Below are 57,671 nucleotides of genomic sequence, written 5' to 3' on the forward strand. Positions count from 1 at the left end.
CCTGATTGCCGACAGCGTGGAATACATGGTGAATGCCCACTGTGCCGACGCGCTGGTGTGCATCTCCAACTGCGACAAGATCACCCCCGGCATGCTGATGGCTGCCATGCGCCTGAACATTCCGGTGATTTTTGTTTCCGGTGGCCCGATGGAAGCGGGCAAGGTGCAGTGGGGCAACGACATCCGCAAGCTCGACCTGGTGGACGCCATGGTGGAAGCGGCCAACAGCGCCATTTCCAATGAAGATGTGGAGCGGGTTGAGCGTTCGGCCTGTCCGACTTGCGGCTCCTGCTCCGGCATGTTCACCGCCAACTCGATGAACTGTCTGACCGAAGCCCTGGGTCTGTCGCTGCCGGGTAACGGCAGCCTGGTGGCCACCCATGCCGACCGCAAGGAGCTGTTCCTGCGCGCCGGCCGCCTGATCGTTGACATCACCAAGCGTTATTACGAGCAGGACGACGCCAGTGTGCTGCCGCGCGCCATCGGCACCAAGCAGGCCTTTGAAAACGCCATGAGCCTGGACGTAGCCATGGGCGGCTCCACCAATACCGTGCTGCACCTGCTGGCTGCCGCCAGCGAAGCCGGTGTCGATTTCAAGATGGCTGACATCGACCGCATCTCGCGTTCGGTACCCTGCCTGTCCAAGGTGGCCCCGGCCACGCAGAAATATCATATGGAAGACGTACACCGCGCCGGTGGCGTGGTGGCCATCCTGTCCGAACTGGACCGTGCCGGCCTGATCCACCGCGATGTACCCACCATCCATAGCCAGACGCTGGCCGAGGGGCTGGAAGCCTGGGACATCATGCGCCATGGCGAAGACAGCGAAGCGCGCCGCTTCTACCGTGCCGCACCGGGCGGCGTGCCCACCACCATCGCGTTCTCGCAATCCATGCGCTACCCCGGCGTGGACGACGACCGTGCCGAGGGTTGCATCCGCGACAAGGCCAATGCCTACTCGCAGGATGGTGGCCTGGCCGTGCTGTACGGCAATATCGCCGAGCGTGGCTGCATCGTGAAAACCGCTGGTGTGGATGACTCCATCCTCAAGTTCACCGGCCGCGCCCGCATCTTTGAAAGCCAGGATGACGCCGTTGCCGCCATTCTGGACGACAAGATTGTTGCTGGCGACGTGGTGGTCATCCGCTACGAAGGCCCCAAGGGCGGTCCGGGCATGCAGGAAATGCTTTACCCCACCAGCTATCTCAAGTCCAAGGGCCTGGGCAAGGCCTGCGCACTGCTGACCGATGGTCGTTTCTCTGGTGGTACTTCCGGCCTGTCCATCGGCCATGTGTCGCCGGAAGCTGCCGAAGGCGGTGCGATTGGTCTGGTGGAAGAGGGTGACACCATCGAGATCGACATCCCCAACCGCGGCATCCGCCTGGCCGTCAGCGACGAGGCACTGGCTGCCCGACGCGCCGCCATGGAAGCACGTGGCCGTGATGCTTGGAAGCCGGTGGATCGCCAGCGCCCGGTCAGCGCCGCTCTGCGCGCCTACGCGGCCATGACCACCAGTGCCGACACCGGTGCGGTGCGTGATGTGACCCAAGTGGAAAAATAAGCGGGCTGCCCGCTAAATCGGTAACAACGGCAGCTGCGGCTGCCGTTTTTTTATGTGCTTGTCCGCCACTTTTTCCATGCTTTAACTGGAACAGTGGCAACTGTGCTTGCTCGTCGAGCGGCAAGCTGACTCAGCTGCTTGATCGATCAACCCATTGCGAGCCGACCATGCCATCAACTTCATCACTGCACCTGACCGTCGATGCCCAGTATTGCAGCCCCTATGCCATGTCGGTGTATGTGGCGCTGCTGGAAAAGCAACTGCCCTTTACCCTGTCGACCCTGGATCTGGATGCCGGGGCCAATCATGCACCGGCTTATGCGCTCCGTTCGCTGACAGCACGGGTGCCGGCCTTGCAGCATGGTGACTTCGTGCTCAGTGAGTCCTCGGCCATTACCGAATATCTGGACGAGGTTTTCTCCGGCCCGGCACTCTATCCGCCACATCCGCAGGACAAGGCACGCGCCCGCCAGCTACAGGCCTGGCTGCGCAGTGATCTGCTGCCTTTGCGACAGGAGCGTGACACCCTGGTGGTGTTCTACCGGCCAATAAGGTGCCCGCTGTCTGATGCGGCCCGGCGTGCCGCCCACAAACTGCTACGGGTGGCCGAGCAGGCATTGCCTGCCGGTGCGGACTACCTGTTTGGGCAGTGGAGTATTGTGGATGTCGATCTGGCGTTGATGCTCAACCGCTTACGGTTGAATGGCGACCCCATGCCACAGCGGCTAGCCGATTATGCGGCTTTGCAATGGCAGCGGACATCGGTACAACGCTGGCTGGATTTGCCGCGCCCAGCGCTGAAATAAGGGTTAGGCAGATAAGACCGAGTAAAACTGTCGGGTATTTGCCACAGGTGGTCTTGACCGTGGATAAGACTTTTCTTTGGCGGTGAACTTAAATTTCCACCTGTAGTCAGATCATTTCCGGTTATACAAGCAAGCCGGATTCCCTGATTGGCAGCGTGTTCTGGCGCTGCATCCTCTTGCTCTTCCTGGCAAGACCGAACATTTCCGCATGTTCGGTTTTTCTTTTTTGTAATAATTAGAACTTGTATACAATATATGTTTAATATTTTGTGTCACATTGCTCACAACCGAACATTTGCGCTTGTCATTACCTTGCCGGGTAGTACTCGGCTCGGCAAGGCAGGAAATCCGTGCCGGAGAGGTGTTTGTAATCGTGGGAAGCTGTGATCTGCAGGGCTGGATTCTTTACGTATTTTTGTAAAAAATCTTTAATAACATTGTGTTATAGGCTTGATTTGTCGTGCTTTGGCTGCATTGGGCAAAAAAAATGCGCGGTGCCGTGAGGCCCGCGCCAAGTCTACAAAGGAGAAATAGAGGAGAAACTATCAAGAAGCAATTGCTGCATCTCAACGAGTACGGATTATCCAGATACAGTGCGCGAGTGTCAACATCTGAATTTTCGGAAAACGAAAAAATATCCGTTTTTGTCGCTAATCAGCACATGCTTATGTTTGAAATCGAAAGTCAAGCGCTTGCTTGGTGAGCCAGCGGCAACGGACTGTGCGACAATATGCGCTTTCCCGATTTCAGCAGGATGACATGATGTCGCAGCCGCTTCTCACTCTTCCGGACCCGCGCCAGTACCACCCGCAGGTATCGCTGACCAATATGCTGATCCATAACGCCTTGTCGGTGCAAAACGCCACCACCGAGGCGGATCGCGAAATGTGGTTTGTCGCCATTCGCGACGCCATGGCGCAAATGCTGCAACGTGGCGAATTGCTCTCCATTTCGGTCGCTTTGGCGATGGTGCCGTCGCAGGACACTTATAAGATTGTGTGGGATGCATTACGGGCCGCGGCAGAGCAGCCGCAAGGCCGCTGTGCGCATGTATTTGCCTTGCCGCTGGTGCTGGTGGCCGGTAGCAAGAACCAGGCAACGCTGCCTGCTGCCATTGCCGATGAAGATGGCTTGAACGCGCTGCTGCGCCAGCATGGCGTTATCAGCTCGCATGGCGATGTCCGCGTGTTTGGCCAGCTGCTGCATCCGGATACGGTAGTGGCCATGGATGCGGCCAGGCTGTACCGCCTGACCCGTGATTTGACGACGTCGGCAGACGGTGTTGGCGAAACCCTGAACGGTGCCGCCATCACCCTGAAAGAAGAGGGTGTGTTCCTGCGTTACCTGCTGGGTGTGGCCATCCAGCCGGAAGGCGATGCGGTCCCGGTAAAACTGGGTGGTGCCGTCGGTGCCTGGGGCATGCCGCTGATGAAATTCCTGGGCGAACAATTGCATACCGATGGTGTGACCTTGTTCCCGATTGCCCGCCCGCCCTTGCCGGTGATGCAGGCGCTGGTGGCCGGCAATTTCGCCCGCTTCGAAGTGGCTTTGCAGGTGTTTGCCAGCAGTCAGATCCGCCGCCTGCGTGAGCTGTCGAAAGACCCGGTGGCCGTCCTGTCCGCCCACGACAACGGTGAATTGCATATCACCCTGTCGGCAGAAGGTGACGAGCGCAACTGGGAAGCCTTTGTCTGGCCGCTGGCGGCCATGGACAATGTGGCGCTGATCGAATCGAATTTCCGCGAACTGATGGCGGAATGCCGGGTGCGCGATGTGCATGTGCTGCCCGAGGTGTACCCGGAAAGCCGCGACGGGATTCCGCTGTTCTTTACGGCAGACGACCTGAAGCAGGCTGAAGGGCAGTAAGCAATGATGATGGCGTACAGCGAGTGCTGCATTGCCAAAAAAGCTTTACGTGAAAATGTTTCACAGGGCGATTCGTGTAGAATGGCCTCATCGTTAACCCTTTGATGGAAGAGTCAAAGATGTTTGCAGCTGACCAGACGATTGCCAAGTTCGACCCGGAACTGGCCGCCGCTATCAAGGCCGAGTGCCAACGCCAGGAAGATCATATCGAACTGATTGCTTCCGAAAACTATACCAGCCCCGCAGTGATGGAAGCCCAAGGCTCCCAACTGACCAACAAGTATGCCGAAGGCTATCCGGCCAAGCGTTTCTATGGTGGCTGTGAACACGTAGACGTGGTCGAGCAACTGGCCATCGACCGCGTGAAGCAGCTGTTTGGTGCCGAATACGCCAACGTGCAGCCGCACTCCGGCAGCCAGGCCAACCAGGCGGTGTACTTCTCCATCCTGAAGCCGGGTGACACCGTAATGGGCATGAACCTGGGCCATGGTGGTCACCTGACCCACGGCTCTCCGGCCAACCTGTCCGGCAAGATGTTCAACATCGTGGCCTACGGTCTGAACGAGAAGGAAGAAATCGACTACGACGACATGGAACGCGTAGCGATGGAAACCAAGCCCAAGCTGATCATTGGCGGTGCTTCTGCCTACGCCCTGCGCTTCGATTTCGAACGCATGGGGCAGATCGCCAAGAAGTGCGGCGCCTACTTCATGGTCGACATGGCACACTACGCCGGTCTGATCGCTGCTGGTGTATACCCGAACCCGGTTCCGTACGCTGACTTCGTGACCTCCACCACCCACAAGACCCTGCGTGGTCCGCGTGGCGGCATCATCCTGGCCAAGGCTGAGTTCGAGAAGAGCATCAACAGCAATGTATTCCCGACCCTGCAAGGCGGCCCGCTGATGCACGTGATTGCCGGCAAGGCCATCGCTTTCAAGGAAGCGCTGCAACCGGAATTCAAGGTGTACCAGGAACAAGTGCTGAAGAACGCCGACGCCATGGCCCGCGCCCTGGCTGAACGTGGTCTGCGCATCATCTCCGGCCGCACCGAAAGCCATGTCTTCCTGGTGGACCTGCGTCCCAAGGGCCTGACCGGCAAGGCTGCCGATGCGCTGCTGGGCCGTGGTCACATCACCGTCAACAAGAACGCCATTCCGAATGACCCGGAAAGCCCGTTTGTGACTTCCGGCATCCGTATCGGCTCCCCGGCCATCACCACCCGCGGCTTCAAGGAAGCCGAAGCCGTGATGGTTGCCAACCTGGTTGCCGACGTGCTGGACAACCCGAACGACGATGCCGCCATCGCTCGTGTGGCCGAACAGGCTACCGCGCTGTGCCATCGTTTCCCGGTTTACGCCAAGTAAGCGGAACATCGCTGAGTAAAAGGCAGCCTGCGGGCTGCCTTTTTTATTGTCTGCGTCAAATCAACACGGCTTTACGATGGCAGGCATTAACCTGTGTTGTCTTTGCTGATACCATCAGTGCTTATCAAAAAAACACTGGATTGACACGTCATGAAATGTCCTTTCTGTGGCAATGCCGATACGCAGGTGATTGACTCCCGCGTCAGCGAAGACGGTGCCAGCATCCGTCGCCGTCGCCGTTGCCTGGCCTGTGAAAAGCGCTTCACGACATTCGAGACTGCCGATGTGCGCATGCCGCAGGTGGTCAAGTCTGGTGGCCATCGTTCCGAATTCGAGATCGAAAAGGTGCGTACCAGCTTTCTGCGCGCCCTGCACAAGCGCCCGGTACCAACGGCGCTGGTGGATGACGCCATCGACCGCATCTGCCATCGCCTGCTGCAACTGGGCGAGCGTGAAGTGTCCAGCAGGCAGATTGGTGAAATGGTGATGAACGAACTGGCCAAGCTGGACAAGGTGGCCTACGTGCGTTTTGCCTCGGTCTATCGCAGCTTCCAGGATATCTCCGAATTCTCGGATGCAATCAAGGAAATACAGAAGTCCAATCATTGAGTCAGTGCTGCTACCCGGCGCAGGCCGGGTGTGGCTTGCTTATCAGGGGTTGCCGCCCATTGCGGGTTGGCATGACCATTATTCATTCCGCTGGAAGGCTTGTTGATGTCGTTGTTTTCTCCGCAAGACCATGTATTCATGCAGCAGGCATTGCGCCTGGCCGAAGCCGCCACCCGCAGGGCGGCACCCAATCCCGGAGTTGGATGTGTACTGGTCCGCGAAGGCCGGGTGATCGGCGAAGGCGCTACGCTGCAGGTGGGTGGAGATCATGCCGAAATCCAGGCTATCAAGGATTGCCTTGCCCGTGGTGATAGCCCGCGTGGTGCCACCGCCTATGTGACGCTGGAGCCCTGCAGTCATCATGGCCGTACCCCGCCTTGTGCCGAGCGGCTGATCAAGGAAGAAGTGTCACGCGTGGTGGCCGCCATGGTGGACCCCTATCATGAGGTTGCAGGGCGCGGGCTGGCCATGCTGCGTGCCGCAGGCATTGATGCCAGTGCTGGCCTGCTGGAGACAGAGGCCCGGCGCGTGCATCGGGGGTTTTTGTCTAGGGTGGAGCGGCAGCGCCCCTGGGTAACACTCAAGGCAGCCGCCACGCTGGATGGCAAGACCGCCTTGCTCAATGGCAAGAGCCAGTGGATTACCGGCCCGGCAGCCCGCCACGATGTACAGAAGCTGCGCGCATGCAGCTGCGCCATTCTGACCGGCAGCGGAACGGTGCTGGTGGATAACCCGCAATTGACGGTGCGTGATTTCATTCTGCCGCAGCAACCCTTGCGGGTGGTGCTGGACAGCCGGCTGGTAACGCCACCGGACCGGCGGATTTTTCATGGTGGCAATACCCTGCTGGTCAGCAGTATTGCCGACCAGGCACGCCATCAGCCTTATCTGCAGCGTGGTGCTGAGCTGATGGTTTTGCCGGAGGATGCCGGACACGCCAATCTGCCCATGCTGATGCAACGACTGGCCGAGCGCGGTGTCAATGAACTCATGATTGAAGCCGGAGCCGGCCTTAACGGTGCGCTGGTACGCGCCGGACTGGTGGACGAGGCCATTCTGTATCTGGCCCCGGCCTTGGTCGGCAGCACGGCGCAAGGGCTGTTTGCCTGGCCGGCGCTGGAGGATCTGGCTGACAAGCAGCAGGTCAAAATCCAGGATGTGCGGATGGTGGGGGCGGACATCCGTATCAGCATGAACTTTGCCATGCCGTGAAGTTAGACCTGGAGTAAAGCAGGAAGCGGCAATTCGTCTGGCCGAACTGCTCTTCATGTTCCACAATGAAACTGGTTTCCCCTGGCTGCACTCTGCAGGCCGGAGGGCAACATCGGCAATGGCCGACATCGCGAGTAAAAGCCAATGACTGAGTCGGTATCATCTCTTCCCGGCATGGACATGAGCGCCCTGCAACAGGCGCTGGATGCGTATCTGCGTCTTATCCTGCGGCAGGGTGCGGTCGAGCAGGTGCTGGATGAGCGGCGTCATTTGCTTGATCGCCTGCTGCCCATGCTGGATGGTGTATCGCGTGATGCCCAGTCATTCCGGCGCGTGGTGGAACGCTTCGTCAATGATTGCGTGGTGGTCGATCGCGTAACAGCGCTGACCTGCGCGCGTGAGTTCTATTATTTCTGGCTGGGTGATGTCAAGAAGCTGGTGGAAATCACAGCCCGCTCCGGCTTTACCACCCGCAATGTCCGGCTGGAAATGGCCGACTCGTTGGCCTCCCTGCTGGAGAGAATGCGGCGGCAGGGTTTCGATGTTTTTCCACCCTCGCTGGAAATTTACCTGGGCAAGCTGTTTGAGGATGGCATGCCCGAAGCGGACATCCAGGAACGTGAATATCTGCTTAAGGGCATGTTGTTCCTGTTGTCAGGCCAACCTTACCGGCCAGACAGTTTCCGCATGGTGGTGGATGCCATGCTGTTGCATCTGAATGATGCGCAAAACCAGAAAGCCTTTGTCCAGCTGGCGCGGGAATATTTCTATTACTGGCTATCCTTTCCGCCTGCGCACGAGCGCATCCATCTGGCGGAAGAGGCTGCCCAGCCCATCAGCCTGCTGCAACCAGGCAGCACTACCCGCCAGCACTGAAGTGGCAGTGACAGCAGTCGGCTTTGATCCGGCTGGCACTGCCACTGCTTGTCTACATCTCATTTACTTGTTTTGTTCAGGAGTTCGCATGTCGCAATCACCTGCGTATGCATCGCTGCTTGCCCGTTTTACTCGCCTGCACCGTTTTGCTCATCTGGCAGCCATGGTTGGCTGGGATCAGGCCACCATGATGCCACCCAAGGGCAATGAGGCCAGAGCCGCAGCCCAGGCAGAGCTGGAAGTGCTGATGCATGCCACGCTGACCGATCCGAAGCTGGCACAAGCCTTGCAAGATGCCGAACAGGAAAACCTCAGTGAGGCCGAAGTTGCCAGCCTGCGCGAAATGCGGCGTGAGTGGCAGCAGGCCAATCTGCTGCCCGCGGATCTGGTCGAGGCTCAGGCCCTGGCTGGTGCGCGCTGTGAGCACGCCTGGCGTGAGCAGCGTGCCAGCAACGACTGGCAGGGTTTCCTGGAAAATTTCCGCGAAGTGGTGCTGCTGTCGCGGCGTGAGGCCAAGCTGCTAGCGGCCGCCCAGGGATGTTCGCCCTACGATGCCCTGATGAATAAATACGAGCCCGGCATGCAAAGTGCCGATATCGACCGTATCTTCGGCGCAGTCAAGCAATGGCTGCCAAGCCTGATCTCCCAAGTGATGGCAAAGCAAGCGCAGGAAAGGCTTGTCCTGCCACAGGGCAGCTTTCCGGTAGAGCAGCAGCGCCAGCTCGGTTTGGCCGTCATGGCCTTGCTGGGATTCGATTTTGATGCGGGCCGGCTGGATGTCAGCGTACATCCCTTCTGCGGAGGTGTGCCGGAAGACGTGCGCATCACTACCCGCTACCGCGAAGATGACTTCATGCAAAGTCTGATGGGCATCATTCATGAAACCGGCCATGCCCGTTACGAGCAGGGCCTGCCACGCAATATGCTGCATCTGCCAGTTGGGCGTGCCCGCTCCATGGGCATTCATGAAAGCCAGAGCCTGTCCTTCGAAATGCAGCTGGGGCGCAATCCTGCTTTTCTATCGCTGATTTCACCGCTTATCAGCGAGCATCTGGGCGAGCAGCCGGCCTTTGCCGCCGATAATCTTGCCCGGCTTTACAGCCGTGTTCATCCGGGCTTCATCCGTGTGGATGCGGATGAATTATGCTACCCGGCCCACGTCATCCTGCGCTATGAAATCGAAAAGGCGCTGATTGAAGGCGATATTGAGGTGGAGGACATTCCGGCTCTGTGGGATGAGAAAATGCAGGCTTATCTTGGGGTGGATACGCGTGGCAATTACCGCCAGGGCTGCCTGCAGGATATTCACTGGACCGATGGCAGCTTCGGCTATTTCCCCAGCTACACCCTGGGGGCGATGTATGCGGCGCAATACTTTGCCGTCATGCGTCGTAGCATGCCGGATCTGGACCAGCGCATTGCTGCCGGTGAGCTGAGTGCCGTGTTTGACTGGCTGGACAAGAATATCTGGAGCCAGGCCAGCCGCTACCCAACCGCCGAGCTGGTCAGCCGTGCCTGCGGAGAGGCCTTGAATCCGGACTATTTCCGCGCACACCTGCAGGCTCGCTACCTGGGCTGATGAGTCCGCAGCCATAAAAAAACCGCGTGGATGCCACGCGGTTTTTTATTTGATCCCGGATGCGGCTACACGGAGACGGCAAGCTGCTGATGCATGGAATCCGTCCAGTCTTCAAACTCCACATCCGACATGCCCAGATAGTTGAGCACCTCATCCTTGCGGGTATCCCAGCCTGCATCTTCTTTGCCTGGCGTGAGTGTGCGCCACACATGGCGCGCGGCACGAGTAACAGCCACCATCATGCGGGCATCGTGATCCAGCGGGGCATCCGGACTGGTATCCATTACCGCATCGTCATTCTGCATCAGGATGGCTTTGGCAAAGTTTTCCGGCATGTTCCAGCTGCGCGCCACCAGATAACCCACCACATCATGGCGTGTGCCGTGCAGCTCCTGCTCCACCAGGCCAACGCGATCGTCACTGGCCATTTCTACCAGCCGCAAGGTGCGGATATAGCTGGGGAAGCGCATCAGCATGATGGCCATGCCACAGCTGTGAAACAGGGCAAAACTGCGGCAGTCGTCCGGCACATGGACAATCCGGTCGCACAGTGCCGAGCCGATCAGGGCAATCAGCAGGGTGTTGTCCCAGAACTGCTCCAGCGCGGGCGGCGTTTCAGCGGTCAGACGGGTGCGCAACACCAGGCCACTGACCAGATTGATGACGTTCTTGATGCCCAGCAGGCTGATGGCCTGGTGAACCGATGTGATATGCCGACCCCGGCCCAGTATCGGTGTATTGGCAGCTTTGAGCATGGCCACGCACAGCGCCGGGTCTTCGTTGATGATGTCATCCAGCTTCTGCAAGGTTACATCAGGGTCCTGGCGCAAGCCCATCAGCTTGTCCAGCACATCCGGTCGGGGAGGGATAACCAGGTTTTTCAGGAGCTCATCGCGCTCGTCGGTGCTGATCAGTGGCGTCATGCTGGGCAATTCTGAAGATGATTTGTCTTTATTTTATCAGCCTTCTTCAGCGGTGTAGGGGCATCTTTCCGGCTTGTTTGCTCATTTTGACACCGGTCAAACACAAATTCTGGCGGTCTGAAAAAGGCGCTGGATACAGCTTAAAGCAGGAAAGGTTGAATGGTGGCTGCCAGACTAGCTGGCTGCTCCCACTGGATCATGTGGCCGGCATCGGCAACCACGGTTTCTTGCCGCTGGGCAAAGCAGGCACGGCGTTCTGGCAGGGTGTCCAGCACTCCCCTGGCCATGGGGTGGTCCCACATATCGCCCCCCATCACCCACTGAACAGGTGCTGTGATGCGCTGCCAGCAGCTCTTGGCCTCCTCCAGCCGGTACAGTACCGGGTTGACCATTTTATGGCGCGGATCTGCCCGGTATACCAATTCACCATCTGCCGTGCTGCGGGTGAGTGTAGCTGCCAGCCACAGGGCGCGCTGTCTTTCCAGCCTGGGATTACGTTCAATCAGTTTGTCCGCAACATTTTCCAGGCTGCCCAAGCTGTTGAATGTCGGTGCCTCTCTACGCTCGCGCAGCCAGCGTGCATAGCGCCCTGGCGCTTCCGCCGGGCGCGTGGCATTCAGACCAAAGCCTTCCACCAGCGACAGGCGGGCAATGCGTTCCGGGCGTACCCCGGCATAGATGCCGGCAATCATCGCACCCATGCTGTGACCCAGCAGGCGTACTGGCTGCCTGGGGGAAAAGTGCTGAAGCAAGGCGTCCAGATCGGCCAGGTAATCGGGGAAGTAATAGCTGCCCTGATTCCAATCGCTATCACCGAAGCCACGCCAGTCCAGTGCCATGACATGCCAGTCGCCCGGCAGTGCATCCACCAGAAACTGGAAGGTGGCAGAGCTATCCATCCAGCCATGCAGCATGAATAATGGTGTAGCATCTTCCCGCCCCCAGTGGCGCAGCAGGTGACGATGGTGGTTGAGGGAAATAGACTCGACGCGGCTGGTGTGGGTGAGGGGCATCAGTGTTGCACCGGCAAGATGGCAAAGCACATAGTGTACGGAAAAAATATCAGCGGATCCCGCCAAGTGATGCAATGTGCTGTGGGCGGGGTGCCTGCCGTGGGGAAAATCAATAATCGCAAAATCGATCAATACATCTCATCTAGACTGTCCGCCATGAGCAAACCCTATCGTCAGCACGGTCCCGGCACCCTGTATTCGCAGCGTCTGATGCGCGCACTGGATTATCTGTGGCGGCATCTGGATCAGCCAGTCTCGCTGGAGCGCCTGGCCGAGGAGGCTTGCTTCTCGCCCTATCACTTTCATCGCCTGTTTCATGCGCTGATGGGGGAGACGCTGAGTCAGAGCCGGCAACGTATGCTGTTGCACCGTGCGGCTGACGAACTGGCTGCTGGCCGTCGCGCACTACCGGGCATTGCCGCCCGTGCCGGTTATGGTAGCAGTGCCGCTTTTGTGCGGGCCTTTGGCAAGCACTACGGCGAGACGCCGGGGCGCTATCGTCAGCGCCGTTTGCTCATGCTCACAACTTTACAGGAGCGTGTCATGCCCAATGTCAGCATCATCTTGTTACCCGCCATTGCGGTCGTGCAGCGGCGGCATTATGGACCATATATGGGGATAGGGCAGGCGTTCGACGCCCTGCATGCGCTGATGGGACCAATGCCGGGAGAAGGGGAGCCCTTGCAGGTGTTCGGCCAGTATCTGGATGATCCGGATGAGGTGGCAGCGGCTGATTTGCGTTCCATTGCCAGTGTCAGTCTGCCCACCGGATTCAGCCTGGGCGATGCCGCGCTGGCGGCGCAAGGTTTTGCGCGTGGTGAAATCCCTGCCAGCCGTTATGCTTGCCTGGAGCATGTAGGGCCGTATGCCGAGCTAAAAACCGCATGGGATCAGCTGTACCGCCACTGGTTGCCGCAAAGCGGCGAGGAGCCCGCCGACCTGCCTTGCCTCGAGCAGTATCTGAATGCCCCCTACAATACACCGCCCGCCCAGTTGCGCAGCCGCTTGCTGCTGGCCTTACGTAACTAAACAGGAGCCCGCCATGTATCAGGTAGAAATCATTCATTTTGAACAGCCGCTGCCGGTGCTGATGAAGCCGCATCTTGGACCTTACACCGGCATTGCTGCTGCTTTTGCTGCCTTGCGCGCGCTGTTGCAGCAACATGTCGGACCGAATCAGGCACTACGCGCTTTTGGACAATATCTGGATGACCCCGCCACGGTTGCGCCGCAGGCATTGCGCGCAGCGGCCTGCCTGACCCCACCGCCGGCTTTGTCCTTGCCGCGTGCCAAAGTGGAAGAGCTGGGTTTTGTCTATGGAGAGCTGGCGGCCGGTCGTTATGCCTGCATTGTGCATCAGGGGCCGTATCAGGGGCTGGCAGCGGCATGGAACTGGTTGCTGCAGGAATGGTTGCCCGGCAGCGGCGAGCAGTACGGACAACGCCCTTTGCTGGATGAGGCCTTGAGCGGCCCGCATGATGTCGCTCCACAGGCATGGGGCACCCGCTTGCTATTGCCTTTGGCCTGAGGCACCGCCATAAAAAAAGCCCGCTGTGACGCGGGCTTTTGTTCGTCAAGCGGTCTGGCGACCGGCGTTGACCCGGAATTAACGCGAAACGTGGTAGTTCGGCGCTTCCTTGGTGATTTGTACGTCGTGTACATGCGATTCCTGCATGCCGGCGGAGGTGATTTCCACAAAGCCGGCCTTTTCATGCATTTCATCGATGTTGGCGCAGCCCAGGTAACCCATGGAAGAACGCAGGCCACCCATCAGCTGATGGATGACAGCAGCGATCGGGCCCTTGTACGGTACGCGACCTTCAATGCCTTCCGGCACGAACTTGTCGGCAGCATTGGAGCTGTCCTGGAAGTAACGGTCAGCCGAACCCTGGCTCATGGCACCCAGCGAGCCCATACCACGGTAGGACTTGTAGGAACGACCCTGATACAGCTCGACTTCACCCGGTGCTTCTTCGGTGCCGGCGAACATGCCGCCCAGCATCACGCAGTTGCCACCGGCAGCCAGTGCCTTGGAAATGTCGCCGGAGAAACGGATGCCGCCGTCGGCGATCATCGGCACGCCAGTGCCTTTCAGTTCTTCGGAAACATTGTGGATGGCGGTCAGTTGCGGTACGCCCACACCGGCCACGATACGGGTGGTGCAGATGGAACCGGGGCCGATGCCCACTTTCACGCCATCAGCACCAGCCTCCACCAGCGCGCGCGCAGCGGCGGCTGTAGCGATGTTGCCGCCAATCACATCAACCTGCGGGTAGGTCTGCTTCACCCAGCGTACGCGGTCGATCACGCCCTGGCTGTGGCCGTGAGCCGTATCCACCACGATCACGTCCACGCCGGCAGCCACCAGCGCGGCAACGCGCTGTTCGGTATCGCCGCCGGTGCCAACTGCAGCACCCACGCGCAGACGACCCTGATTGTCCTTGTTGGCGCTCGGGTGTTCGCTGGTCTTGATGATGTCCTTGACGGTAATCAGCCCCTTCAGCTCCCACTGGTCGTTGATCACCAGCACGCGCTCCAGGCGGTGGGTGTGCATCAGTTCGCGGGCTTCGTCGATGCTGGCACCTTCCTTGACGGTAATCAGGCGCTCACGCGGCGTCATGATCGAGCCAACGGTCTGTTCCAGGCGGGTTTCGAAACGCAGGTCACGGTTGGTGACAATACCCACAACCTTGCCGTTTTCGATCACCGGCAGGCCGGAAATCTTGTGTTGGCGGGTCAGCAGCACCAGATCGCGCACCAGCATGTCCGGGGCAATGGTGATCGGGTCTTTGACCACGCCGCTTTCGTGGCGTTTTACCTTGGACACTTCCGCAGCCTGTTTGTCGGCCGGCATATTCTTGTGAATGATGCCAATACCACCTTCCTGAGCCATGGCAATAGCCAGCCCGGATTCGGTAACCGTATCCATGGCGGCAGAAACCAGCGGCAGGTTCAGCGTGATATTGCGGGAGAGTTTGGTAGAGAGGACTACGTCGCGCGGCAGAACTTCCGAATGGGCCGGGACGAGGAGAACGTCGTCGAAAGTATAGGCTTTCTCGATGATACGCATCTGGCGTTTCCTTTGCGGCAAAGCGGCATTATACCGAGACTATTGATGTGTTGCAAAAAATGCTGATGCTTGCTTTTGCGATCAGCGTCCCGACACCGTACAATCAGTGTGTTTCAGCTTAGGACATCACACCATGAAAACCCCCGCTATTCTGAGCGTGCTTGTTGCATTGCTGCTGTCGGCCCCCGCGATGGCGGAGGTGTATCAATATGTCGATGCCAACGGCAAAACAGTATTTTCCGATCAGCCGCCGCCAGGTTCCAAGGCCAAGCAGATGAATGTGCGCGCCTATGCGCCCGCATCGGCTCCGGCCAAGGCAGTCAAGGGCAGCCCCTTGAGCGATACCGACAAGAAAAATGCCGAAATTTCTGCCGAAAACGCCAAGGTGAAAGAACAGAACAAGAAAGTGGCACAGGAAAACTGCAAGCGCGCCCGCGACAATCTGGCATCGCTGCAGCAAAATGGCCGTGTCCGCATGCCCGGCAGCAATGCCCTCGCCACCGACAGCCAGCGCAGTTCCCTGCAGCAACAAGCCCAGCAGGATGTGCAAAGCTGGTGTAACCAGTGACCACATGAACCAGAACAGTTTCGATTATCAATCGGTACTGGCCACACTCCCCAATTTGCCCGGCGTCTATCGCATGTTCGATACGTCGGGCAATGTGCTTTATGTGGGCAAGGCCATCGATCTGAAAAAGCGCGTCAGTTCGTATTTCCAGAAGACTGACCACTCACCCCGCATTCAGCTCATGGTGCGGCAGATTGCCAGTATTGAAACCACCGTCACCCGCTCGGAAGCCGAAGCGCTGATCCTGGAAAACAACCTGATCAAGGCGCTGGCACCCAAGTACAACATCCTGTTTCGGGATGACAAGTCCTATCCCTATCTGATGCTGACCGGTCACACCTTTCCCCAATTGGCCTATTACCGGGGAGAACCCAAGAAGCCGCATCAGTTTTTTGGCCCTTACCCCAACAGTTATGCCGTCAGGGAAAGCATTCAGATCCTGCAAAAGGTGTTTCGCCTGCGCACTTGCGAAGATGCTGTATTTGCCAATCGCTCACGCCCCTGCCTGCTGTATCAGATCAAGCGCTGCTCCGGCCCCTGTGTCGAACATATCAGTGCGGAGGAATACCGGGGCGATGTGCAAAGCGCCGTTGCCTTTTTGCAAGGTCGGCAAAACGAACTGATCGACACGTTGACCCAGCGCATGGAGCAAGCTGCGCTGGCGCTGGAGTTCGAGCAGGCAGCCGAGCTGCGCGACCAGATCCAGGCCTTGAGCCGGGTACAGGAAAAACAGTTTGTTTCCAGTAATGCCAGCCAGCAGGATTGTGATGTCGTGGCTGCAGTCGCCGATGGCGGGCTGGTTTGCATCAATCTGGTAATGATACGAGGCGGTCGCCATCTGGGAGACAAAAGCTTTTTTCCCCAGGGCGCTGTTGACGACGATGCAGGAGCCGCGCTGGATGCATTTCTCGCCCAGCATTATCTCGGTGCGCCCATGCCACCGGTCATCATTGTCAATCAGGATGTATCAGCGGCATTGCGTGAACTGATGGAGCAGCAGTCGGAACGTCGTGTCCATCTGGTCAGCAATCCCATCAGCGAACGGCGCGTGTGGCTGGAAATGGCCGAAAAGAACGCCATGTTGGCCATTCAGCAGCGTCTTAGCAGCAAGGCTACCCAGCAACACCGCGTGGCGCAGCTGAACGAAGCACTGGGACTGGAGGGGGTAGAGCGCCTGGAGTGCTTTGATATCAGCCATACCATGGGCGAAGCCACGGTGGCGTCTTGCGTCGTATACGACAAGGAAGCCATGCAGCCCGGTCAGTATCGGCGCTTCAATATTGAAACTGCCAAAGCAGGCGATGATTACGCTGCGATGCGCGAAGCGCTTACCCGTCGCTATAGTCGCCTGGCGGCAGGGGAGGGGGTATTGCCCGATGCGGTATTGATTGATGGCGGCAAGGGCCAGGTTGGTGTGGCGCTAGAGGTCTTTGCCGAGTTGGGCCTGACGTTGCCCATCATCGGGGTAGCCAAGGGCGAAGCGCGCAAACCCGGTCTGGAAACGCTCATCCTCCCTTACCAGCAAAAGACGCTACAATTGCGCAGTGATCACCCGGCATTGCACCTGATCCAGACCATCCGTGACGAAGCACACCGCTTTGCCATTACCGGACATCGTGCGCGACGAGCCAAGGCACGCACGGCATCCACGCTGGAAGAGATTCCAGGGATTGGCGCCAAGCGACGTCAGCAATTGTTACTGCGCTTTGGTGGTTTACGTGGTGTAGTGGCAGCCAGTATTGACGATTTGTCCCAGGTAGATGGCATTAGTCAAACCCTCGCGGAAAAGATCTACCAGGCTTTGCATTAAACGAAAACCATAAAGCAGATTAACCACATGCCCTTCAATTTGCCGATCTTCCTTACATGGCTGCGCGTTGCGCTGATACCACTGTGTGTAGCCGTCTTTTTCCTGCCGGATTCCATGCTGCTGGCCGCTGACCGCAATAATGTCGGTGCCATGATCTTCTTCCTTGCCGCCTGGACCGACTGGCTGGATGGCTTTCTGGCCCGCAAGCTGGGCCAGACCTCGGCATTCGGGGCATTTCTGGATCCAGTGGCCGACAAGCTGATTGTGGCGGCTGCCCTCATCCTGCTGGTGGAAATGGGCCGTACCCCGGGCTGGATGGCCATGATCATCATCGGCCGCGAAATCACCATCTCAGCCCTGCGCGAGTGGATGGCCGGCATGGGAAGCCGTGGCAGTGTTGCCGTGGCCTATATTGGCAAGCTGAAAACGGCAGCACAAATGCTGGCCATCCTGTTGTTGCTTTATGCCGGTCCGCTTTTCCCCGGTGTAGATAGCCTGCTTGCAGGAAATATTTTCATGGTTATCGCCGTGATTTTGACTTTGTGGTCAATGGTTTACTATCTGCGCATGGCTGCCCGCGAGTTTTCCGGCAAAAAAATTGATGTTTGAAGTGTTGACAGGGGGCGAGAATCCCTTATAATTCGCACTCTCTCGACGCCACTTAGGTGGCAGACAAGAGAAGCAAACCAAGTTGTATGCGGGAATAGCTCAGTTGGTAGAGCGCAACCTTGCCAAGGTTGAGGTCGCGAGTTCGAGCCTCGTTTCCCGCTCCACTACTTGATTTGCAGCAGTATATGCGACGCGGGAATAGCTCAGTTGGTAGAGCGCAACCTTGCCAAGGTTGAGGTCGCGAGTTCGAGCCTCGTTTCCCGCTCCATCCACTGGTTTTGCAGCAGTAAAAATGTTTGGTAGTGCCATGCGACGCGGGAATAGCTCAGTTGGTAGAGCGCAACCTTGCCAAGGTTGAGGTCGCGAGTTCGAGCCTCGTTTCCCGCTCCACCCACACTATCAAACACGCAGTATCCACGACGCGGGAATAGCTCAGTTGGTAGAGCGCAACCTTGCCAAGGTTGAGGTCGCGAGTTCGAGCCTCGTTTCCCGCTCCACATTTAGCCAGACAGACACTGTGCTGTTTGAGCACCAGCTACGGCGCGGTAGCAAAGCGGTTATGCACCGGATTGCAAATCCGTGTAGGTCGGTTCGACTCCGGCCCGCGCCTCCAAAAAAAGCCCTTGCAGTTATCTGCAAGGGCTTTTCTACTTGTTGATTCCACATTCAAGCTTGTGACCAAAGGGACTGCTTTACCATTTGGTAGCGCTAGGTAAAAAATCGGCAGTTCCCTGGGGGCTTTGAAATTGATATTCATCGCAGCACCACCAAGTGGTACGGCTTGATTACTGCCATCTTGAACTTTTGTGTCCTCATTCATGCTGAGGGTTTATATTTGTACATCATTTGATGTATCCAGCGCCAATGCGGGACACAAAGCATATCCTGAAGCCCGTCTTTATACCAACCGCTGGCATTACTTCTGCACCTTGCGCGTCTTTTACCTCGACAATGGCTGCGTTTTCTCCCATGTTCTGATCAAAGAAAATGCTCTTGGTGTTGGAATGACAGAGCCAGTAATCTCAAGCGATACCTGTTTGCTATTTTTATTCATATTTGCGTATGTTGAACTGCCTCTAAGTGTTCTACCTGCCATATTGTTGGTAACAATTTAAATTTCATTTGCGCTGTAGCACTATTAGAAAATATATTATTTCCACATTTTAAAGTGCTTGGCATTACTGATATGAAAAAGTAAATGTTGCCCGTGCTGTAAAGCTACCTGGTAATATGGGACCAGTTTGAATCAGTGATGCTACAAATGGTAGTGATATTAATCCACTGACGTTGTTTTGTAATAAAAACTGCCCATTATTTCCAGAACTTGCAGAGTCTAAGCCGTAGCTGATTGGGTTGCCGTTATTGAATTTGATCTGAATGCCAATGCCACTGGCAGTAGAGGTTGGTGCAAGACTGAGTATGTTGCTAATATTTCCGGGTGTGTTGACGTCAGAAAAAGTCATATAAGTATTGACAGTGCCTTGAGTACAGCTAAGGCCGAGATTAAAGCTTTTCCCTATGTTATTTCCCCAAATATTTCCTTTATAGGAAAATAACTCAGGAAAGGTAATTTGAATATTATTAATCGTTGGTGAGCAAGTTCGAGCAGTAAGGGATAGTGTAGACGAGTTGCTGATTAATTGAAATGTCCGTGCGGTGGATGCATAGGCTGGGTCGTTTGAAATAACGATTAAGTTGCCGAGCGTCATGCTTGGAATAGTGATGCTACCATTTGGAAGGGTACCTGTTGAAACCAGTTGAATGCGTTGATTGAATTTGAATCCATTGACGTTTATATTGCTATTATTGCCGATAAAGGTAGTCCCACTCCCGATGACTACTGGAGGATTACCGACCGTATTGAGTGCAAGAATATATCCAATACCTGTAATCGGGGTTGAGAATATCGGATAGCTTGTTCCATTCACAGTAATAAATTTACCAGTCGGTGCAGTTGTTGGCGTAAAAGTCATCCTTGACGTCACTTGTTGAAAGAATTCACACTGGAGGCTGGTGCCATTTATCGAGCTTGAAACCCATATGGGTGGGATGCTATTTGCACCGCCGGTCCAGGTGACGTTGGGAAGAGTAATATTGTCTATTTTCCCTACTATATTATCAATAGATCCACCATATGAGCAAATTCCATCGTGTGCTTGCACGTAAAGTGAATTTGTCAGTAATGTGCTGTAAAGAATTATTTTTAAAAATATATGTTTTAAAAATATGTCCATTTTAATCTCGGTAAATTAAAAGACTGCTCATGTTTTATAGGGAATGTAAGCGTATGTGTTGATTATGGATATGTGTAGTCGCCATTGATGCAGCATTTAGTCAATCAAATATTGATAGTGAAGCCGGTTGGTTCTCTATGCCTGCTCTGCATTGAACCAAGTGATGGGCAATCCGCCGTGCTCTGTTGGAGTCAATTCGAGGAGGTGGTTTGCCAAAAAATAATTCCCAAGTCTTAGATAATCTAGTCTTGGGGATGATGGTATTTACGCTCGGCAAAATGGCAGTGTTATATTACTATGCATGCACGCAGTATATGTCTAGTCATCTCTCAGGCTTGATTGCTGTCGAGGGTACTTATTTTTAGTGTTGTCATGTGTCTCTAGATTTATTATTTTATTAAATTCAATGGCAAGTATTTTCCTGTAAGGAATTGTATTTGGAATTGCTATTGATGCTATAGCTAAATTGGCAGGTTGTTTTGTCCGCCAAAGTGACATGTAGTGTGCCTTTGTCTTTCTTTACGCGCGCAAATAATTTCCCATTTTGTCCAACGTTGCCAACATTATTGCCCTCTTCGTCCAAAACATCTGCACCAAATGGAAGTACTTCACCATTAGCTTGTGTAATTTTAAATAAAATTGGTTGGCCTTTGGATGTCTTGAAATTAACATACACCACCGCACCGCTACGTGGAACGGCTTGATTACTGCTACCTTGTACTTCAACTCCCTCACTCATGCTACCAGTTTGTAGTTGTACATCATTTAATTTATAAGGGGACAAAGCAGGCAATAATGCATATCCCGAGCTGTCTATCTTCACACCAACGGCAGGCATTACTTCTGCACCCTCTGCATATTTTGCTTCAATAATAGCAGCACTTTCTCCCATGCTTTGACCAAAGAAAACACCATGTTTTGTCGCAATAACAGAACCAGTCACGCCAAATGAAACCTGTTTGCTATTTTTATTAATACTTGCAGTTGCATTCGCAGATGCTTTGCTTCCTGAATAGGAGGTATTTCCACCAACGGTGCTGTCTTCTGTTGAGTCGTTAGCACTTCGATTTGCATTTACACTATAACTCCAACTTTTATCATCACCACCATTTCCGGAAAGGCTGACTTGTTGACTATTATTTCCTTGAGAGTCATGTTGCAAAGTGGTGCTAAATGATTTACCTGCATCCAGGTTGATTGACAAGTTAAACATGATGGTATCAGTTTTATTGTTATTATTGTCACGTACTTGATTAAGACTCACGCCGATAGACCCCCAGCGCATACTTTTTCTAAATCCAGCTTGATACTGCAAGTTTCTAGTGTCAGAGTTCCAGTAGTTTTGTACGGACGCATTTAAATATACCGAACTATTCTCATTGAATGTTTGATTAATGTTTATTTCGGCACGGCTACGTAACCTGGCAAATACTGTCGTAGGATTTTCATTATTTTTAACTGCCAAATCGCGGGCATTAAGTCCATCGCGCACACTGAAGTAGCCATTTGTTGAATATCGATAGGCTGCAAGCGTAACGTTGGTTCCCGTGTTTAGAAAAAGTTTGTTGAAGCTGAATCGATATGACTGTCCTTTAAATGGTGTATCATTGATTTCTGTTTTTGAATGGGTTGCATCTATACCAATAGCACCCATGCTAGTATTAAATACTGTCCCGGCTTGTAATGCAGTATATCCTTCGGAAATGGTGAGCCCGGTATTTGCTGTCAGTAAATTGCTTAGGCCCCGTTGGTAAGTAAATTGTCCTAATAATGGGTTGGTATTAGATAAATTTCTCACCTTACCTACGTTGAAATTGAAGCGGTCAGAGCCTTCTCGCATCGAGCGTGGAACTGCAGAAAATGGCACAGTAAATGTGCTCTTTTTCCCATCTGCTTCCGTCACAGTCACATCTAAGTCGCCATTGTATGAGCCCGGAGAAATGTCACTTATTTCGAATGCACCAGGTGGGACTGTAGTTTCAGAGATGACATACCCATTCTGTTTGATAGTAACAACAGCATTGCTATTGGCAATGCCGCGTACGACCGGTGCATAGCCAGTTTGTGAAACCGGCTTCATTCGATCATCGCTTACCAAACGTACTCCACGCAATGAAACCGAATCAAACAAGTCTCCATCGGTGAAGCTGTCACCTAGAATAAGTTGAGCTTGTAGGGAGTCAATGTCTTTTTTGATATAGCTTTCCATTGGGACAACAGATCTTCCATTGTTATTGTCCCAACTAATTGATGTTGAATTTCTGAATTGCCACTCGCCAATATTCAATCCCAGTTTGGTGGAAAGATAGGCACTTTTTGTGCTGTTATTATTGTTTTTTGAAAAATATGTATTTCCATTGTAATCAAGAAGCAGGGCTGGGATTCCAGCCTCCCACTTGTCAGGTGGGGAGTAGTCCCTAGGTTGATATTTTACATTAATCTGCGGAATACTAATTTTCAGTGCTAGGTCATTTGTATCAAACTCATAAAATGCATTTGGTATGTATTTCGAAATGTCAATACATGCATCCTCTTTCTCCTTTGGGGGGAGGCTTTCTTCTTTCACTCCAAACGACAGAAGTAAACTGCGTGGTACACAGGGTATCGACCTGTTTTCTTCGTTATTTCTTTTTACAGAAAGTTCATATCGACCTTTTAGTATTTCGTTAAAAACGATATCAATACTATATGTACCATCGGGTATGGTATTACCTTCTTCATATTTAGTAATGTCTAGATTTTTTATGTTTCCCCAGAGCATGCTCTTATCAAACAAGGCAACCTTGCTTTCATCTTCTGCCATTGCATAGTCGCAAGGCATGCTCATGGCACACAAAACCAGTAGGCTTATTTTATTTCGTGTGAAGTGAATGGAAGTTGTCATGTTGATATATGTTTGCTTTGTATGGTGATATAACTATTTTAATGTGGCGGTGTAGTCACTTGTGCCGCCGTAGTCATTAATGGTGCTAAATTTTATTCCTGACTCTGTTGGAGTTTTTTCAGGGGTTAGGAGTAGTTTTATGTTTCCTTTTGGTGATATCATGGAATTTTGTGGTGTTAATTTGGCTTGTCCTGTAAATTGATCTGTCTTGATTTTTATCTGACTTAATGTAATAAAGTATGGGCTGTTGTTTTGTGCTGAAAGTATCCACTTTCCTTCGCTCTGATTAATTTGCCATTCTATTTTTTTTGCCGCATCTTCTGGTTTTAATTCCAGTTTTGCTGGTCTATAGAAGAGCTTGATGCGTGTACGTAATGAAATTCTCAGCTCATTTGGGTCTTGCGTATTTTTAGGTGCCTCGAGAACATTAATCCAGAATAATGATTCTTTATCATCTGGTAATGCCTGCTCTCCACTGTAGCTCATGCGAATATTTTGGGTTCTTTGCGGGCCAATTGTTGCAAGCGGTGGTGTGAGAATAAACGGCGCTTTGGTATTGTCGGGTGTTTCTTTGGAATTTCCTTCATCGACCCATGTCTGGATGAGTGATTTGGTGGTTGCCCCGTTGCCTACGGTGAATGTAATTTCATGCTTTTCTGCAGGATAAATAACACGCGTGGCATTGATGTATACGTCGGCGTTGGCTACATTAAAGGTAAGTAGTCCGGCTAAGGTAAATATTTTTTTGATATTAAATTTTGGCATGGCGTATCCCCGGAATAAAAAAGGAGATAACATCTGCATCTCCTTTCAGGTTTTTTAACCACCTGTTAAATAATCAGGTGGTTACTCGTATTGAATGGTATAGTTAACTTTGCCTTCCACTGCGCCCACTGGAATCCCAGTTTTTTCTGCGTAGTACTTGGCCTGGTATTTCAGAGTAGTTCCTGCTGCGGTAATGTCAAAGGGGCTCCCACTGCTTCCCAGGCTACCGTCTCCCTGGCCAATAACAATCGGGGTGGAACGTCCCATGTTGTATATCGCAATGCTTAAAGCTTCTGTTGGTGTACCTGCAACAGATGTCAACACGCGTCCTGCGGCATTTACCTCGGGGCCGCTTTCAAACCATGCGGCTGCTTTTGTGGGGGCCGGTGTGCCAGAACAGTTTGATAACTGAATACTGAATTGCGTGGTACCAGCGGTGTCACCCACTGCTTTGAGCGCAGATTGGGTTACGGTTGGTAGTGTTACGGTGCCAATTGTGCTACCTCCTGCAGCTACAATGGTGCAAGTTACATTTGAGATGTTGCCTTTAAAGTTAACTGTGCCGTCATATGCGTATGCATTGGATGCAATTGCTGCCATCGCTACAGTGCTGGCGAGTGCGATAAGCTTTTTCATGGTTTATCCTTAGCCCGGCAAAGACAATCAATGGGCATTCATGTTGATCGCCATGCAAGTCTTGTTGAGTGTTTGTAGTAGTGGGCTTTGAGATTTACTGGTATTGAATGGTGTAGTTAACCTTGGCTTGTACTGCACCTGGCGGAACGCCTACTTTTTCAGCATAATATTTGGCTTGATAGTTGAGCGTTGCGTTGCCACCTGTAATCGGGAAAGGGTTTCCGCTACTTCCCAGGCTGCCATTACCTTGTCCGATGGCGATGGGGGTTGGGTTTCCCATGTTGTAGAGGGCGATACTCACTGTGTCTGTATTACTGCCAATGGTTCCCACCAAGCGCCCCGCTGCGTTTACTTCTGTGCCGGATTCAAACCATACAGCGGCTTGGGTTGGGGCTGGGGTGCCCGTGCAGGCGGACAGTTTGATGCTGAATTGCGTTGTACCTGCGGTATCGCCAATATTCTTCAAGGCTGATGGGGCTATAGCAGGCAGCGTGACGGTGCCTGTGCCCCCCCCGGCAGCAGTCAGGGTGCAGGTAACGTTTGAGATCGTCCCGTTAAAATTGATGGTACCGTCAAAGGCAAAGGCTTGAGTTGCAATGCCACCCATTGCGAGGGCGCTGGCGATAGTCAGAAGTTTTTTCATGATGAGTCCTTGGAGAGTGTTTTGTCGGTCAACAAGATTGCTCTTGTCTGGCCGTAACTATCGCTAACTCAACGATGACTGTAATTAAGACTAGTCCTTGAATTCTCTAGGAAAATTCCCAACAATGCCGGGTTGCAAATTTTCTGTTAAATTGTTCTAAATTTAGCCATTATTGATAAATTATTCTTATAATTGATCATTTAAATGTCATTTATAAGGCATGGTTATTGCGCGTGTTGCTTCTGGTATGTCATTCGATTTTTATGGTGTACCTGTTTATCTATATGACAATTTGTTGTCATAGCATTGATGAGAGGCAATAATCCACTTTTATTGGTGCGGTAGGATAAATTATGCTGATTGGTGAATCGCGGGTGGAGCGTTTGGTAGTGCATCGAGTGGGCAATCAGGCTAGGGGAGAGGGCCTGCAGCTGTCCGAGCGGGCCTGTGATGTCGATGACGGCGTTTCCTCGCTTATTTTGAGTGGCTACTTGCGGGGTGTAGTTTCCGACAAGAAGAAACATCAGTTCTTTCATGAGTCTGATCTGAATCTGAATGAGATTTATCATTACACCCGGCAGTTTTTCCGCGGTGAACTTGACTTCCTCGCGCTGTCGCAGCGTATCGCCAAGCATCTTTACGCTCGCTCACAGCATCCGAATATCAGTGCCGGGGATCTGTTTGTCATTCTGTTTTCCGGCTTGTCGGACGGGGACCGGGAGCTACGCGCACTGGGCGTATTCAAGTCAGAAGTGAGAGATGATTTCCTGTCGGTTGTGGAGGCCGGGGAGGTGTTTGATATCCGGCATGCATCCGGTATCAATCCCAGGCTGATCGACAAGGGAGCTTTGATTCTGGAATCCGGCCCTCTGGTGTATGCGGTGGACCGTGGTGGTCAGCAGGCAAAATTCTGGCTGGATGATTTTCTTAAGGCAATGCGTGTGCCGGATGCCAACAGTAGTAGCCGCATGGTGGCAAGTGTGGTGGAGCAGCTTTCCGAGGAAATTGCCGATCCGTTGGAGCAAGCCCGTTTCAAGGATGAATTCCTGGCGGTGTGTGAAGCCGAGGAGGAGGTGTCCACCAGTCAGGTCAGCTCCATTGCCGAGAAGTTTGTGGGTAAGGAACAGGTAAGCCTGGCTTTTGACACCGCAGCGGAATCCTATGGGTTTTCACTGGATGATGAGGCACGCCTGCCCGCTCAGAACATGGCCAAGCGACTTGAGAAGACGCTATCTAAATATGGTATCGGCCATGGCATCAGTGTGCTGTTGCCCACGGGGATCACCTTGAAGAATATTCAGTCGGTCAATGATGGTGAAGGGGAGTTGACCCTGACATTGAAATTGCACAAGCGCGATTGATGTTGCAGATGGCAGTAAAAAGCCCGGCTTGCAGGCCGGGCTTTTCATTGTTGTCTTGCGCAGTTATGCCTGTAACACGCTGGCCATGGCTTCAGCCACGTAGCCGACGTTGCTGCTATTAAGACCTGCCACACACATACGGCCCGAACGTACCAGATAGACGGCAAATTCTTCACGCAGGCGATCAACCTGATCGGGGCTTAGTCCGGTGTAGCTGAACATGCCTTGCTGGGTGATGAAGTAGCTGAAATCACGACCAGGCAGGCGAGTGTTTAGCACTTCATGCAGTTTTTGACGCATGGCCTTGATGCGTACACGCATTTCGGCAACCTCCGCTTCCCATTCATCAAACAGGGCGGGGTCATTCATCACTGCCGCCGTAATCTGGCCACCGTGGGTAGGCGGGCTGGAGTAATTGCGACGTACTGTAGCTTTCATTTGACCCAGCACGCGGTTGGCTTCTTCGGCTGTATTGCAGACAATCGAAAGGCCTCCACAGCGCTCGCCGTAGAAAGACAGGTTCTTGGAGAAGGAGTTGCTGACGAAAAAGCTGATGCCGGCATCGGCCATGCTGCGGATCGCGTAGGCGTCTTCGTTCAGGCCTTGGCCAAAACCCTGATAAGCGATATCCAGGAAAGGTAGCAATTTGCCAGCCTTTAGTACTGGGATTAGAGCATCCCATTGCGCCTGACTCAGATCGACACCTGTAGGGTTGTGGCAGCAGGGGTGAAGCAGTACCACGCTTTGTGCTGGCAGTTGCTTGATGGTGGCGAGCATGTCGTCAAACAGCAAGCCGCCACTAACAGCATCGTAATAGGGGTATTCGTGTACCTTGATGCCGGCACCTTCAAAGATGGCGCGGTGATTGTCCCAGCTGGGATTGCTGATCCAGGCTTGGCTCTCTGGGAAGTAACGCTTGATGAAATCTGCGCCCACCTTGAGTGCACCGGAACCACCGATAGTCTGGATTGTGGCGATGCGCTGGCCGGTGACGGCCTCATGATCTGCACCAAATAGTAAACGCTGAACTGCACTGCGGTAGTTTGCAGCACCTTCCATGGGCAGGTAGGGGCGTGGTGACGGGGCTGCTGCACGTGCGGCTTCTGCCTTTTGTACCGAACTCAGTAAAGGAATGCGGCCTGCTTCGTCATAATACAGTCCGATCCCGAGGTTCACTTTTTGTGGGCGGCTATCGGCATGAAATGTTTCTACCAGTGTCAGTATAGGGTCACCCGGATAGGCTTCGACATGTTCGAACATGAGACGGCAATTCCTTTGTCGCAGATTGTTTTTAAAAGTGATGTGCGGCCCCGGTATTGGATGAGGGAAAACCGCAAAGCGTGTCATGCATCTTCGCGCAAAGCACGCCATGGCAGCAAGCGATGCGCCGGGCATGTCTTGTATGGCGGTAAAAAGCACGCTTGATGGATGACGCAGTGCCCAAGTACTGGCATAATCCGCCACTCGATGCGCCCATGGCGAAATTGGTAGACGCAAGGGACTTAAAATCCCTCGACTTCGGTTGTGCCGGTTCGACCCCGGCTGGGCGCACCAGCACCGTTGCCAGCCTGACACGCAAAACAGGCCTGTTATTGTTTGTACCAGCCTTTTACTGGCATGGCCTGGAAAGCTGCATTACCATACAGGACGCCGCTGTGTTGTGGACAAGACCACAAGCTGGCCTCGCGACGGCTTGCACACCGTCCATCCGTCTGGCAGGATTGCCTGCCATTAGAAAAGCATCACTGGATCTAGATAGAAGTTCATGAAGCCAAATACCGAAACGGCACTGGGTGCTGCTCTCAAATCCGCAGTACAGAGCCTGTCGAAGAAAAAGCAGACAGAAATGATTGCGGAGCATGTTTACAGCAAATTTGAAGTGTTCCGTCAATTCCGTCCGCTGGCTCTGGGCATTCACGAGAGCCTGATTGCCGCATTGCCGCAATTTGATGCAACTCTGATTTCGCGTGTGGTGGCCAATCACTGCCGCAAGCCCCGCTATGTGAAATCGCTGGCCCGTGGTGGCAAGCGTTTTGATCTTGCCGGCAAGCCTAGTGGCGAAGTGAGTGCTGAAGAGAAAAAGGCTGCTCAGCTGATGTCTGCGCCAAAACCTGCTGCAGAAGCAGCTGTCGTGGAAGCTGTACCGAATGATCAGGCCGCTGCCGAATAAGACCACGTAGCCCGGTTTCCTAACCCCTCCTTGCCTTGGCAACGAGGGGTTTTGCATTTATGTTGGCTGTTTTCATGGGAGATGAATTATGCGCTGGGTGATTGCACCGGACTCCTACAAAGGCTCGCTGGATGCTGCCGGCGTGGCACAAGCCATGCGGCAAGGTATTGCTCAGGTTGACCATCAGGCGGTGTGCATCCTGCGCCCCATGGCCGATGGCGGAGAAGGCACGCTGGATGCATTGCATGCGGCAGTCGGTGGCGAGTGGCTGTGTTATCCGGTCTGCAATGCGGTCGGGCAGAGCATGGACGTGGATTGTCTTTTGTTACCGGACGGTACGGTGGTACTCGAGGTTGCTCGCATCATCGGCTTGCCGGATGCTGGTAACTCTGATGTTAAAGATCGCAGCAGCCGGGGTGTGGGCCAATTATTGCTGGCTTTGGTGCGTGATGGATATCACCGTATTGCTGTTGCGCTGGGTGGATCCAGCACCAATGACGCGGGTGCCGGTTGCCTTGCTGCCATGGGGCTGCAACTAATGGATGAAGCTGGTGTAGTGCTGCATGGACGCTTACAGGATCTAGCGTCCGTGCATGTGCTGAATACAGATGGGTTGGCCTGTTGTATGGATGGAGTAAGTCTTGAGGTCTGGTCTGATGTTGAGAACCCGTTGATTGGCCCGCAAGGCGCAACGGCGGTTTTTGGTCCACAGAAAGGCGTATCTGCAAGGGATATTCAGGAGGTGGATGGCTGGATTGCGTATTTTGCCGGTTTGCTTGATGCCGGATTGCCGCATCCTTTGCGGGATTTGCCTGGGTCCGGCGCTGCTGGCGGGCTGGGTTATGCCATGCAAGTGCTGGGGGGGCGCATGGTGTCTGGTGCTCAGGCAGTAGCACAACATATTGGGCTGGCCGATGAAATCGCCAGTGCCGACTGGGTTCTCACCGGTGAAGGCCGTAGTGATAGCCAGACCTTGTCCGGCAAGGCTCCCGCTTGTGTTGCCAGCCTGGCCCGGCAGGCGGCCGTACCAGTAAGCCTGCTATCCGGCGCCATCATTGCCGATCATGCTGGAGCGCTGGCAGGTGCATTTGACGGCTGCTATTCGTTGTGCAACAGACCAATGACGCTAGGCGAGGCCATGAACGAAGCTCCGGACCGTATTGCTCAGCAGGCAGAGCAATTGGCACGGACCATACTGGCTGTGTGGCCGGGGAGGGGCTGATATCCATTTAGCTATGGGCGGCAGACAGAAATCACTAGTTTTTATATGTATGTCATGTCAATGCCACTAGCAGCAGCTTGTTCGGTGGTGTTGAAGTGGGTAATACCTGCCTCGTTCTGGCATTTCTCTCTGGAGTCCGGTTAGCTGATATCGTTTGTTGACGGACGTGGCAAGGTGCCACCGCAATGTTTGCAGAAACGTGCATCCCGGTCATGCCCTTCGGTGAAGCAATGCGGGCAAAGGCGGGTAGCAGATTGGTCTTCAGCTGGTATTGTCGTGGTATGGCGGGCTATTTCTGCCGTCACGATGCCGGTAGGTACGGCAATGATGCCGTAACCGGTAATCATGACCATGCTGGCCAGCGCCTGGCCCAGTGGTGTTTTGGGTGTGATGTCACCAAAGCCGACGGTAGTCAGGGTGACAATTGCCCAGTAGATGCCGATGGGAATACTGGTGAAGCCGTTCGCTTCACCTTCTATCACATACATCAGCGTCCCCAGGATGATGACCAACACGACGACGGTTACCAGAAACACCAGAATCTTGCGGCGACTAGCCATCATGGCACGTTTCAGTTCATGGGCCTCACCCATGTAGCGGGTGAGCTTGAGTATGCGGAACATCCGCAATAGCCGCAAAATACGGATATCGGCAAGAAACCTGCTCTCGGGGATGAATAAGCCCAGGTAGAGTGGCAGGGTGGAGAGCAGATCCACCATGCCGAAAAAGCTGCGCGCATAACGTAGCGGCTTGTGGATGCAGATCAGTCGCAGCAAATACTCGACCGTGAACAGAATGGTGAACAGCCAGTCGAGTATCTTGAGCTGTGTGCCCCAGCTTTGGCGAATGCTGGCAACGCTCTCCAGTGCCACCGTCACCAGAGATAGCAGGATGGTTGCGATCAGGGCAAGGTCAAACAGGCGGCCAGAACGTGTGTCGGCTTCGAAAATGATGATGTAGAGCTTGCGGCGCCAGCCGCTCAGGGGTGTCAGTGTTTCCTGGGTTGGCATGATAGGTGGCGGACCCGTTGGTTTATTGGATAGAAGCAAACACTATTAGCGTTTTTCCGGTGCTCATATATTATATGTGTTATTAAACATTGCATTAATGTTGCCCGGGAGAATAAGACGATGCGTATCGCCAATACCGTAACCGACCTGATCGGCAATACCCCTCTGGTCAAACTGAACCGTGTTACCGATGGCTGCGTTGCCACCGTGGTGGCCAAGCTGGAGTTTTTCAACCCGGCCCACAGTGTGAAGGATCGCATCGCTGTCGCCATGATCGATGCTGCCGAGAAAGCTGGCAAGATTGGGCCGCACACCACGATTGTAGAACCCACTTCCGGCAATACCGGCATTGGTCTGGCCATGGTATGTGCCGCCCGTGGCTACAAGCTGGTGATTACCATGCCTGAAACCATGAGTCGTGAGCGCAGGCAATTGCTCAAGGCCTATGGTGCCGAACTCATCCTTACGCCAGGCCCGGATGGTATGGGTGGTGCCATTGCCAAGGCCCGTCAGTTGGTGGATGAAAACCCGGATACCTGGTTCATGCCACAGCAGTTTGAAAACCCAGCCAATCCGGAAGTTCACCGTAACACCACGGCAGAAGAAATCTGGCGTGATACTGATGGTCAGGTTGATATCTTCGTGGCAGGTGTGGGCACTGGTGGCACCGTGACTGGTGTGGGCGAGGTATTAAAGGCGCGCAAGCCTGGCGTACAGATTGTGGCAGTGGAGCCTGATGCCTCCCCGGTGCTGTCTGGCGGGCCCAAAGGGCCGCACCCGATCCAGGGGATTGGTGCCGGTTTCATCCCTTCTATCCTGAATACCGCGGTATACGACGAGATCATCCGGGTAAAGAACGATGATGCATTCGATACCGCCCGCGCGGTAGCGACCCAGGAAGGTGTGCTAGTGGGTATTTCCTCTGGTGCTGCGGTATGGGCGGCCATTGAGTTGGCCAAGCGCCCTGAAAATGTTGGCAAGCTGATTGTGGTGGTGATTCCATCTTTCGGGGAGCGTTATCTGTCCACTCCTCTGTTCGAGCATCTGGCCTGATCCGCCAGCCAGCTTGATGTGTGATTGAAACCGACCGTGCAAACTATGCCGGTCGGTTTTGTTTTTTCCGCCCATTAACTTATCAGAACTGTTTGACCGGGCTTTTTGTCCAATACCGCCTTATATCCGCTACACTACCGCCATGATTTCCATCCCCAAATCCCTGCAGTTGCTGATTGTGATGCCAGTCTTGCTCGGTGGCTGCAGTCTGTTGCAACAAGCACCGGCACCACAAAGTGGCATGCGTCCGACACACCCGCCTGTTACGCCATCGGTATCGGAAAGCAAGGTAGAGCAGTTGCTGAAGGAAGCCAATCGATTGGCTGGCAAGGTCAAGGCGAGTGAACTCAGTCGGGTTGCTGCTGCGGATCAGCTCAATACTTATCGCTTGCGGCTGATCGGTGCCAACTTGGTAGATGACAACAACTTTGCCATGTATCGCTACCTGGCTGTAGAGCGCGATGCTGGTCGGCTAAGTCAGGAAGAATCCCAGGCCAGGATGGAAATGCGTTTGCGGGAGTGGTTACGGCGCTGGCCCAAGATGCAGCCCAAGCCGCCACAACCGGTTTTTACCAATTTTCTGTTGAAACTCTATGGATTGCCCGCTCTGGGCTGATGAAACAATGAGCAAGAAAAAACAATCCAGCGGCTGCCCCTGTGGCCTGTCCGCCTCCTTTGACGAATGCTGTGGCCGTTATATTGATGCTGGTGTGCTTGCCCCTACGGCAGAAAGCCTGATGCGTTCCCGTTATGCAGCCTACACCATGAATAATGGTGAATACCTGCTGGCTAGCTGGCATCAATCGACTCGTCCGGTCGAACTGGATCTGTCGCGGGAGGAACGTTTTGTAAAATGGCTGTCGCTGGATGTGCTGAGTACTCAGGCGGGTGGTGAGAGCGACGAAGCCGGCGTGGTAGAGTTTGTTGCTCGCTACAAGGTAAATGGTCGTGCCCAGCGTTTGCATGAAATCAGCCGATTTCGGAAGGAAGAGGGACGCTGGTTCTATGTCGATGGAGATGCTGAAGAAGGCTGATACAAGTCTTGATACAGTCGGCGCGAATGAAGTGCTGTAGCCATCACAGACACTGAAAACCCCATGCAACGGTATGGGGTTTTTTATCTTTGTAGTCTGGTGTGTGGGTAGCGATGGTATTTCCTGGTGGCTGTCCTATGGTGATAGGGCAGCCATTTTTGCATTCCTTCCCCGCAACTGCATATGCACCGTCCAACATCGTTGGATGGTGTTTTATTGTTTCAAGTCAATTGCTTGGCGGAGATGCCTTTGGTTCTGTACAGGTCGGGTCTAGCGTTAAAGTGACACGAAAGGAGATGGCGATGGGACTGGCTCTGAAAGGCTTGCTGGGCGAGCTGGAAAGCTGCCGCAGCAAAGGTATGTCAACAGATGAGATAACACGGGTCGAGGTGGTCCGTACTCTGGAGATTCCACTGGATTTGCATGCCTGCCGGGAGTTACGTGTTTTGGCACATGTCTTCAGCGGAAATCAGGCTGAACTGGCCGCTGTGGTGTTGCGCGCTGCGCTCATGGACATGCAAGAGCATCTGGATGACGATCTGGATCTGCTTGCGGAAAGTGCCAGGCGTTTGATGGATGATCCATGCCAGCAGGCCAGTGAGGTCATTTAGGATAACAACGGGGTCACCGGGGAAGAGGGAGTGACAGGGTTAGCATGGCTGGCCCTGTTTTTTTTGGTGATTGGATATCGGTTGGTTGCCTGTCAGTACAATAATTGCTTTGAATTTTATTTCCATCATATAAATACAATGTCATTGAATATGCATAAAAAAAGGGACGTTACGGCAAGGGGGAACCGCGACGCCCCAAGAGAAACTGTTCGATTGGTGGGTTGACAGATACAAATGTCTTTAACCTACAGTTCATCCTAGAACAGCTACGCGAATTTGCGAGCCGGATTTAAATGCCAAGTGAATTAAAAAGGACAGCCGTGGCTGTCCTTGTCGTAAGTGCCTGCCATGTACGGCAATGGCTGCAATCAGGGGCGTGGCAGGGTTACACCGACCTGGCCCATGTATTTGCCGGCGCGGTCGGCATAGGACACATCACATACTTCGTCTGATTCGAAGAACAATACCTGCGCGACCCCTTCGTTGGCATAGATTTTGGCCGGCAGTGGCGTGGTATTGGAGAATTCCAGCGTTACATAGCCTTCCCATTCCGGCTCAAAAGGCGTCACGTTGACGATGATACCGCAGCGTGCATAAGTGGATTTGCCCAGGCAGACGGTCAGGACCGAGCGCGGGATGCGGAAGTATTCCACCGTGCGGGCCAGTGCAAAGCTGTTGGGCGGGATGATGCAGTAGCCCTTGCCGGATACTTCGACAAAAGAGTCCGGGTCAAAATTCTTGGGGTCGACAATGGTGCTGTTGATATTGGTGAATACCTTGAATTCGTCGGCACACCGAATATCGTAACCATAGCTGGAGGTGCCGAAGGAGATTACCTTCTCACCATTGACGTTTTTGATCTGGTTATGTTCAAACGGCTCGATCATGTTGTGATCTTGCGCCATACGGCGGATCCACTTGTCGGATTTGATGCTCATGGTCGGGGGTCCGTCAGGAAAATTTGAGATGAGCCAGATTCTAAACGGTATGCCGCAGCAGGGCCACCGTTGCCGCGGGATTCACGCTGCAGTTCAGGATGAGGACAACGTCGGATTGATATTGCTCAAGACTTCTACGGATGCGATGGCATCAGACCTTACCGTGAGTAGGGAGTATTGCGTACAATAATGCAAATTATTCGCGTTATTGGTGTCAAGCATGATGTCTCTGGACAAGCTCCCTGTGGGGTGCAAAGGGGTGGTGCACAGTCTTGATCTGTCAGATGAGGCCTTCCGCAGGGTGGCAGCCTTTGGCCTTATCCCGGGCCGCCAATTCAATCTGTCCCGTCGTGCGCCGTTTGGTGGCCCGCTGGTATTGGAAGTGGGTTGTACCCGCTTTCTGCTACGACGTAGCCTGGCAAAATTCATTCAGGTTCGGGTAGCAAGATGAAGCGATTTGCCTTGGTCGGCTTACCCAATACCGGAAAATCCACCGTTTTCAACCGCCTGACCGGCATGTCGCAGCGGGTGGGGAACTGGCCCGGCCTGACGGTGGATCTCACCAGCGCACGACTGTTGCTGGGCGGCAGTATGGTGGAGCTGGTGGATCTGCCCGGTGTGAACGACCTGACCGGTTATACCGACGATGAAGCCGTGGTGAGGGATGTGTTGATGAGCACGGCCTTTGATGCGGTGGTGTTGGTGCTCAATGCGGCCCAGCTTGACCGCCAGCTTCCATTGGCACTGCAGGTTCTGGCCAGTGGCTTGCCTGCCGTACTGGTTCTGAATATGGCGGACGAAGCGCGTTTGCTGGGGGTGCAACTGGATGTAGAAGCCTTGCAACAGCGGCTGGGTATTCCCGTGGTGCTGGTGTCGGCCAAGCGCATGGAAGGGTGGCCGCGGCTGATGGATGTGCTGAATCGTCAGGCTGCCGAGACCAAGACGCCTTGCCATGCTGCGCTGGATCAGATTCCGGAAACGCGTGAGGCCATTGACATGGCGCGTGCCCGCCTGTCGGGGGTGTGGTCCTTGCCCCCAGTGCTGCCGCAGGGCGTGACCGAGAAAGTGGATGCCTGGCTGATGCATCCCTGGCTGGGTTTACCACTGTTTTTTGCCTTCATGGCCTTGCTGTTCAATCTGACATACCAAATTGGCACGCCATTGCAGGATGTGGTGGGTGCCGGCCTGGACTGGTTCAAGGCGGCGGCACTTGGCCCGTGGACCAGTGCATTGCCGGCCATCGTGCAAAGCCTGCTGCTGGACGGTATTTGGCAAGGCGTTTCCACCGTGGTGACGTTTGCCCCCATCCTCTTCGTATTCTTCATCCTGATGGCCATGGTGGAGGATAGTGGCTATCTGGCTCGGGCTGCTTATCTGACAGATGCCTTTATGGCACGCCTGGGTCTGGATGGCCGTGGTTTTGTCATGCAGTTGATGGGCTTTGGTTGCAATGTACCGGCCATTCTGGGAACGCGGGTGATGCGGGAGCGCAAGCAAAGGCTACTTACCATGCTGATCATTCCCTTCTCGCTATGTTCGGCCCGTTTGCAGGTAGTCGTGTTTTTCGCTGGCATCCTGTTTCGGCCCCAGCAGGCACCCTGGGTATTACTACTGTTGTATCTGCTGAGTTTTGCCGTGGCCATTTTTACCGCATGGGTGTTCAAACACCGTTATCAGGGCAATGAAGCCTTCTTGCTGGAGGTTCCACCATATCGCCTGCCAGGGGGGCGCCACATGCTGATCCGTGCCGTTGGTGAGGTACGGGCCTTTCTGGAGCTGGCGTCCAGCTTCATCCTGATGGGGGTGGTGCTGGTCTGGCTGGTGTCGCATATTCCGGCCGGGGACAACAAGACCTTGGCCGACATGCTGGGCAGCCTGATGGCACCGGTACTCGACCCCATCGGCATCAAGCATGAACTGGCGGTTGCCCTGCTGGTGGGCTTTGTGGCCAAGGAAATCCTGCTGGGTGGCTTGGCGGTGATTTACGGCGTGCCGGAAGCCGGGTTGGGCGCAGCCCTGTTGCACCATCTGGACTGGGCATCGGCCATGAGCTTCCTGATTTTCACCCTGGTGTATGTACCCTGCTTGTCCACCGTGGCAGCAATCCGGCGCGAGTCGAAAAGCCGCGCTTTTACTGCGCTGTCAGTGGGCTGGTCAGTATTGCTGGCCTGGGTGATTTCCTTTGCTTTCTACCAGGGCCTGCATCTGCTGCGCTGACGCGGACTGCCATCTGCCAGTAACAAGCGGCCGCAATGCGGCCGTTTGTCCTTTCTGCTTGCCTGCTTGATATGGCGCAGAACGCAGGCCGGCATCGCCCGGCACACTGGCGCTTTTGACTGTCGGGGAAGAAAACATGCGGGTAGACCTGTCTGTATCCTGGCTTGGTCTGACCATGGCCAATCCTCTGTATAACGCTTCCGGCGTGATGTGCCGCTCTGTTGCCGAACTGGAGCAGGTACGCCATTCCGCCGCCGGCGCGGTCATCAGCAAAAGCTGCACCTTGCAGCCGCGGGATGGCAATCCGGAGCCGCGCTACTGTGCCACCGCCATGGGCAGCATCAACTCCATGGGCCTGCCCAATGCGGGCTACGCCTACTATCGCGACTATGCGAGCAGCTATCCGTACAATCAGGGCAAGCCACTATTTCTGTCCATTTCAGGGATGACGCTGGAAGACAATCTGAGCATGCTGGCAGACTTGGCTGCCAGTAACTTGCCCTGCATCCCGGAGGTAAACCTGTCCTGCCCGAATCTGCCAGGCAAGCCGCAGTTGGGTTACGACCCGGATGCATGTGCGATCACCCTGGCCGAGATCAGCCGTATCTACCCGGGAGCATTTGGTGTCAAGCTACCTCCGTATTTTGACCCGGTTCATTTTGCCCAGATGGCAGATTTGTTGAATGCGTTTACCAGTGTGCGCTTTGTCACCTGTATCAACTCCATCGGCAATGGCCTGGTCATCGATGCGGAGACAGAAAGCGTGGTCATCAAGCCCAAGGATGGTCTGGGTGGGCTGGGTGGCAGTTATGTACTGCCGACGGCACTGGCGAATGTGCGCGAGTTTGCCCGGTTATTGATTGGCAAGCATGTGGTGGGTTGCGGTGGCATCAATAGCGGGCGCGAAGCATTCATGCACATTCTAGCCGGTGCGACTGCAGTGCAGATTGGCACATGTCTGTACGAAGAAGGCGAGGGTGCATTTGCTCGCATTCTGGGAGAGCTGGGCGATCTGATGTTGCTCAAGGGCTATACCTGCTTGGATGATTTCCGTGGCAAGTTGAAAACGCTGTAACAGCGTAGCCACAAACGACAAGGGCCCCGCTGGGGCCCTTGTCACTTACCGGCGGAGTCAATCAAAACGCCAGCAAGCCATGGAGAGCGAACCCATGCGCCAGTCGTCGTGCAGTTTCACCGGGGTGGTAGCATCCGATGCGGCTCCCATTACCACCAGCAGCGGGTTGAAATGTTCATCCGTCGGGTGGTTTTCGCGAGCCAGCGGGGCCAGCTGCTTCCAGCGCAGGATATCCTGCTGACGGTTTTCCTGCAGGGCTAGATCCATCCAGTTGGCAAAGGCGGCAGCCCATGGTGGCGTTGCGCTACCGTCTGGGCTGAGTTGCCACAGATTATGTGTGTAGCTGCCAGAGCCGATGATCAGCACATTATCGTCTCGCAGTGCCCTAAGTGCGCGACCCATCTGGAAAAAGGTATCTGCACTGGCACCATGCGGTAGCGACACCATGACTAGCGGGATATCTGCCTCTGGGTACATCAACATCAGTGGCGTCCACATGCCATGATCCAGGCTGCGCTGGTCGGTGGTTCCTATGCGCAGGCCCGATTCACGCAGCTTGTCCACGACATCAGCTGCCAGCTTGAGATCGGTACGGGCGGGGTAGCGCAGGGTGTACAGAATAGAGGGAAAACCGCCAAAGTCGTACATGGTTTCCGGGTTTTCCGCCAGGTTGACCATGGGAATAGTGCTTTCCCAGTGTGCCGATACCACGATGATGGCACGTGGACGCGGCAGGGTTTGGCCCAATTGCGTCAGAAAGTGGCGGGTTGGACTGTCTTCAATAGGAAGCGTGGGTGCGCCGTGAGAGATGAACAGCGCTGCTTGTTGGTTGCTCATGTTCGTTCTGCCTGCAGTGATTGCCATGTGAACAGCTTAATCAGAATTCCATGTTAAAAAAACGGCTATTTCTTCACCATTTTGTTTACTGAGGGGAAATAGTGTTGCTGTGCATGGCATCAGTGCAAATCAGGCTGGATGGCTGGCAATTCCATGCATGGGAGCGGGGCTGCTCCCCTGTGTCGATGTCTGCAACAGGAATCCCCATCCGCTGCAGACGATGAAGATGCCAAGCAGAATGCGCAGATGCTGCCATATACGCACGCGAGGCCGGGTGGTGGGCTGAGTGGCTTGCATGCTTAACTCCTTTCAACTAGATAATTCATCTTTCATTTTAATGAGAATAATTATCAAGTAAAATTTATCTTTTCAAAGTTTTGATTGAAAAAATTAATCAAAATGAGAGTATTGTTAGCTCCCATGCCGCTATTCGGGCAGGCATGCGTGGCATTGCCACATCCAGGTCCCTGTCTTTTCTGGTATTCGGCAGAAGGCTAGGCAAAAAAGAAGCCGTACAGCCATGTGGCTGTGCGGCTTCTGGTGACTGCCTGCCAGCGCCGGTCAGCTCAGATCATAACGATCGGCATTCATCACCTTGGTCCAGGCGGCAGCAAAGTCCTGGATGAACTTTTGCTGGTTATCATCCTGGGCATAGACCTCGGCATAGGCGCGCAGGATGGAGTTGGAGCCGAATACCAGATCTACGCGGCTTGCAGTCCATTTCACCGCGCCGGTGCTGCGCTCGCAAATCTCGTACAGATTACGCCCGGCCGGTTTCCAAGTGTAGGCCATGTCAGTTAGGTTGACAAAGAAGTCGGTGGTCAACTGGCCTGGACGGTCGGTAAACACCCCCAGCTTGCTGCTGCCATGGTTGCTGTCCAGTACCCGCAGGCCGCCAACCAGAACCGTCATTTCACTGGCAGTCAGTCGCATCAGCTGTGCACGGTCCAGCAGCAATTCCTCAGCACTGACGGTAAAGTCCTGCTTCAGCCAGTTGCGGAAGCCATCAGCCAGCGGTTCCAGCACGGCAAAGGAATCGGCATCGGTCTGTTCTGCTGTGGCATCGCCGCGACCCGGTGCAAAGGGAAGTGTCAACGCATGTCCTGCAGCCTTGGCAGCCTGTTCGATACCGACATTGCCACCCAAGACGATGGCATCCGCCACACTGATGGAAAATTCGGCAGCGATTTTCTCAAGTACAGCCAATACTTTGGCCAGTTGGGCCGGTTCGTTGCCCGCCCAATCCTTTTGCGGTGCCAGGCGGATACGTGCACCATTGGCACCGCCGCGTTTGTCCGAACCACGGAAGGTGCGTGCACTGTCCCAGGCGGTGCAGACCAGTTCGGCAATACTCAGGCCACTGGCCGCGATCTTTGCCTTGACTGCATCTACATCGTAGTCAGTGCGACCAGCCGGGATCGGGTCTTGCCAGATCAAGTCTTCCTGCGGTGTATCCGGGCCGATATAGCGGGCTTTCGGGCCCATGTCGCGGTGGGTCAGCTTGAACCAGGCGCGGGCGAACACATCGGAGAAGTAGGCCGGGTCCTGGTGGAAGCGCTCGGAAATCTTGCGGTATTCCGGATCAACTTTCATGGCCATGTCGGCGTCTGTCATGATCGGCATACAGCGGATGTCGGGGTTTTCCACATCAACTGGCTTGTCTTCCTCGCGGATATCGATCGGCACCCATTGCCAGGCACCCGCCGGGCTCTTGCTCAGCGTCCATTCATGACCCAGCAGCATGTCGAAGTAGCCGTTGTCCCACTGGGTGGGGTGGGTGGTCCAGGCACCTTCGATACCGCTGGTTACCGTGTCACGGCCAATGCCGCGGCTGCTGTGATTCATCCAGCCCAGGCCCTGTTCTTCCAGATCGGCACCTTCCGGTGCTGCGCCCAGCCGGGAGGCGTCGCCATTGCCATGGGTCTTGCCTACAGTGTGGCCACCTGCGGTCAGGGCAACGGTTTCCTCGTCATTCATTGCCATGCGGGCAAATGTCTCGCGGATGTCGTGTGCGGTCTTTTGCGGATCCGGCTGGCCATCCACTCCTTCCGGGTTGACGTATATCAGGCCCATCATTACTGCGGCCAGCGGGTTTTCCAAAGTCCGGCTACCCGAATAGCGGCTGCCTTCGCCACCGCTGGGGGCCAGCCACTTCTTTTCCGAACCCCAGTAGATATCCTTTTCCGGATGCCAGATATCCTCGCGACCAAAGGAAAAGCCGAAAGTCTTGAGACCCATGGATTCATAGGCCATGTTGCCAGCCAGAATCATCAGGTCGGCCCAGCTGAGCTTGTTGCCGTATTTCTTTTTGATGGGCCACAAAAGGCGGCGTGCCTTGTCCAGATTGGCATTGTCCGGCCAGGAGTTAAGTGGAGCAAAGCGCTGATTGCCGGTGCCGGCACCGCCACGACCGTCTGCAATGCGATAGCTGCCGGCAGAGTGCCATGCCATGCGGATCATCAGGCCGCCGTAGTGGCCCCAGTCAGCAGGCCACCAGGGTTGGCTGTTGGTCATCAGGGTCTTGAGGTCTGTTTTCAGAGCCTCAACATCCAGCTTTTTCACTTGCTCACGGTAGTCAAAGTCCGACCCCATCGGATTGGTCTTGCTGTCGTGCTGATGCAGGATGTCCAGATTAAGCGCATTAGGCCACCAGTCGGTGTTGGACATGCTCGTTTGTGTCATGCCACCGTGCATTACCGGACATTTGCCTGCAGAACCTGCATGTGTATTCGCCATCTCTTGCTCCTGTTTCGTATGCTTTGAGTTGTCCCGGGGCTGCTGGCCCCGCCAGAGTCAATCCATGTATTGCCCGTACCTGTTCCTGCCTTTTATTGCTACTGCAGGGCCGAAAAAGCTGCCAGCATGTCGAGCAACACTTCCTGCCACGTCAGTTGGTTGTGCATGACGCTCTCCCTGTGTACTGGATTGGTAGCCTTATTTGTACTGTAAGACCTGTTCTTTTTTACTGGGATAATTCCCTATTATTGATAGGAAAAATCTTAATAAACAGAAACCGTGATATCGCTATCCAACAAGTCCTGAATACAGCATGGCGACTTCTGGTGTGCTGCCATTATGGTTTTTTGCCATAGATTTGTTAAATTGATTGTTATAAATTGATTGTTAGATTTGTGCTATCGAAAAAAAAGAGCCCGCAGGCTCTTGTCGTATTGAACACCGGATGGCGTGTCAGTCCCAGGGAACATCCCGGGCATCGTCACCTGCAGGCGTGACGCTGCTGCTGCCAGCGGTATCCGAGGATGAAGATGCACTTGCAACAGGTGGGTTGGCCTGGCTATCTTCCAGTCCGCCAAGTGCTTCGATCAGCGCATCTACCAGTTCTCCCAACTCCTCGCTCATCAGGGTGAAGGTTGCTTCAAACAGACTTTCGCGATCATCCCCGGCCTGGCTGGCTTCCTCCTGGAGTACATCCAGAAACTGGATGCGCTTGAGTTGCAGTGCGTCAGTCAGCATGAAGCGAATCTTCTCTTGCCAGATCAGGCCGATGCGCGTTACCTGCTTGCCGGTGGCAATATGCTGGCGGATTTCGTCTGCTGTCAGATCCATACGGGTGCAGCGAATGACTGCACCGTTTTCGCTACCATCCTTTAGTTCGCAATCGGCATCCAGCTCGAAGCCAAAAGGGGCTGCGCCGGCAGCCAGCCAGTCGGTCATGGCAGTATGGGGGGCCAGCTTGGTGCGTGGCAGGGCGGCGGGGAAGGGGGGAAGCGCTTCGCGCAGCTTGGATACCAGCGCCTCGGCCTTGCTCGCTGTGCCGGAGTCCACCATCATCCAGCCGCGGCGGCAGTCCAGGTAGGCTGTGGTGCGGTGGGTGCGGACAAAGGCACGCGGCAACAGGTCATCGGTGATCTGCTCCTTGAGCGCCAGCTTCTCTTTACGGCCGACCTTGCGTACTTCCTTTTCTTCTATTTCCTGCACCTTGAGATCGACAAAATCACGGATGACACCAGCGGGCAGTACCTTGTCCTCGCGTTTAAGGGAAAGCAGCTGGCAGTCCCGCACATGGAATACCGGGCTATCCAGATGCGCAGCTGGCGCTACCCAGCCTTCACTGAACCAGTCCAGGCCACCACAGTGCTGGAAGGGGCTTTTCCCCAGAGCCTGGGAGAGCTTGCCGGTTTCGTGCAGGGATTCGCCGTTCAGGCGATAAAAAGATAGTTGCTTAAACCACATAAATGTTCCATAATGCGCGTCCTCTGATGTCGCTGATTGTAACCCGGAAACGGACCAAAAAGCTGATAGCAGAGTGCAGAAATTAGGGAAGCGGAGTGTAGCTTAGCCTGGTAGAGCGCTACGTTCGGGACGTAGAGGCCGGAGGTTCGAATCCTCTCACTCCGACCAGAATTTCTGCAAATAGTATTGCAAAAAACCGAAATTAAGGTTAAATTGCACCTCTCGCAAATTAAGACTGCGAGAAACAAATCGGAGTGTAGCTTAGCCTGGTAGAGCGCTACGTTCGGGACGTAGAGGCCGGAGGTTCGAATCCTCTCACTCCGACCAGATTCAAAAAAGCCTTGAATTTCTTCACAGAGACTCAAGGCTTTTTTACCAAGTTGGTTCGCCGGTATAGCTCAGTTGGTAGAGCAGCGCATTCGTAATGCGAAGGTCGGGGGTTCGACTCCTCTTACCGGCACCATTAAAATCAAGGCCTTACAGTAGAAATACTGTGAGGCCTTTTTCATTCATGTGGCTCCAGTGTAGCCAAATTTGGCAATGCCGATCAATGATCGCCGCTGTCTAGTGTGAGTGATCAGGCGTATCTGGCCAGGATTTTCATTTTCAACCCCCTAAAACTAGTCTTGTTGATCGCATGGGCGCTCTCTGTTGTTGGTGGGACTGAATGTGATTGTCCGCCCGTGCATAAAGAGCCGCAGATCCTTCGGTAGGATCTGCGGTTCTTGTGGTTTATGACATCGTAAATGGTTACGTCCTGGTTTCGGCCATTGCCGCCATGCGCGTGATTGCCCATCACTGTCGGCAATGGACTGACTCCCTGTCGCTAGGGGCTATAAGAAAGTCGAATGGCCACTTTCCTGTCTGACAAATACCAACTTCATGCCGATGGCGGACGTTCCAGGCGGCATTGGTTCAATGGCAGGTATCTGAGTGCAGCTGTCTCCCGGTTTGTCTGCACATAAGCACATCGCAGGCTTGAATCTAAAATCCTGCATGGCTATTTCTAGGCTGGGGTCCCGAAGGTCTTGCAGTCTCTCAGCTAAGGTTGCTTGTTGCATGGCTTTATTTCGTAGCGCTGCCATGCCCTTGCGTGCGCTACTTGGAGTAAGTCTGGTCCAGCGTTTATAGGCTTGCGAGAAGGTCGATAAGTCGCTGAAGCCCATTATCTCGGCAACTTCTGTCAAGGTAAGATGAATCGACCCGGCATTTGTAGCCATTTCCGGATAATTGGAGAGCACCACCAGCCGGTCGGTCAATCCGTCTTGCTCAGATGGTGGCTTTGGCCAAAGCTAGGTCTGATCTGGGTTGCAGGCCGTTATTATCTTCGGAAATGAATGCTTGCTACCCGACCAGATATGGCAACATGGTGCCTTCTGATCACACTAGCAGAGTGTTCATGTCTCGTACGGAAAGATTGTTTACCCTACTTCAAGCCTTGCGGCACCATCGCTTCCCTGTTCCCGGGGCCAGCCTAGCTGATGAACTTGGGATCAGTCTGCGGACACTTTACCGAGACATCGCAAGCTTGCAGGCACAGGGTGCCAATATTGAGGGTGAGCCTGGTCTGGGATATGTTTTGCGGCCTGGATTCATGTTGCCACCCTTGATGTTCACAGCAGAGGAAATTGAAGCACTTGTGCTTGGATCAAGATGGGTAGCCAAGCGCACGGACACTCATCTGGGTAGTGCAGCAAAAAATGCACTAGCCAAGATTTCCTCAGTGCTTCCGCAAGAATTGCGCCGCACCCTGGATAGCAGCTCTCTGATGGTGGGAACACCCTCATTGGCGGAAGCTGATGTGGTTGACTTATCGACAATCCGTCAGGCCATACGGGGTGAGTACAAACTGCGTATCAACTACTGTGATTTGCAGGGAAATGCTACACAGCGAACAATCTGGCCACTGGCATTGGGCTATTTTGATCATGTGCGCATGCTGGCAGGTTGGTGTGAAGTGCGTCAGGATTTCCGGCACTTCAGGACAGACCGAATCTCCGCACTATTCGTTACCAAAGAGCGCTATCCACGCAGAAAGCAAGAACTGCTAAACGAGTGGCGAGCATGTGATACATACCAACGGGCAAGCAAAAACAATATTGGCAACGATAGCCTGGCCCTAATTAACAAGACCATGACTGCTGACAGAAACTGACAGTACTTGCGAATACGATGGCATCACTTAAGGTCAATCACTGGAGTGTCAGCCATGCGTTTTTACTACCATCCTCTTTCTTCTTGTAGCCGCCGGGTGCTTCTGGTTGCGCAACAACTAGGCATAAAGCTTGAACTGATATCAGTTGATTTGTTTCGTGGCGAGCAAAACACGCCACCATTCTTGAAACTAAACCCAAATCATCAGGTTCCCGTGCTTGATGATGAAGGATATGTACTATGGGAGTCTTACGCCATCATGCAGTACCTGGCTGAGTTGGCCCAGAACAAGTCGTTGTATTCTGGAACAGCGCAAGAACGTGCAAATGTAAGCCGCTGGATGTACTGGTGCGGTCAGCACTTGATGCCGGCAATCAGCATCCTCAACTGGGAAAATTCAATCAAGGAAATAGCGGGGCTAGGGGCTGCCATCCACTCTGAAGTCGAGCGAGCTGAAGCTAAGTTTGTCGAGGCTTGCCAGGTTCTCGATACGCATCTTGCCGGGCAAGAGTGGATTTGTGGCAGCCAACTATCACTTGCTGATCTTGCTATTGCGGCACCGCTTGGCGATTGGCATCGTGCCAAACTTCCACTCATCCAATTTAACCAAATTTGGAGATGGTTCCTGCAGATTCAGGAGTTGGACTGCTGGAAGGAAACGGAACAAGACCCGAACTGACAGGTGGACTGATTCAGACAAGGTGTTGTCGGATTAAAAAATATCAACCTAACTCCGTATAGCAGTGACTACCATTGTGGTGCGAGTATCTGCTCAGGTTGGCCCACTAGCGTTACAGTAGCCTCGCCAGCGGTAGATCGGCCTAAACGGCCGTCTACCGCATCGGTAATGATCGACAGTTCGCATTATTAACTGGAGTTCACTTTGCCAGGCTTGTACGTATCCCTTCGAGTAGCACTTTGTCGGGTCCACATAACCTCATCTGCCAATGTTTCTTCCATCGGCCTGAAACCCAGACCAAATCTCATCCGGATTTTTTCCGCCGAAAATTTTCTTCCGTAGTCGTTTGCGATATTGCTTACCGTGGCCAAGCTGAGTAATACAGGCCTGCCCGTCAATCGAGCAAAGAGCTCTTGCAGGGACGCGATGGCATACAACATTATGCGGGGCAATTTCCGCCGTGGGGCAGGTACACCGCTTACGGCTTCCATCATTTGCAAAAGCCTGGCCATGGTGACTGGGTGGCCGGCAGCCAAATAGCGCTCGCCCCGTCGCCCCGTTTTACTGGCTGCCAAAGCGACCAGCGCGACATCTCGGGCATCGACCACAGAGAATGCAGCATCAATGACTCCCGGGATTTTTTGCTGTAGGTAATCCTGTACGAACTGCCCAGCCGAAGTCGGGCCAAGATCGCCCGGTCCATGCATCCAGCCAGGCAGGACAAGGGAGATGTGCATGTCCTGATGGCTGTCGAGAAAAGCGAATATCACCTCATCGGTTTCGATTTTGCTGCAGTAATAGTCATCCGGTGCTGCTTCACGTGCCAGCACCATGGTTTCGTCGGTCAACCCTGTCGCGTTACGGCCCAATGCCGCGATAGAGCTAATATGGACCATACGCCGAATTCCAGCCGCATATGCCTCGTTCAGCAGGTTTTGCGTACCCTCGACATTGGTTTTGTGCAGGGCGGCCAGATGGCGACCACCTTGGTAGCTTTCACGGAAATACGCTGCAGTATGAAAAATAACTTCGCATCCCTGCAATGCTGGTGCAAAGCCGTCCACACTGGTCAGATCGCCCAGTACCACCTCTAAGCGCTTACCGATTAGCTCCCCGAACTGCTGAGTGGCTTTCTGTTCTGACCTGGCTAGAGCCTTAACCCGATAACCTTCCGCGAGTAGCAAACGAACAAGATTGCTACCCAGCAATCCAGTCGCGCCGGTGACAAATGCGATTTTTTCATGTGACATGTTTTTCCCTAATCGTTAGCGCATAAGAGGGCATTGCGGTAGACCGCCATGGCTGTTCGAAAGGGCACTGTAAACATTGGTGTATAGTCCAAGGTCAAGGCAAAAATTATTTGGGAGAGCTTGATCATGCGGATTGGAGAGTTGGCAGACCAGATGGGGATGACGCGTGATGCTATCCGATTCTACGAACGGATAGGTCTTATCAAGCCCGAGCGTGGTCCAGAAGGCAGCCACGGCTACCGCCGGTATGATGGTTCAGCGGTTCGACGCTTGGGCCTGATCAGGAAAGCCAAGGCTTTGGGATTTTCACTTGGAGAAATTCAAGAGCTATTGGATGCATGGGCCAATCACAGTTTCCGGCCGGAACAGAAGCGCGCAGTTATTGCCGACAAGATTGGGGTAATCGAGCGAAAGATTTTGGAGCTACAGGAGCTTTCAAGTGAGCTCAAATTGGCTCTGGCCGGTATCCGCGACGAGTGTCAATAAATAGACAGTGAATCGCCCCAGCATTTTTAGCCATTTCCGGATGACTGTTTAGCACCACAAGCAGGTCGATCAATCCACCCATGCTCAGATGGAGGCTTTGGCCAACCAACTGACAATACGTCAGCCCGTTCGGTAGCAGTTCGGCCACAACTGTCGTCAGCGTCATAGCGCTTTATCGACGGCTTCTACTGTGTAAGCGGCCTTATCACTCTGTACATGGGAATCGGGACAGACCAACAAGAACAGTCAGCTCTAGAGCAGGATCACTTGGTGATGGGGCGAGTGAAGGAGGAACATGGATGCACCGAGAACGTTAAGCTTCTTCTTGCCAATGGCGCGGACACCACAATGAGAACCGCCTCAGGGAAGTCCGCAGCCGATCTTGCCAGGCAATAAGGGTACAACATGATTATTAGTCTTCTAGAACAAACAGCCGTTTCGCAGTCCGAGCGGCCTTGGTGGAAATTTTGGTAACCGTTGCTATTTTGCGCACAACGATTCCCGCCCCATCAATCGAGCGGGAGTCGTGCGAAAAGCTGCGTTAGGTTGCTCGGTTCTCGCTAAAAACCCACCGTCACCCTGACCTCCACCGCGTTATCCCCACTGTGCGTCTGGCTCGCCTGCCAAAAATTGTGGGCCCACGACGCTGAAGCGCTTAATGTGCTGCCCAATTGATAGTCCATACCGATACCAGCAGACAAGGCATGTTGCGAGCCCGCGTTGTGATGATTGCGGCCATAGCCTCCATCCACGAACAGGTAGGGCATCAACAAGCTGTTTGCCCCCAGCATATTGAACGTCGGCAGATGCAGCTCGTTACGGCTCACGACCATCGAGTCGTAGGCGCCATCATCAAGCAGATAGCCACGCACCAGCCCCTCACCACCGATAGCGGTCTGCTCGGTATTGGGTAGCGCATTGCTGGAAAACTGCATAATCAGCTCGTTACGCAAACTCCACGACTTGGGCAGCCTGCTGAGCTGGGTTAGATGCACATTGAGGTACTGGTAGTCGGAATTGCTTACTCTTGCGCTGCTAAACGTCCGCATGGCCTGATCCGTGTTATCCCCGTTCAAGCCCCCTGGGCTGATATGCAATGCCGCATCAAGCCCGGTCTTGCTATCCACCCCTTGCCACAGCGCATTCCAGCTGAGATAAATTTGATCGGTCTCTTGTTGGCTATCGAGTACATCAGTGTTGCCGAAATAAGTTTTTTGTCGATCGCGTTTGACCTCTACGCCGTAAGCAAGATCACCAGGCAGACGTGAAACGTTGGATAGGCTGAAGCGATGTCCAAGTGAGAGTTCGTCGGTCAGATTACGCGCGAGAAACGGGTTGGAACTGGTATTGGTTTCAACATGGTTAAACGTCAATTCGATTTTCTGGCGCGCAGCAAATGGTAGGTCCAGATGCAGACCATGGCTGAGGTAGCGGTTATGGGCATACTCGCCACCTAAATGCCCGTTGGCATTTACCCCATCGTGCGAAGTGGTGTACTGATATGACAGTACCGAATCGGACGTCAGCAATCCGCCCACCATCGCCCCGGCGAAATAGCGATCCATCCCTGTGGCTTGAGTGCCGGAGTTGGCATAACCGAGGAAGGCTCGCCATGGTTTGGTCTCGGTAATCTGGACATCCAGATCGGAACGCCCAAAGCTGGCCGCAGGAGTAAACACCGCCTGCGCTTGCCGGAAGGGATAGCGATTGATCCAGTCCAGATCTGCCGTAAGCTGATAGGTATCGATCGGCTCGCCAGGCTGCTGGCGAATCAAGCCGCGCAGACGCGATGCAGTGGACGCAGAGGTAGCTTGTACCGATACCTTGCCATCCATGAATTCGAGTACGCGGATTTGCAATACCCCGCTACCGATGTTCTGCGGCGGCGTTGACAACGATATGAACGGAAAACCACGCTGTCGGTAATAACGCGCAATTGACGCCTCGATTTCGGCAATCAGCTTTCTGGATAGCGGACGCCCAAGCCAAGGCATGAGCAAGGCCTTGCCATCCGGTGTATTGAGCCGTGCCACGCGGCTGGTGTCGATGCCGGCCCCCCCCTCAGCGACGGATATATCGTCCGCCCCTAACAACACAATACCCGTCAATGTCGCCCCCAGCGGGGTGGCATCCTCAGACCCCGGCACGACATTAGGCGGCAGAATCATTTGCCGCTGAATCTGCGGCACGGGTGCCGGATTAAGTTCTATCGGTGCCGCAGCAGCAAATTCAGACATCGTTACAGTCAACAGACACCCCGCGGTTGCGTAGATGCTTCCCCAAACCAATGGCCTGATAGTATTCATTGTTATTATCTTTCCGCTTATTGCGCCGTGAATTGAATCGCATCACCGACATAGCGATTATCCGGATACGGTGAGCCAGTCATCTGCTCCCCGGACTGCCGAGCCAACTGCAAGCTGCCGCTGACAGCGCCAGCGGAGTCAGACTTCACCACAGCAGGGGATGCGCCCCCATTGCTGTTGCCAGTACTGCCATTACTACTGGCAGCCGACGAATTGCGCGCAGCCGCAGCCTCTGTACCAGTAGTCAGGCCGGTACTGGACAGTTCTGGCTGATTGAAACTAGAAGGACTCAGGTTGAAAGGCAGCCCCCCCTGCGTCGAAAAACTGGAGGCGTTGCTGTTCTGCCCGTTAGCCGGTAGCTGCTGCACACTGATTACCGGCAACAGGTTGATGGTTAAAATCCCCGGCTGGTAGGCAATGGTGTAGTTGGAAAGGCCGGAACCGGTGGCATTGGACGCGGTAATGACGTAACTGCCAGCAGCGGTCTGGGACGTCGTAGACGTTGCCCCGCCAGGTAAGGTTTCCGTGAGGCCGGTGACATTATCGCTACCGAACAGGCCAGAAGTCGTGTAGCCGGCCAGTGCATAAGGCATACCGGTCATGGTGGTCTGATTCGCCGCGGCAATCGTGAGTGCAGCCGGCACCACGGTGAGGCTTCCTGAACCACCAGACCAGGTGTAGTCCGCGTTGCTAAGCGCCAAGCCACTCAAGGTGGTCAACTGCTGGCTACCAACCATCCTGCCTGCCATACCCGCCGTGCCGCCAACAGTAACGCTGTCACCGTTGATCAGATTGCTCACTGTCAGGTTGCTGCCTTGCGCCGTGCTCGTACCGTTATAGGTCTGGCTACCGGTCAGGGTGACGGCCAGCGGGTTGATCGTCATGCTGCCGCTGGCCCCGCTCAGGGTGTAGTCGTTATCACTCAGCGTCAGGCTGTTGAAGCCAGACAGGGTGCGGTTGCCGGCATGTGTGCTGGCCAGGGTAGCGGTGCCGCCCACGGTAACACTGTCACCGTTGATCAGATTGCTCACCGTCAGGTTGCTGCCTTGCGCCGTGCTCGTACCGTTATAGGTCTGACTGCCGGTCAGGGAGACGGCCAACGGGTTGATCGTCATGCTGCCGCTGGCCCCGCTCAGGGTGTAGTCGCTATCACTCAGCGTCAGGCTGTTGAAGCCAGACAGGGCGCGGTTGCCGACATGGGTGCTGGCCAGGGTAGCGGTGCCGCCTACGGTAACACTGTCACCGTTGATCAGATTGCTCACCGTCAGGTTGCTGCCTTGCGCTGTGCTCGTACCGTTATAGGTCTGACTGCCGGTCAGAGAGACGGCCAACGGGTTGATCGTCATGCTGCCGCTAGCGCCAGTCAGGGTGTAGTTGGAGTTGTCGAGTGTCAGGCTATTGAAGCCAGACAGAGCGCGGTTGCCAGCATGCGCGCTGGCCAGGGTGGCAGTACCACCGACCGTGACGCTGTCACTGCCAACCAGGTTGCCAATCGACAGGTTGCCCCCTTGAGCTGTGGTCGTACCGTTATAGGTCTGGCTACCAGACAAGGTGACCGCCAGTGGTTGAATGGTCAGCGTACCGTTGGTGTTGCCGCTGGTTGCCAGCACATAGTTGGAAGCCGCCGAGCCGGTAAGGCCGGTAACTTTTTCTATATAGCTACCGACCGGTGTATTGGCAGCCAAGGTCACGCTGGATCCGCCTTGGGTAAAGGCTCCCACGGTGCCGAACACCTGATCGTTGTTGAGGATACCACTCAAGGTGGAGTTCCCCAGGGTCGCCAGCGTGCCATAGGTCGAGAAGGCATCTGCAACTGAATAGTTCAGCGAGGTGTAGAGTATTGCGGGTTGCAGGTTCAGGGTGCCAGTGTGGTACTGGATGGTGTAATTACCCAGTCCGGTCCCGGTCGCTGCCGACGGGGTGATCGTGTAGTTACCGACGGCCGTCGACGCGGAGGTTGCCGTCAAACCGCCCGGTATCGTTTCAGTCAAACCGGCAATGGCATCACTGTTGACCAGACCCGTTTGCGTGTAGCCGGTGTTTGGCGCGGTCGACAGCGTATATGGTGTCCCATAGGTGGCGGTTTGATCGCTGGCGGTGATGATTAAGGTCGCAGGGTTCACCGTCAATTGGCCGCTATTGGTGAACGTGGTGGCACCGTAACCGTTGCCAACGCTTAGCGTTCCTGTTGCCCCGCTAATCGTATAGGGGCCACCTGCCACGGTGGCAGCAACAGCCGTGCCACTTGACGACATGCTCGGCGCACCGCTGTACACCATGGCTGCGGTATCGGCGAGATAAGCGCCACTTACCGCTGGCTGTAGGCCGCTAATGGTGTAGTCGGACTGGATGGCTGAAGAGGCGTCAACGCCATATGTCTTGCTGTCGTTATGACTGGTAACGGTCAAATGCGGCTGATAGGCAAAAACGTAACGGTTGCCGCTGGCACTCACCGCCGCACCAGCCGCAGTATTCCACACCGCCGTGTTATTACTGTTCAGATTGCCGAAGGTATCCCCGCTCGGGCCAGCCGAGTACACCAGCCAAGTACCATTGGGAACAGATAGCGCACTTGCCCCCGCGTTGTTGATGAAGTTACCGCCGGTTTGCAGCGTAATCGTGCCGTTGTTTGCGCTAGCCGTCAGTGCGGCACCGCTGGACAAGGTGATGGAGCCGTTCTGGGTTCCAAGGTTTTTCACCGAGATGCTGCCACCACTGATACTGCTGGCCAACGTGATATTGCCGGCCGTGCTGTTGGTGTTACCGGCACCATTATCAAGCGTAATGTTCACCATGCCGCTACCTGCCGACAGGTTGGCACCGGATGCGACCGAGATGGATGCCGCACCACTATCGCGATCCGCATTGACCACGTTATGGGAAGCGGTATCGTTTGCAGTCAGCGTCAAATCACCATTGCCAGTATTGATGGCTGCGTTGACCGCGATGCTGCGGCCCGCATCAAGCGTCAGACCAGCTGTTGAGCCTGCATTGGCGGAAATCGCGCTGTTGACGGTGATGTCGTTATTGGCCTGCAGCGTGACAGAAGTGCCACTGTTAAGGGTTTGCAAAATCAGGCTGGGCGCGATGGTGACGTCGAGTCCAGACAGGAAGCCATAGGTGAAAAGGGTGGGGTCAGTAAACGCCAGCGTAACGGTCCCGCTGCCATCACTCGGCCGCGCCACCATGAACTCCTTGCCACTGCTGAGCGCCGATACCGTCTGGCTGTTGTTGGCGGCTATGCCGGTCAGGCTATTGCCCGTGCTGACGGTTCCGGTGATTGCACCGGTGGAATTGCTCCAGGTTGCCGCACCAAGGCCGCTGCTCCAGCTTGGACTGGAAATGACATAATCACCGCCGGAGAGTAGCGCAACACCGCCACTACCAACCTGATCACCGGCACTTCCACCGGTCAGGCTGTTACTGGATGATACTGCCCCAGTCACAGAGCCACCTTGACTGACATAGGTGACCGCACCTGCCTGGCTGTTCCATTGGGAGCTAAAAATCAGGTAATTGTTGCCGCTGAGATACTGCATGCCACCATAGCCAACCTGGTCGCCGCCCGTCGTCGAAATCGAGTAGGTGCCATTATCTTCCGCGTAATGGTACAAGGAGCCCGCCGTTGAACCGACCAGACTATTGGCAGAACCGACCACACCCGTCGCTCCGCTACTACCACTACCGAAGGAAACCGCACCACGGTTGTTGTTCCACAAAGGGCTGAACACGACATAGTCGTTATTGGCCTGTACGACAACATTGGTCATCCACAGATTCTGGTCGCTCTTGTAGAAAGAATTGGCGGAACCACCGCTACCAATCGCGTCGCCGTTCTCATACTGCTTAGAAACGTAGTTTCCATTATTGTAGTTGAAGGTATTGACGGTGCCTGAATATTGACCGACCAAACTATTAGACGAGGACACCGCCCCTACCGTCGCCGATGAGGGATTGATAAAGGAGATCGCCCCCTTGTTGCCTCCCCACAACGGACTCAAAACCAGGTAATTGCTGCCGCCATTATTGGACAGGGTCAGAATACCGCCCGAACCAACCTGATCGCCGCCAAACAGACTAACCACGTTACCGCTGACCGAACCGTTGAATTGTGTGGAAGCAGTGGAGCCGACCAGACTATTGCCCGATGTCACATTGCCGGATGTGGCCTGCGATGCCGTCATCAGCGTGACGGCACCTTTCTGCTGCGCCCAGTTGGGGCTGAGCACAACCCAATCACCATTATTCAGATTGACGATGCCACCACTGCCAACTTGATCGCCGCCAAGATTGTATGGATTGTTGCCACCCAGCGCTGCCGTGGTACCAACAATACTGTTGCTTGAGCTGATGCTACCCGTCACGCCCGTGCTACCACTGCCACGGGTAACCGCACCGCGATAACTGTTCCACACCGGGCTGAGCACAACGTAGTCGTTGTCGCTCAGGCTGACAATGCCGCCAGAGCCGACATTGTCGCCGCTGCTGCTGCCCACCAGGCTGTTGGATGACGATACCGTACCGGTAATGCCACTCGTGCCAGAACCAAAGGTGACTGCACCTTGACTGCCATTCCAGGCCGTGGCAGTCACCACATAATTACTATTACTGAGTTTGGTGACACTACCGACCTGGTCGCCACCGCTGATGGAATTCTGGTGATAGGTGGAGTCATAACCGGTTGCCGCGCCTGCCGTGCTACCCACCAGCGAATTGCTGGACGATACCGCACCCGTCAAGGGTGAGGTCAGCGACATGAAGGTGACCGCACCTATGTTGCTGTTCCAGTTGGTACTGGACACCACGACATTGCCGTTACCCAGATCAGTTATCCCGCCAGAGCCAACTGCATCGCCGCCATAGTAAGCGCGATAACCATAGTTGGAGGTGTAGTAGGTGTTGCCGCCACTGTCGCCAATGCCTTGGGTTGTCCCCACCAGACTGTTGGCGGCACTGACGGTACCGGTTACACCGCTGCTACCGTTACCGATGGTCACCGCACCGCGTCCATGCCCCCAGGCAGACGAAACCACGGCGTAGTAGCCGTTGGACAGCGCAACCACACTGTTACCAACACTGTCACCGTTGTAGTAACCATAGCTGGTGCCACTACTGGCACCGTTGCAGGAAATGCTACATGCGGCGGAATACCAGGTACCCGCATTACCAACCAGGCTGTTGGAAGCGCTGACCGCACCAGTCAGCCCCGAACTTTTATCAATCAGCGTTACCGCACCCGCGTTCTGGTTCCAATACGGGCTATCCACCACAAAATTGCCATTGCTCAGAATGGTGATGCCATTGGAGCCAACCTGATCGCCACCCAAGTTGTTATCTGCGGCAATTGTGCCATTGGAGCCAACCAGGCTATTGGATGATGAGACGACACCCGAGACGCCACTGGCAGCACTACCAAGCGTGACCGCCCCCATGCCGGTATTCCACTGCGGCGCGATGGACACGTAATTGTTGTTGGGCAGCAAGTTAACGGTGTTACCGATATAATCATTCGACGTACTACCCAGCAAGCTGTTGCTGGACGACACCGTGCCGGAAAGACTACCGTTGGCGCTCACCCAAGAGATGGCCCCCGCAGTGCCGTTCCAGCTCGGACTGAGGATCAAGAATGGCTTGGTGGTATCGTTGACCAGAGCGGTACCGATGTAATAGTTGTTGTACCAATTCTGATAATTAAGGAACAACAAGCCGCCGCTACCAACTTGGTCATTGGCATGCGAACCCTGCAACGCCGACATCAGCGCGCCGGTAGTGCCGTTATAAAAATACACCGAGCCGGCACCGCTATTGCTAGCTACCGTATCGTTTGGTTTGGTAACCACGTAGCTGCCATTGCTCAATTGCACCGCAACCGTACCGAAACCTGAGCCGGAGCCGGCATTCGGATCGATCAGATTGGCACTGGCAACATCCCCGGCGCTGGCGCTAATGGTAATGTTCTTCGGATCCAGCAGCAGTTTGCCCGCCGTTCCTGCGGTAGCACTGGCATTTGCCACACCGCCATAGACCAGCCGGTCGCCACTCGACACTTCAATCAGGCCACCATTGCCACCATGCTGGCCAGCTTGTGCGGTCACGGTTCCCAAGAAGGTGGTTTTGGTATTTGACCAGACTACAACCTGCCCACCATCACCAGTACTGGTGGCATTGGCGGCAAGCGTGGTCGAAGCATTGACGATGGTGGTATCCGCCGTTTGTGAACCACTACCATGCAGCCCGCCACCGATATTGATTTGGCCCCCGCCCTGCGCACCATTCGCTTCAAAATCAGCGGCGGCAAGCGCTACACGCTGGCCGAGAGCAGAAATCGTGCCGCCGTGCTGACCGTTGGCCGTCACTTTACCGGAGCTAAACACATTCGCCGTGCTTGCCAGCCGTACGGTGCCTGCCACCCCATTGGTGCTATTGGCCGAGGTTTGTGCCGATGCAGTCTGGATCAGACTATCCTGGGTTGACAACGTCACGACCCCACCCTGCCCGGTAAGGCCGTCTGCACTGATCGTGCCGGACTGTAACAAGCCAGCCCCTTGCACAGTGACATTGCCACCACTTGTGCCGTCCGCATGAATGGAGCCGGACTCGATAATCTGCCGCCCGGAGACCGTGATGCTGCCTGCCGCACCGCTACTCGACGACGCGGTCATGGTGCCGTCCAGCAAAATCACGCCATTGCTGCCGTTATGATCCGCCGCGGCCTCTACCTTTATTGAGCCACCAGCACTACCTGCACTCGTAGCGGATGCATCCAGCGTGGCACCACTGGCTACCTGAACCGTGCCACCGGGCGCTGATAACCAGATTTGTCCACCCTGACCACTCACCTCGGTGGCACGAATCAGGCCTTGGGTGTTACCCGCGAGCGCATACACATTGCCATTCTCGGTACGCAGTTCCGCAGCTGTCGCCTGGAGCAGGCCGGCATTGGTCACCGAGGTGGAAGTGCCACCAAGTCCGATGACAAACCGTCCATCCTGATCGGCCTGGTCCTTTACCAGCACCTGATAGCCCCCCAGCAGCCCAACTCGGCCATTACTAGCCTGAATATCGCCTTGATTGGTAACTTGAGTTGCAATCAGTACGACATCGCCGCCGGATGCCCCGATCTTGCCAAGATTGGTAACCGAGGCATTAGAATTGCCACTGAAGCTCAGAGAACCGCCAGCCATGAAGTTGTTATTGGGCAGATCCTGAGTTGAAGCAACAAAGCTGCCGCCCACCCGGACTTCACCATTGCGCCCAATAATGACTCCGGACGAGTTAATGAGGTATACGCTGCCGGAACTCGCCAGCAGACCATCGATAACCGAGGTCGGAGCACCCGACGCCACGCGGTTCAGCGTTGCCCCCGAGCCATTATTGAAGCGGACTGTCTCGTTGCCGGCGATCGAAAACGACGACCAGTCGATGATTGCGCGGGCAGTGTTCTGGTTGATCGTCGTCGTGTTGCCGGACGCGGCAATAGAGGCGCTGCCAGCCGAAACATTCCCCCCGACAGGAGCCGCCTCGGACAATGCGGAAGCCAGTACCAGAGACAGCGTCACCAGACTGCGGCAGGATGAACCACCCTTGCGTCGGCTGCGCGCTGTCTCTGCCACCACGACATAACACCCGCGACTGTCATTCCATACCGTGCGATAGGCGCTGTTCACCCTGATACTCCTTAATAGATGTGATAAACGAACTTACTTGAAGCAAGGGGACCAGTGCCGCCATCGATAGCTATTTGTCATAAAACGAGAACGTGGAAGCATACGGCCACCATATTGGTATGGCGTACATCATTTCAGGGTGCACGACGCAACAATCAGAAGCACATCGAACAGAATAGATGTGGATACATTTGGTAATGCGGATCAAACGCTACCTGGTGCGCAGTCAATACGCTCCACTTTGCATACAACAACAATTCACCAATAGTGAAATATGCATTCTATCGACACAGATGCATCCAAATGAGAGTTAATTGCATGCTCCTGCCAAATTTGATCAACGCTGAAACGTGCAAGAAGCCGCCTAAGTTGATAA

General features: G+C 54.5%; 44 protein-coding genes and 9 tRNA genes. 35 read left to right on the top strand and 18 right to left on the bottom strand.

Going from position 1 to position 57,671, the window contains the following annotated elements:
- The 8 genes from ilvD to QVF59_RS02030 all read left to right on the top strand — a co-directional run.
- Positions 1-1,561 (top strand): dihydroxy-acid dehydratase (gene ilvD / locus QVF59_RS01995; protein ID WP_287877071.1); only part of this gene is annotated, 1,561 nt, incomplete at its 5' end.
- Between the two features lie 167 nt (positions 1,562-1,728).
- Positions 1,729-2,367, top strand: coding sequence for a glutathione transferase (yfcF, locus tag QVF59_RS02000; protein WP_287877073.1), 639 nt, complete (start codon positions 1,729-1,731; stop codon positions 2,365-2,367).
- A gap of 762 nt (positions 2,368-3,129) precedes the next feature.
- Entirely contained in the window at positions 3,130-4,233 is a 1,104-nt protein-coding gene (locus tag QVF59_RS02005; protein WP_287877074.1) for a hypothetical protein, read from the top strand.
- Between the two features lie 119 nt (positions 4,234-4,352).
- Positions 4,353-5,600: a serine hydroxymethyltransferase gene (gene glyA, locus QVF59_RS02010; RefSeq protein WP_159878899.1), complete on the top strand. Its 1,248-nt coding sequence runs from the start codon at positions 4,353-4,355 to the stop codon at positions 5,598-5,600.
- A gap of 150 nt (positions 5,601-5,750) precedes the next feature.
- Positions 5,751-6,209: a transcriptional regulator NrdR gene (nrdR, locus tag QVF59_RS02015; protein ID WP_159878897.1), complete on the top strand. Its 459-nt coding sequence runs from the start codon at positions 5,751-5,753 to the stop codon at positions 6,207-6,209.
- Between the two features lie 105 nt (positions 6,210-6,314).
- The gene (gene ribD / locus QVF59_RS02020) at positions 6,315-7,421 is read left to right on the top strand and encodes a bifunctional diaminohydroxyphosphoribosylaminopyrimidine deaminase/5-amino-6-(5-phosphoribosylamino)uracil reductase RibD (RefSeq protein WP_287877078.1); all 1,107 of its coding nucleotides are present in this window, start codon (positions 6,315-6,317) and stop codon (positions 7,419-7,421) included.
- Between the two features lie 144 nt (positions 7,422-7,565).
- Positions 7,566-8,297, top strand: a complete 732-nt coding sequence (locus QVF59_RS02025; protein ID WP_205677444.1) for a hypothetical protein — start codon at positions 7,566-7,568, stop codon at positions 8,295-8,297.
- A gap of 88 nt (positions 8,298-8,385) precedes the next feature.
- The gene (locus tag QVF59_RS02030) at positions 8,386-9,876 is read left to right on the top strand and encodes a carboxypeptidase M32 (protein WP_287877080.1); all 1,491 of its coding nucleotides are present in this window, start codon (positions 8,386-8,388) and stop codon (positions 9,874-9,876) included.
- Positions 9,877-9,941: 65 nt separating this feature from the next.
- On the opposite strand, the gene QVF59_RS02035 is transcribed toward QVF59_RS02030, so the two are convergent.
- Together QVF59_RS02035 and QVF59_RS02040 are read right to left on the bottom strand one after the other, a co-directional pair.
- Positions 9,942-10,799 carry an HDOD domain-containing protein gene (locus QVF59_RS02035; RefSeq protein WP_287877081.1) on the bottom strand — a complete coding sequence of 286 codons (858 nt, stop codon included), beginning with the start codon at positions 10,797-10,799 and terminating at the stop codon, positions 9,942-9,944.
- 140 nt (positions 10,800-10,939) lie between these two features.
- Positions 10,940-11,812: an alpha/beta fold hydrolase gene (locus QVF59_RS02040; protein ID WP_287877082.1), complete on the bottom strand. Its 873-nt coding sequence runs from the start codon at positions 11,810-11,812 to the stop codon at positions 10,940-10,942.
- Positions 11,813-11,968: 156 nt separating this feature from the next.
- Between QVF59_RS02040 and QVF59_RS02045 the strand changes: the two genes are divergently transcribed.
- Positions 11,969-12,841 carry an AraC family transcriptional regulator gene (locus QVF59_RS02045; RefSeq protein WP_287877084.1) on the top strand — a complete coding sequence of 291 codons (873 nt, stop codon included), beginning with the start codon at positions 11,969-11,971 and terminating at the stop codon, positions 12,839-12,841.
- 13 nt (positions 12,842-12,854) lie between these two features.
- Positions 12,855-13,340, top strand: coding sequence for an AraC family transcriptional regulator (locus QVF59_RS02050; protein WP_287877086.1), 486 nt, complete (start codon positions 12,855-12,857; stop codon positions 13,338-13,340).
- 78 nt (positions 13,341-13,418) lie between these two features.
- On the opposite strand, the gene guaB is transcribed toward QVF59_RS02050, so the two are convergent.
- Positions 13,419-14,882, bottom strand: a complete 1,464-nt coding sequence (guaB, locus tag QVF59_RS02055) for an IMP dehydrogenase (protein WP_287877087.1) — start codon at positions 14,880-14,882, stop codon at positions 13,419-13,421.
- 133 nt (positions 14,883-15,015) lie between these two features.
- Between guaB and QVF59_RS02060 the strand changes: the two genes are divergently transcribed.
- The 8 genes from QVF59_RS02060 to QVF59_RS02095 all read left to right on the top strand — a co-directional run bounded on the left by QVF59_RS02060 (position 15,016) and on the right by QVF59_RS02095 (position 18,482).
- Positions 15,016-15,450 (top strand): DUF4124 domain-containing protein, encoded by a 435-nt coding sequence (locus QVF59_RS02060; protein ID WP_159878881.1) that lies wholly within the window; start codon positions 15,016-15,018, stop codon positions 15,448-15,450.
- Between the two features lie 4 nt (positions 15,451-15,454).
- A complete protein-coding gene (gene uvrC, locus QVF59_RS02065) occupies positions 15,455-17,260 on the top strand; it encodes an excinuclease ABC subunit UvrC (RefSeq protein WP_287877089.1) in 1,806 nt (601 codons plus the stop codon).
- Positions 17,261-17,287: 27 nt separating this feature from the next.
- Positions 17,288-17,869, top strand: a complete 582-nt coding sequence (gene pgsA / locus QVF59_RS02070) for a CDP-diacylglycerol--glycerol-3-phosphate 3-phosphatidyltransferase (RefSeq protein ID WP_089084969.1) — start codon at positions 17,288-17,290, stop codon at positions 17,867-17,869.
- A gap of 88 nt (positions 17,870-17,957) precedes the next feature.
- Positions 17,958-18,033, top strand: a tRNA-Gly gene (locus tag QVF59_RS02075).
- Between the two features lie 28 nt (positions 18,034-18,061).
- Positions 18,062-18,137, top strand: a tRNA-Gly gene (locus tag QVF59_RS02080).
- 46 nt (positions 18,138-18,183) lie between these two features.
- A tRNA-Gly gene (locus QVF59_RS02085) sits at positions 18,184-18,259 on the top strand.
- Positions 18,260-18,290: 31 nt separating this feature from the next.
- Positions 18,291-18,366, top strand: a tRNA-Gly gene (locus tag QVF59_RS02090).
- A 42-nt stretch (positions 18,367-18,408) separates the two neighbouring features.
- Positions 18,409-18,482 (top strand) — tRNA-Cys (locus QVF59_RS02095).
- A gap of 565 nt (positions 18,483-19,047) precedes the next feature.
- Here QVF59_RS02095 and QVF59_RS02100 read toward each other — a convergent pair.
- The 5 genes from QVF59_RS02100 to QVF59_RS02120 form a co-directional block, all read right to left on the bottom strand.
- The gene (locus QVF59_RS02100) at positions 19,048-20,103 is read right to left on the bottom strand and encodes a fimbrial protein (RefSeq protein WP_287877090.1); all 1,056 of its coding nucleotides are present in this window, start codon (positions 20,101-20,103) and stop codon (positions 19,048-19,050) included.
- Between the two features lie 403 nt (positions 20,104-20,506).
- Positions 20,507-22,987 (bottom strand): fimbria/pilus outer membrane usher protein, encoded by a 2,481-nt coding sequence (locus tag QVF59_RS02105; protein ID WP_287877091.1) that lies wholly within the window; start codon positions 22,985-22,987, stop codon positions 20,507-20,509.
- Between the two features lie 33 nt (positions 22,988-23,020).
- Positions 23,021-23,785, bottom strand: coding sequence for a fimbrial biogenesis chaperone (locus QVF59_RS02110; protein WP_287877093.1), 765 nt, complete (start codon positions 23,783-23,785; stop codon positions 23,021-23,023).
- Positions 23,786-23,833: 48 nt separating this feature from the next.
- Entirely contained in the window at positions 23,834-24,388 is a 555-nt protein-coding gene (locus tag QVF59_RS02115) for a fimbrial protein (RefSeq protein ID WP_287877094.1), read from the bottom strand.
- A gap of 94 nt (positions 24,389-24,482) precedes the next feature.
- Positions 24,483-25,031 (bottom strand): fimbrial protein, encoded by a 549-nt coding sequence (locus tag QVF59_RS02120; protein WP_287877095.1) that lies wholly within the window; start codon positions 25,029-25,031, stop codon positions 24,483-24,485.
- Between the two features lie 353 nt (positions 25,032-25,384).
- Here QVF59_RS02120 and QVF59_RS02125 point away from each other — a divergent pair, with 353 nt between their 5' ends.
- Positions 25,385-26,392, top strand: coding sequence for a nucleoid-associated protein (locus QVF59_RS02125; RefSeq protein ID WP_287877097.1), 1,008 nt, complete (start codon positions 25,385-25,387; stop codon positions 26,390-26,392).
- 63 nt (positions 26,393-26,455) lie between these two features.
- Here QVF59_RS02125 and QVF59_RS02130 read toward each other — a convergent pair whose 3' ends face one another.
- Positions 26,456-27,652 carry an amino acid aminotransferase gene (locus QVF59_RS02130; protein WP_287877098.1) on the bottom strand — a complete coding sequence of 399 codons (1,197 nt, stop codon included), beginning with the start codon at positions 27,650-27,652 and terminating at the stop codon, positions 26,456-26,458.
- 209 nt (positions 27,653-27,861) lie between these two features.
- Between QVF59_RS02130 and QVF59_RS02135 the strand changes: the two genes are divergently transcribed.
- The 3 genes from QVF59_RS02135 to QVF59_RS02145 all read left to right on the top strand — a co-directional run bounded on the left by QVF59_RS02135 (position 27,862) and on the right by QVF59_RS02145 (position 29,784).
- Positions 27,862-27,946 (top strand) — tRNA-Leu (locus QVF59_RS02135).
- A 211-nt stretch (positions 27,947-28,157) separates the two neighbouring features.
- Positions 28,158-28,562 carry a ProQ/FINO family protein gene (locus tag QVF59_RS02140; RefSeq protein ID WP_159878844.1) on the top strand — a complete coding sequence of 135 codons (405 nt, stop codon included), beginning with the start codon at positions 28,158-28,160 and terminating at the stop codon, positions 28,560-28,562.
- Between the two features lie 88 nt (positions 28,563-28,650).
- Entirely contained in the window at positions 28,651-29,784 is a 1,134-nt protein-coding gene (locus tag QVF59_RS02145) for a glycerate kinase (RefSeq protein ID WP_287877100.1), read from the top strand.
- 140 nt (positions 29,785-29,924) lie between these two features.
- Here QVF59_RS02145 and QVF59_RS02150 read toward each other — a convergent pair whose 3' ends face one another.
- Positions 29,925-30,794: an ion transporter gene (locus tag QVF59_RS02150; RefSeq protein WP_159878840.1), complete on the bottom strand. Its 870-nt coding sequence runs from the start codon at positions 30,792-30,794 to the stop codon at positions 29,925-29,927.
- Between the two features lie 120 nt (positions 30,795-30,914).
- On the opposite strand from QVF59_RS02150, the gene cysK reads away from it, so the two are divergent.
- The 4 genes from cysK (at position 30,915) to QVF59_RS02170 (ending at position 33,492) form a co-directional block, all read left to right on the top strand.
- Positions 30,915-31,847, top strand: coding sequence for a cysteine synthase A (gene cysK, locus QVF59_RS02155; protein ID WP_159878838.1), 933 nt, complete (start codon positions 30,915-30,917; stop codon positions 31,845-31,847).
- A gap of 181 nt (positions 31,848-32,028) precedes the next feature.
- Positions 32,029-32,463: a hypothetical protein gene (locus QVF59_RS02160; protein ID WP_287877101.1), complete on the top strand. Its 435-nt coding sequence runs from the start codon at positions 32,029-32,031 to the stop codon at positions 32,461-32,463.
- 7 nt (positions 32,464-32,470) lie between these two features.
- Entirely contained in the window at positions 32,471-32,881 is a 411-nt protein-coding gene (locus tag QVF59_RS02165) for a YchJ family protein (protein ID WP_287877102.1), read from the top strand.
- 302 nt (positions 32,882-33,183) lie between these two features.
- Positions 33,184-33,492: a hypothetical protein gene (locus QVF59_RS02170; protein ID WP_159878832.1), complete on the top strand. Its 309-nt coding sequence runs from the start codon at positions 33,184-33,186 to the stop codon at positions 33,490-33,492.
- Positions 33,493-33,860: 368 nt separating this feature from the next.
- Here the strand turns inward: QVF59_RS02170 and dcd are convergent, their stop codons facing one another.
- The gene (dcd, locus tag QVF59_RS02175) at positions 33,861-34,430 is read right to left on the bottom strand and encodes a dCTP deaminase (RefSeq protein WP_287877104.1); all 570 of its coding nucleotides are present in this window, start codon (positions 34,428-34,430) and stop codon (positions 33,861-33,863) included.
- A gap of 220 nt (positions 34,431-34,650) precedes the next feature.
- On the opposite strand from dcd, the gene QVF59_RS02180 reads away from it, so the two are divergent.
- The 3 genes from QVF59_RS02180 (at position 34,651) to QVF59_RS02190 (ending at position 37,722) form a co-directional block, all read left to right on the top strand.
- Complete coding sequence (locus QVF59_RS02180; RefSeq protein ID WP_287877106.1) at positions 34,651-34,881, top strand: FeoA family protein; 231 nt, start codon at positions 34,651-34,653, stop codon at positions 34,879-34,881.
- Positions 34,878-36,647 carry a ferrous iron transport protein B gene (gene feoB, locus QVF59_RS02185; protein WP_287877108.1) on the top strand — a complete coding sequence of 590 codons (1,770 nt, stop codon included), beginning with the start codon at positions 34,878-34,880 and terminating at the stop codon, positions 36,645-36,647. The genes QVF59_RS02180 and feoB overlap by 4 nt, the downstream gene beginning before the upstream one ends.
- A 136-nt stretch (positions 36,648-36,783) precedes the next feature.
- Complete coding sequence (locus tag QVF59_RS02190) at positions 36,784-37,722, top strand: dihydroorotate oxidase (RefSeq protein ID WP_287877109.1); 939 nt, start codon at positions 36,784-36,786, stop codon at positions 37,720-37,722.
- Between the two features lie 57 nt (positions 37,723-37,779).
- Here the strand turns inward: QVF59_RS02190 and QVF59_RS02195 are convergent, their stop codons facing one another.
- From QVF59_RS02195 to QVF59_RS02205, 3 genes are all read right to left on the bottom strand, one after another.
- Positions 37,780-38,559, bottom strand: a complete 780-nt coding sequence (locus QVF59_RS02195; RefSeq protein WP_287877111.1) for a DODA-type extradiol aromatic ring-opening family dioxygenase — start codon at positions 38,557-38,559, stop codon at positions 37,780-37,782.
- Between the two features lie 561 nt (positions 38,560-39,120).
- Positions 39,121-41,295 carry a catalase/peroxidase HPI gene (gene katG, locus QVF59_RS02200; RefSeq protein WP_287877113.1) on the bottom strand — a complete coding sequence of 725 codons (2,175 nt, stop codon included), beginning with the start codon at positions 41,293-41,295 and terminating at the stop codon, positions 39,121-39,123.
- 453 nt (positions 41,296-41,748) lie between these two features.
- On the bottom strand, positions 41,749-42,753 hold the full coding sequence (locus QVF59_RS02205; RefSeq protein WP_287877114.1) for a recombination-associated protein RdgC: 1,005 nt from the start codon (positions 42,751-42,753) through the stop codon (positions 41,749-41,751).
- A 91-nt stretch (positions 42,754-42,844) separates the two neighbouring features.
- On the opposite strand from QVF59_RS02205, the gene QVF59_RS02210 reads away from it, so the two are divergent.
- The 3 genes from QVF59_RS02210 (at position 42,845) to QVF59_RS02220 (ending at position 43,216) form a co-directional block, all read left to right on the top strand.
- A tRNA-Pro gene (locus tag QVF59_RS02210) sits at positions 42,845-42,921 on the top strand.
- A gap of 82 nt (positions 42,922-43,003) precedes the next feature.
- Positions 43,004-43,080, top strand: a tRNA-Pro gene (locus tag QVF59_RS02215).
- Between the two features lie 60 nt (positions 43,081-43,140).
- Positions 43,141-43,216: transfer RNA gene (locus QVF59_RS02220), tRNA-Thr, on the top strand.
- A gap of 370 nt (positions 43,217-43,586) precedes the next feature.
- On the opposite strand, the gene QVF59_RS02225 is transcribed toward QVF59_RS02220, so the two are convergent.
- On the bottom strand, positions 43,587-44,012 hold the full coding sequence (locus tag QVF59_RS02225) for a helix-turn-helix domain-containing protein (RefSeq protein ID WP_287877115.1): 426 nt from the start codon (positions 44,010-44,012) through the stop codon (positions 43,587-43,589).
- A gap of 140 nt (positions 44,013-44,152) precedes the next feature.
- On the opposite strand from QVF59_RS02225, the gene QVF59_RS02230 reads away from it, so the two are divergent.
- On the top strand, positions 44,153-44,908 hold the full coding sequence (locus QVF59_RS02230; RefSeq protein WP_287877116.1) for a helix-turn-helix transcriptional regulator: 756 nt from the start codon (positions 44,153-44,155) through the stop codon (positions 44,906-44,908).
- Between the two features lie 54 nt (positions 44,909-44,962).
- Entirely contained in the window at positions 44,963-45,586 is a 624-nt protein-coding gene (locus QVF59_RS02235) for a glutathione S-transferase family protein (protein ID WP_287877118.1), read from the top strand.
- Positions 45,587-45,774: 188 nt separating this feature from the next.
- Here the strand turns inward: QVF59_RS02235 and QVF59_RS02240 are convergent, their stop codons facing one another.
- Positions 45,775-46,836 (bottom strand): SDR family oxidoreductase, encoded by a 1,062-nt coding sequence (locus QVF59_RS02240; protein WP_287877120.1) that lies wholly within the window; start codon positions 46,834-46,836, stop codon positions 45,775-45,777.
- A 126-nt stretch (positions 46,837-46,962) separates the two neighbouring features.
- Here QVF59_RS02240 and QVF59_RS02245 point away from each other — a divergent pair, with 126 nt between their 5' ends.
- Complete coding sequence (locus QVF59_RS02245; protein WP_287877122.1) at positions 46,963-47,322, top strand: MerR family transcriptional regulator; 360 nt, start codon at positions 46,963-46,965, stop codon at positions 47,320-47,322.
- A gap of 560 nt (positions 47,323-47,882) precedes the next feature.
- On the opposite strand, the gene QVF59_RS02250 is transcribed toward QVF59_RS02245, so the two are convergent.
- Together QVF59_RS02250 and QVF59_RS02255 are read right to left on the bottom strand one after the other, a co-directional pair.
- The gene (locus tag QVF59_RS02250) at positions 47,883-49,628 is read right to left on the bottom strand and encodes a ShlB/FhaC/HecB family hemolysin secretion/activation protein (RefSeq protein WP_287877124.1); all 1,746 of its coding nucleotides are present in this window, start codon (positions 49,626-49,628) and stop codon (positions 47,883-47,885) included.
- Between the two features lie 17 nt (positions 49,629-49,645).
- Positions 49,646-57,295, bottom strand: coding sequence for an MBG domain-containing protein (locus QVF59_RS02255; protein WP_287877126.1), 7,650 nt, complete (start codon positions 57,293-57,295; stop codon positions 49,646-49,648).
- Between the last annotated feature and the right edge of the window lie 376 nt (positions 57,296-57,671).

The sequence above is a fragment of the Aquitalea sp. genome (genome assembly GCF_030150775.1).
Taxonomy (GTDB): Bacteria; Pseudomonadota; Gammaproteobacteria; order Burkholderiales; family Chromobacteriaceae; genus Aquitalea; species Aquitalea denitrificans.

Excerpts from the sequence above, each read along its gene's own strand:
- QVF59_RS02245 (WP_287877122.1), top strand. The coding sequence starts at position 46,963 with ATGCGGATTGGAGAGTTGGCAGACCAGATGGGGATGACGCGTGATGCT.
- dcd (WP_287877104.1), bottom strand. The coding sequence starts at position 34,430 with ATGAGCATCAAATCCGACAAGTGGATCCGCCGTATGGCGCAAGATCAC.
- QVF59_RS02125 (WP_287877097.1), top strand. The coding sequence starts at position 25,385 with ATGCTGATTGGTGAATCGCGGGTGGAGCGTTTGGTAGTGCATCGAGTG.
- QVF59_RS02230 (WP_287877116.1), top strand. The coding sequence starts at position 44,153 with ATGTCTCGTACGGAAAGATTGTTTACCCTACTTCAAGCCTTGCGGCAC.
- QVF59_RS02120 (WP_287877095.1), bottom strand. The coding sequence starts at position 25,031 with ATGAAAAAACTTCTGACTATCGCCAGCGCCCTCGCAATGGGTGGCATT.
- QVF59_RS02165 (WP_287877102.1), top strand. The coding sequence starts at position 32,471 with ATGAGCAAGAAAAAACAATCCAGCGGCTGCCCCTGTGGCCTGTCCGCC.
- QVF59_RS02040 (WP_287877082.1), bottom strand. The coding sequence starts at position 11,812 with ATGCCCCTCACCCACACCAGCCGCGTCGAGTCTATTTCCCTCAACCAC.
- QVF59_RS02105 (WP_287877091.1), bottom strand. The coding sequence starts at position 22,987 with ATGACAACTTCCATTCACTTCACACGAAATAAAATAAGCCTACTGGTT.
- QVF59_RS02180 (WP_287877106.1), top strand. The coding sequence starts at position 34,651 with ATGATGTCTCTGGACAAGCTCCCTGTGGGGTGCAAAGGGGTGGTGCAC.
- QVF59_RS02160 (WP_287877101.1), top strand. The coding sequence starts at position 32,029 with ATGCCAGTCTTGCTCGGTGGCTGCAGTCTGTTGCAACAAGCACCGGCA.
- yfcF (WP_287877073.1), top strand. The coding sequence starts at position 1,729 with ATGCCATCAACTTCATCACTGCACCTGACCGTCGATGCCCAGTATTGC.
- QVF59_RS02045 (WP_287877084.1), top strand. The coding sequence starts at position 11,969 with ATGAGCAAACCCTATCGTCAGCACGGTCCCGGCACCCTGTATTCGCAG.
- nrdR (WP_159878897.1), top strand. The coding sequence starts at position 5,751 with ATGAAATGTCCTTTCTGTGGCAATGCCGATACGCAGGTGATTGACTCC.
- QVF59_RS02100 (WP_287877090.1), bottom strand. The coding sequence starts at position 20,103 with ATGGACATATTTTTAAAACATATATTTTTAAAAATAATTCTTTACAGC.
- pgsA (WP_089084969.1), top strand. The coding sequence starts at position 17,288 with ATGCCCTTCAATTTGCCGATCTTCCTTACATGGCTGCGCGTTGCGCTG.
- QVF59_RS02060 (WP_159878881.1), top strand. The coding sequence starts at position 15,016 with ATGAAAACCCCCGCTATTCTGAGCGTGCTTGTTGCATTGCTGCTGTCG.
- QVF59_RS02140 (WP_159878844.1), top strand. The coding sequence starts at position 28,158 with ATGAAGCCAAATACCGAAACGGCACTGGGTGCTGCTCTCAAATCCGCA.
- QVF59_RS02030 (WP_287877080.1), top strand. The coding sequence starts at position 8,386 with ATGTCGCAATCACCTGCGTATGCATCGCTGCTTGCCCGTTTTACTCGC.
- QVF59_RS02035 (WP_287877081.1), bottom strand. The coding sequence starts at position 10,799 with ATGACGCCACTGATCAGCACCGACGAGCGCGATGAGCTCCTGAAAAAC.
- QVF59_RS02025 (WP_205677444.1), top strand. The coding sequence starts at position 7,566 with ATGACTGAGTCGGTATCATCTCTTCCCGGCATGGACATGAGCGCCCTG.
- feoB (WP_287877108.1), top strand. The coding sequence starts at position 34,878 with ATGAAGCGATTTGCCTTGGTCGGCTTACCCAATACCGGAAAATCCACC.
- cysK (WP_159878838.1), top strand. The coding sequence starts at position 30,915 with ATGCGTATCGCCAATACCGTAACCGACCTGATCGGCAATACCCCTCTG.
- QVF59_RS02130 (WP_287877098.1), bottom strand. The coding sequence starts at position 27,652 with ATGTTCGAACATGTCGAAGCCTATCCGGGTGACCCTATACTGACACTG.
- katG (WP_287877113.1), bottom strand. The coding sequence starts at position 41,295 with ATGGCGAATACACATGCAGGTTCTGCAGGCAAATGTCCGGTAATGCAC.
- QVF59_RS02110 (WP_287877093.1), bottom strand. The coding sequence starts at position 23,785 with ATGTTATCTCCTTTTTTATTCCGGGGATACGCCATGCCAAAATTTAAT.
- QVF59_RS02195 (WP_287877111.1), bottom strand. The coding sequence starts at position 38,559 with ATGAGCAACCAACAAGCAGCGCTGTTCATCTCTCACGGCGCACCCACG.
- QVF59_RS02205 (WP_287877114.1), bottom strand. The coding sequence starts at position 42,753 with ATGTGGTTTAAGCAACTATCTTTTTATCGCCTGAACGGCGAATCCCTG.
- QVF59_RS02005 (WP_287877074.1), top strand. The coding sequence starts at position 3,130 with ATGTCGCAGCCGCTTCTCACTCTTCCGGACCCGCGCCAGTACCACCCG.
- QVF59_RS02050 (WP_287877086.1), top strand. The coding sequence starts at position 12,855 with ATGTATCAGGTAGAAATCATTCATTTTGAACAGCCGCTGCCGGTGCTG.
- QVF59_RS02170 (WP_159878832.1), top strand. The coding sequence starts at position 33,184 with ATGGGACTGGCTCTGAAAGGCTTGCTGGGCGAGCTGGAAAGCTGCCGC.
- QVF59_RS02250 (WP_287877124.1), bottom strand. The coding sequence starts at position 49,628 with ATGAATACTATCAGGCCATTGGTTTGGGGAAGCATCTACGCAACCGCG.
- guaB (WP_287877087.1), bottom strand. The coding sequence starts at position 14,882 with ATGCGTATCATCGAGAAAGCCTATACTTTCGACGACGTTCTCCTCGTC.
- QVF59_RS02240 (WP_287877120.1), bottom strand. The coding sequence starts at position 46,836 with ATGTCACATGAAAAAATCGCATTTGTCACCGGCGCGACTGGATTGCTG.
- QVF59_RS02235 (WP_287877118.1), top strand. The coding sequence starts at position 44,963 with ATGCGTTTTTACTACCATCCTCTTTCTTCTTGTAGCCGCCGGGTGCTT.
- glyA (WP_159878899.1), top strand. The coding sequence starts at position 4,353 with ATGTTTGCAGCTGACCAGACGATTGCCAAGTTCGACCCGGAACTGGCC.
- QVF59_RS02190 (WP_287877109.1), top strand. The coding sequence starts at position 36,784 with ATGCGGGTAGACCTGTCTGTATCCTGGCTTGGTCTGACCATGGCCAAT.
- QVF59_RS02150 (WP_159878840.1), bottom strand. The coding sequence starts at position 30,794 with ATGCCAACCCAGGAAACACTGACACCCCTGAGCGGCTGGCGCCGCAAG.
- QVF59_RS02145 (WP_287877100.1), top strand. The coding sequence starts at position 28,651 with ATGCGCTGGGTGATTGCACCGGACTCCTACAAAGGCTCGCTGGATGCT.
- QVF59_RS02115 (WP_287877094.1), bottom strand. The coding sequence starts at position 24,388 with ATGAAAAAGCTTATCGCACTCGCCAGCACTGTAGCGATGGCAGCAATT.
- uvrC (WP_287877089.1), top strand. The coding sequence starts at position 15,455 with ATGAACCAGAACAGTTTCGATTATCAATCGGTACTGGCCACACTCCCC.
- ribD (WP_287877078.1), top strand. The coding sequence starts at position 6,315 with ATGTCGTTGTTTTCTCCGCAAGACCATGTATTCATGCAGCAGGCATTG.